General features: G+C 72.1%; 55 protein-coding genes (1 of these 55 cut by a window edge). 43 read left to right on the forward strand and 12 right to left on the reverse strand.

The genetic code is table 11. The features are described 5' to 3' along the window. Positions 1-10 precede the first annotated feature (10 nt). Positions 11-1570, reverse strand: a complete 1560-nt coding sequence (locus Sru01_RS31335; protein ID WP_203993361.1) for an alpha/beta hydrolase — start codon at positions 1568-1570, stop codon at positions 11-13. Positions 1571-1799: 229 nt separating this feature from the next. On the opposite strand from Sru01_RS31335, the gene proC reads away from it, so the two are divergent. Then, a complete protein-coding gene (gene proC, locus Sru01_RS31340) occupies positions 1800-2594 on the forward strand; it encodes a pyrroline-5-carboxylate reductase (protein WP_203993363.1) in 795 nt (264 codons plus the stop codon). Between the two features lie 22 nt (positions 2595-2616). On the opposite strand, the gene Sru01_RS31345 is transcribed toward proC, so the two are convergent. Both Sru01_RS31345 and Sru01_RS31350 read right to left on the reverse strand, forming a co-directional pair. Next, the gene (locus tag Sru01_RS31345) at positions 2617-2838 is read right to left on the reverse strand and encodes an EF-hand domain-containing protein (protein WP_203993365.1); all 222 of its coding nucleotides are present in this window, start codon (positions 2836-2838) and stop codon (positions 2617-2619) included. Positions 2839-2952: 114 nt separating this feature from the next. Continuing rightward, positions 2953-4791 carry an asparagine synthase-related protein gene (locus Sru01_RS31350; RefSeq protein WP_203993367.1) on the reverse strand — a complete coding sequence of 613 codons (1839 nt, stop codon included), beginning with the start codon at positions 4789-4791 and terminating at the stop codon, positions 2953-2955. A 390-nt stretch (positions 4792-5181) separates the two neighbouring features. On the opposite strand from Sru01_RS31350, the gene Sru01_RS31355 reads away from it, so the two are divergent. From Sru01_RS31355 to Sru01_RS31380, 6 genes are all read left to right on the forward strand, one after another. Further along, positions 5182-6345 carry an acetoin utilization protein AcuC gene (locus Sru01_RS31355; protein ID WP_203993369.1) on the forward strand — a complete coding sequence of 388 codons (1164 nt, stop codon included), beginning with the start codon at positions 5182-5184 and terminating at the stop codon, positions 6343-6345. An 81-nt stretch (positions 6346-6426) separates the two neighbouring features. Next, on the forward strand, positions 6427-7233 hold the full coding sequence (locus Sru01_RS31360) for a phosphatase (protein WP_203993371.1): 807 nt from the start codon (positions 6427-6429) through the stop codon (positions 7231-7233). 321 nt (positions 7234-7554) lie between these two features. After that, complete coding sequence (locus Sru01_RS31365; protein WP_203993373.1) at positions 7555-7758, forward strand: helix-turn-helix domain-containing protein; 204 nt, start codon at positions 7555-7557, stop codon at positions 7756-7758. A 319-nt stretch (positions 7759-8077) separates the two neighbouring features. Further along, positions 8078-8176, forward strand: coding sequence for a 30S ribosomal protein bS22 (locus Sru01_RS31370; protein ID WP_018654693.1), 99 nt, complete (start codon positions 8078-8080; stop codon positions 8174-8176). A gap of 93 nt (positions 8177-8269) precedes the next feature. Continuing rightward, entirely contained in the window at positions 8270-9307 is a 1038-nt protein-coding gene (locus tag Sru01_RS31375; protein WP_203993375.1) for an NAD-dependent epimerase/dehydratase family protein, read from the forward strand. Next, a complete protein-coding gene (locus Sru01_RS31380; protein WP_373869560.1) occupies positions 9304-10287 on the forward strand; it encodes a lysophospholipid acyltransferase family protein in 984 nt (327 codons plus the stop codon). Before Sru01_RS31375 ends, Sru01_RS31380 begins: the two co-directional genes overlap by 4 nt. Before the next feature lie 15 nt (positions 10288-10302). Here the strand turns inward: Sru01_RS31380 and Sru01_RS31385 are convergent, their stop codons facing one another. Beyond that, positions 10303-10911, reverse strand: coding sequence for a TetR/AcrR family transcriptional regulator (locus Sru01_RS31385; RefSeq protein ID WP_203993377.1), 609 nt, complete (start codon positions 10909-10911; stop codon positions 10303-10305). 96 nt (positions 10912-11007) lie between these two features. On the opposite strand from Sru01_RS31385, the gene Sru01_RS31390 reads away from it, so the two are divergent. Continuing rightward, on the forward strand, positions 11008-11748 hold the full coding sequence (locus Sru01_RS31390; protein ID WP_203993379.1) for an SDR family NAD(P)-dependent oxidoreductase: 741 nt from the start codon (positions 11008-11010) through the stop codon (positions 11746-11748). 46 nt (positions 11749-11794) lie between these two features. Here the strand turns inward: Sru01_RS31390 and Sru01_RS31395 are convergent, their stop codons facing one another. The 3 genes from Sru01_RS31395 to Sru01_RS31405 form a co-directional block, all read right to left on the reverse strand. Next, positions 11795-12661: an HAD family hydrolase gene (locus tag Sru01_RS31395; protein ID WP_203993381.1), complete on the reverse strand. Its 867-nt coding sequence runs from the start codon at positions 12659-12661 to the stop codon at positions 11795-11797. A gap of 107 nt (positions 12662-12768) precedes the next feature. Further along, the gene (locus tag Sru01_RS31400; RefSeq protein WP_203993384.1) at positions 12769-13443 is read right to left on the reverse strand and encodes a DUF5667 domain-containing protein; all 675 of its coding nucleotides are present in this window, start codon (positions 13441-13443) and stop codon (positions 12769-12771) included. Positions 13444-13562: 119 nt separating this feature from the next. After that, complete coding sequence (locus Sru01_RS31405; protein WP_203993386.1) at positions 13563-14216, reverse strand: sigma-70 family RNA polymerase sigma factor; 654 nt, start codon at positions 14214-14216, stop codon at positions 13563-13565. 172 nt (positions 14217-14388) lie between these two features. Here Sru01_RS31405 and Sru01_RS31410 point away from each other — a divergent pair, with 172 nt between their 5' ends. Continuing rightward, complete coding sequence (locus Sru01_RS31410) at positions 14389-16050, forward strand: antibiotic biosynthesis monooxygenase (protein ID WP_203993389.1); 1662 nt, start codon at positions 14389-14391, stop codon at positions 16048-16050. 4 nt (positions 16051-16054) lie between these two features. On the opposite strand, the gene Sru01_RS31415 is transcribed toward Sru01_RS31410, so the two are convergent. Both Sru01_RS31415 and Sru01_RS31420 read right to left on the reverse strand, forming a co-directional pair. Further along, on the reverse strand, positions 16055-16705 hold the full coding sequence (locus Sru01_RS31415) for a response regulator (protein ID WP_275412230.1): 651 nt from the start codon (positions 16703-16705) through the stop codon (positions 16055-16057). Between the two features lie 98 nt (positions 16706-16803). Next, the gene (locus tag Sru01_RS31420) at positions 16804-18006 is read right to left on the reverse strand and encodes a sensor histidine kinase (protein WP_239137904.1); all 1203 of its coding nucleotides are present in this window, start codon (positions 18004-18006) and stop codon (positions 16804-16806) included. A 110-nt stretch (positions 18007-18116) separates the two neighbouring features. Between Sru01_RS31420 and Sru01_RS31425 the strand changes: the two genes are divergently transcribed. Both Sru01_RS31425 and Sru01_RS31430 read left to right on the forward strand, forming a co-directional pair. Next, positions 18117-18896 (forward strand): ABC transporter ATP-binding protein, encoded by a 780-nt coding sequence (locus Sru01_RS31425; RefSeq protein WP_203993398.1) that lies wholly within the window; start codon positions 18117-18119, stop codon positions 18894-18896. 110 nt (positions 18897-19006) lie between these two features. Next, entirely contained in the window at positions 19007-21385 is a 2379-nt protein-coding gene (locus Sru01_RS31430) for an ABC transporter permease (RefSeq protein ID WP_203993401.1), read from the forward strand. A 114-nt stretch (positions 21386-21499) separates the two neighbouring features. Here the strand turns inward: Sru01_RS31430 and Sru01_RS31435 are convergent, their stop codons facing one another. Continuing rightward, entirely contained in the window at positions 21500-21781 is a 282-nt protein-coding gene (locus Sru01_RS31435) for a glutaredoxin family protein (protein WP_203993404.1), read from the reverse strand. Positions 21782-22142: 361 nt separating this feature from the next. Between Sru01_RS31435 and Sru01_RS31440 the strand changes: the two genes are divergently transcribed. The 13 genes from Sru01_RS31440 (at position 22143) to ccsA (ending at position 35621) form a co-directional block, all read left to right on the forward strand. Continuing rightward, on the forward strand, positions 22143-22838 hold the full coding sequence (locus Sru01_RS31440) for a redox-sensing transcriptional repressor Rex (RefSeq protein WP_203993407.1): 696 nt from the start codon (positions 22143-22145) through the stop codon (positions 22836-22838). Then, complete coding sequence (locus Sru01_RS31445) at positions 22835-24172, forward strand: glutamyl-tRNA reductase (RefSeq protein ID WP_203993410.1); 1338 nt, start codon at positions 22835-22837, stop codon at positions 24170-24172. Before Sru01_RS31440 ends, Sru01_RS31445 begins: the two co-directional genes overlap by 4 nt. Then, on the forward strand, positions 24169-25104 hold the full coding sequence (gene hemC / locus Sru01_RS31450) for a hydroxymethylbilane synthase (RefSeq protein WP_203993414.1): 936 nt from the start codon (positions 24169-24171) through the stop codon (positions 25102-25104). The genes Sru01_RS31445 and hemC overlap by 4 nt, the downstream gene beginning before the upstream one ends. 179 nt (positions 25105-25283) lie before the next feature. After that, positions 25284-26816: a bifunctional uroporphyrinogen-III C-methyltransferase/uroporphyrinogen-III synthase gene (locus Sru01_RS31455; protein WP_203993492.1), complete on the forward strand. Its 1533-nt coding sequence runs from the start codon at positions 25284-25286 to the stop codon at positions 26814-26816. Positions 26817-26890: 74 nt separating this feature from the next. After that, positions 26891-27880: a porphobilinogen synthase gene (gene hemB / locus Sru01_RS31460; RefSeq protein ID WP_203993416.1), complete on the forward strand. Its 990-nt coding sequence runs from the start codon at positions 26891-26893 to the stop codon at positions 27878-27880. Between the two features lie 82 nt (positions 27881-27962). After that, the gene (locus tag Sru01_RS31465; RefSeq protein WP_203993418.1) at positions 27963-28616 is read left to right on the forward strand and encodes a bifunctional DNA primase/polymerase; all 654 of its coding nucleotides are present in this window, start codon (positions 27963-27965) and stop codon (positions 28614-28616) included. A gap of 56 nt (positions 28617-28672) precedes the next feature. Continuing rightward, complete coding sequence (gene hemL, locus Sru01_RS31470) at positions 28673-29968, forward strand: glutamate-1-semialdehyde 2,1-aminomutase (protein WP_203993420.1); 1296 nt, start codon at positions 28673-28675, stop codon at positions 29966-29968. A 61-nt stretch (positions 29969-30029) separates the two neighbouring features. After that, positions 30030-31004, forward strand: a complete 975-nt coding sequence (locus Sru01_RS31475) for a LysR family transcriptional regulator (RefSeq protein WP_203993422.1) — start codon at positions 30030-30032, stop codon at positions 31002-31004. Between the two features lie 12 nt (positions 31005-31016). Next, entirely contained in the window at positions 31017-31658 is a 642-nt protein-coding gene (locus Sru01_RS31480; protein WP_203993424.1) for a histidine phosphatase family protein, read from the forward strand. Positions 31659-31763: 105 nt separating this feature from the next. Continuing rightward, the gene (locus Sru01_RS31485; protein WP_239137905.1) at positions 31764-32342 is read left to right on the forward strand and encodes a TlpA family protein disulfide reductase; all 579 of its coding nucleotides are present in this window, start codon (positions 31764-31766) and stop codon (positions 32340-32342) included. Between the two features lie 30 nt (positions 32343-32372). Then, the gene (locus tag Sru01_RS31490) at positions 32373-33104 is read left to right on the forward strand and encodes a cytochrome c biogenesis CcdA family protein (protein WP_203993426.1); all 732 of its coding nucleotides are present in this window, start codon (positions 32373-32375) and stop codon (positions 33102-33104) included. Further along, positions 33104-34693, forward strand: coding sequence for a cytochrome c biogenesis protein ResB (resB, locus tag Sru01_RS31495; RefSeq protein WP_203993429.1), 1590 nt, complete (start codon positions 33104-33106; stop codon positions 34691-34693). Before Sru01_RS31490 ends, resB begins: the two co-directional genes overlap by 1 nt. Further along, positions 34683-35621, forward strand: a complete 939-nt coding sequence (gene ccsA / locus Sru01_RS31500) for a cytochrome c biogenesis protein CcsA (RefSeq protein WP_203993435.1) — start codon at positions 34683-34685, stop codon at positions 35619-35621. Before resB ends, ccsA begins: the two co-directional genes overlap by 11 nt. Before the next feature lie 147 nt (positions 35622-35768). On the opposite strand, the gene Sru01_RS31505 is transcribed toward ccsA, so the two are convergent. Then, a complete protein-coding gene (locus Sru01_RS31505) occupies positions 35769-36089 on the reverse strand; it encodes a PLDc N-terminal domain-containing protein (RefSeq protein ID WP_203993438.1) in 321 nt (106 codons plus the stop codon). Positions 36090-36318: 229 nt separating this feature from the next. On the opposite strand from Sru01_RS31505, the gene Sru01_RS31510 reads away from it, so the two are divergent. Both Sru01_RS31510 and Sru01_RS31515 read left to right on the forward strand, forming a co-directional pair. Continuing rightward, positions 36319-37302: a hypothetical protein gene (locus Sru01_RS31510; protein ID WP_203993441.1), complete on the forward strand. Its 984-nt coding sequence runs from the start codon at positions 36319-36321 to the stop codon at positions 37300-37302. An 11-nt stretch (positions 37303-37313) separates the two neighbouring features. Further along, positions 37314-37562, forward strand: coding sequence for a hypothetical protein (locus Sru01_RS31515; RefSeq protein WP_203993443.1), 249 nt, complete (start codon positions 37314-37316; stop codon positions 37560-37562). 213 nt (positions 37563-37775) lie between these two features. Here Sru01_RS31515 and Sru01_RS31520 read toward each other — a convergent pair whose 3' ends face one another. Then, positions 37776-37997 carry a BldC family transcriptional regulator gene (locus Sru01_RS31520; RefSeq protein WP_203993445.1) on the reverse strand — a complete coding sequence of 74 codons (222 nt, stop codon included), beginning with the start codon at positions 37995-37997 and terminating at the stop codon, positions 37776-37778. A gap of 313 nt (positions 37998-38310) precedes the next feature. Here Sru01_RS31520 and Sru01_RS31525 point away from each other — a divergent pair, with 313 nt between their 5' ends. From Sru01_RS31525 to nuoN, 17 genes are all read left to right on the forward strand, one after another. Next, positions 38311-38511, forward strand: coding sequence for a DUF4229 domain-containing protein (locus Sru01_RS31525; RefSeq protein WP_203993447.1), 201 nt, complete (start codon positions 38311-38313; stop codon positions 38509-38511). Between the two features lie 142 nt (positions 38512-38653). After that, a complete protein-coding gene (locus Sru01_RS31530) occupies positions 38654-39403 on the forward strand; it encodes a demethylmenaquinone methyltransferase (RefSeq protein ID WP_203993449.1) in 750 nt (249 codons plus the stop codon). Positions 39404-39511: 108 nt separating this feature from the next. Continuing rightward, the gene (locus Sru01_RS31535) at positions 39512-40786 is read left to right on the forward strand and encodes a geranylgeranyl reductase family protein (RefSeq protein WP_203993451.1); all 1275 of its coding nucleotides are present in this window, start codon (positions 39512-39514) and stop codon (positions 40784-40786) included. Positions 40787-40877: 91 nt separating this feature from the next. After that, positions 40878-41237: an NADH-quinone oxidoreductase subunit A gene (locus tag Sru01_RS31540; protein WP_203993453.1), complete on the forward strand. Its 360-nt coding sequence runs from the start codon at positions 40878-40880 to the stop codon at positions 41235-41237. Between the two features lie 39 nt (positions 41238-41276). Continuing rightward, on the forward strand, positions 41277-41828 hold the full coding sequence (locus Sru01_RS31545; protein ID WP_203993456.1) for a NuoB/complex I 20 kDa subunit family protein: 552 nt from the start codon (positions 41277-41279) through the stop codon (positions 41826-41828). After that, positions 41825-42502 carry an NADH-quinone oxidoreductase subunit C gene (locus Sru01_RS31550; protein ID WP_203993458.1) on the forward strand — a complete coding sequence of 226 codons (678 nt, stop codon included), beginning with the start codon at positions 41825-41827 and terminating at the stop codon, positions 42500-42502. The genes Sru01_RS31545 and Sru01_RS31550 overlap by 4 nt, the downstream gene beginning before the upstream one ends. Then, positions 42499-43869 carry an NADH-quinone oxidoreductase subunit D gene (locus tag Sru01_RS31555; RefSeq protein ID WP_203993460.1) on the forward strand — a complete coding sequence of 457 codons (1371 nt, stop codon included), beginning with the start codon at positions 42499-42501 and terminating at the stop codon, positions 43867-43869. The genes Sru01_RS31550 and Sru01_RS31555 overlap by 4 nt, the downstream gene beginning before the upstream one ends. After that, positions 43866-44534 carry an NADH-quinone oxidoreductase subunit NuoE gene (gene nuoE / locus Sru01_RS31560; protein WP_203993462.1) on the forward strand — a complete coding sequence of 223 codons (669 nt, stop codon included), beginning with the start codon at positions 43866-43868 and terminating at the stop codon, positions 44532-44534. Before Sru01_RS31555 ends, nuoE begins: the two co-directional genes overlap by 4 nt. Beyond that, entirely contained in the window at positions 44531-45820 is a 1290-nt protein-coding gene (nuoF, locus tag Sru01_RS31565) for an NADH-quinone oxidoreductase subunit NuoF (RefSeq protein ID WP_203993464.1), read from the forward strand. Before nuoE ends, nuoF begins: the two co-directional genes overlap by 4 nt. Then, complete coding sequence (locus tag Sru01_RS31570; protein ID WP_203993465.1) at positions 45817-48288, forward strand: NADH-quinone oxidoreductase subunit G; 2472 nt, start codon at positions 45817-45819, stop codon at positions 48286-48288. Before nuoF ends, Sru01_RS31570 begins: the two co-directional genes overlap by 4 nt. Before the next feature lie 8 nt (positions 48289-48296). Continuing rightward, a complete protein-coding gene (gene nuoH / locus Sru01_RS31575) occupies positions 48297-49664 on the forward strand; it encodes an NADH-quinone oxidoreductase subunit NuoH (protein WP_203993496.1) in 1368 nt (455 codons plus the stop codon). Next, positions 49651-50166, forward strand: a complete 516-nt coding sequence (gene nuoI, locus Sru01_RS31580; RefSeq protein WP_203993467.1) for an NADH-quinone oxidoreductase subunit NuoI — start codon at positions 49651-49653, stop codon at positions 50164-50166. Before nuoH ends, nuoI begins: the two co-directional genes overlap by 14 nt. Then, positions 50159-51037 carry an NADH-quinone oxidoreductase subunit J gene (locus Sru01_RS31585; RefSeq protein WP_203993469.1) on the forward strand — a complete coding sequence of 293 codons (879 nt, stop codon included), beginning with the start codon at positions 50159-50161 and terminating at the stop codon, positions 51035-51037. Before nuoI ends, Sru01_RS31585 begins: the two co-directional genes overlap by 8 nt. Then, entirely contained in the window at positions 51034-51330 is a 297-nt protein-coding gene (nuoK, locus tag Sru01_RS31590) for an NADH-quinone oxidoreductase subunit NuoK (protein WP_203993471.1), read from the forward strand. The genes Sru01_RS31585 and nuoK overlap by 4 nt, the downstream gene beginning before the upstream one ends. Positions 51331-51396: 66 nt before the next feature. After that, entirely contained in the window at positions 51397-53247 is a 1851-nt protein-coding gene (gene nuoL, locus Sru01_RS31595) for an NADH-quinone oxidoreductase subunit L (RefSeq protein WP_203993497.1), read from the forward strand. Further along, positions 53247-54776 (forward strand): NADH-quinone oxidoreductase subunit M, encoded by a 1530-nt coding sequence (locus tag Sru01_RS31600; protein WP_203993474.1) that lies wholly within the window; start codon positions 53247-53249, stop codon positions 54774-54776. The genes nuoL and Sru01_RS31600 overlap by 1 nt, the downstream gene beginning before the upstream one ends. Continuing rightward, positions 54773-56233, forward strand: the 5' portion of a protein-coding gene (gene nuoN / locus Sru01_RS31605; RefSeq protein WP_203993476.1) for an NADH-quinone oxidoreductase subunit NuoN. It continues 99 nt past the right edge of the window; the window shows 1461 of its 1560 coding nt (coding positions 1-1461); it begins with the start codon at positions 54773-54775; its stop codon lies beyond the right edge, outside the window. Before Sru01_RS31600 ends, nuoN begins: the two co-directional genes overlap by 4 nt.

The raw sequence follows: 56233 nt of genomic DNA on the forward strand, positions 1-56233 counted from the left end.
GAAAGCACGGCTAGCGTTCGCCGGGGACCCAGTCGTCGTCGGTGGGCGCCGAGCGGAGCGTGGCCGCGGCGGGCGGCACCGGGTCGGGGAAGGGCTCGCAGTGGACATCCGGTCCCGGCAGGTTCGCCGGAAGCGTGCCGTCGGTGAGGTAGGCCTTCCAGATGTCGTCGATGCACGCGTTGCCGCGACCGGTCAGGCCGTGGTTGCCGCCGCCGTCCATCACCACCAGGCGGGAGGTCGGGAAGCGCCGGTGCATTTCGACACCGCCCTGGTACGGCGTGGCCGCGTCCTTGGTGTCCTGGAAGAGCAGGGCGTTCTTCACGCCCCACCCGTTGATCCGCACCTCGGTGCGGCCGGGCACCGGCCAGGATTCGCATTGCGCGTTGTACCAGGCGTTACCCCAGGTCAGGAAGGGTGCCGTGCGGTAGGAGCGCCACCAGTCGCGGTGCCAGGTGAGCCAGTTACGCGGCCAGCGGGCATCGGAGCACTCGACCGCGGAGTACACCGCGAAGCCGTTGTCGTCGCCGCTGCTGTCGCCGTACAGGCCGTAGGCGTCGACCAGCGGCGCGCTGTCGCCCGCGGTGTACTTCGCCAGGGCGTCCGCCAGCCGTGGCCAGCGGCTCTTCAGGTAACCGCCGGACAGGAAGGTGTCGTCCAGCTCGTCCGGGCCCACCCGGCCGGCGGCGGGTTCGGCCTTCAGCCGGGCGCGGGCCGCGTAGTACGCCTTCTCGGTCGCGGCGCCGTCGGTGCCTAGATGGTAGGTCGAGTCGTATTTGGCGATCCAGGCGAAGAAGTCCTTGGCGCGGGACTCGAACGCGTGGTTCTGGTCGATGTTGGCGTCGTACCACACCCGCTCGGGGTTGACGATGCTGTCCAGCACCAGCCGGCGTACGTTGCCCGGGAACATCGTGGCGTAGGTGGCGCCGAGGTAGGTGCCGTAGGAGTAGCCCACGTAGCTGATCTGACGCTGGCCGAGGGCCTTGCGGATCTGGTCCATGTCCTTGGCCGCGTCGACGGTGGTCATGTTCGGCAGCATGTCGCCGTGTGCCTGGCCGCAGGCCTTGGCGTAGCCGCGCATCTTCTTCACCCAGGCGGCCTCCTCCGCCGGGCCGGAGGGTACGTAGTCCGGGCGCACCGGATCGAAGAAGTGCGGGTCGCAGCTCAGCGCGGGTTCGCTGGCGCCGACGCCGCGCGGGTCGAACCCGATCAGGTCGTACTGCGCGGCCAGCTGGGCGCCGAGCCGGCCCTGCATCACGGCCGGATAGGCGAGGCCGCTGCCTCCCGGTCCGCCGGGGTTGAACAGGATCGCACCCTGATAGTGGGCGGTGTCGGTCGCCTTGAGCCGGGAGACGGCGATTTTGATCGTTTTGCCCCGCGGGCGGTCGTAGTCCAGCGGGACCGTGACCGACGCGCACTCGATCCCGGCCGGCAGGCCGGCGCACTGCGCCCACTCGGGGGCCGGAGGCGTGTACTCGGGTGCCTGCCGGACGCCGGCGGTCGCGGGGGTGGCGACCAGCGTTCCGCCCAGACCCAGGCCGGCGGTGGCCAGCGCTATGAGGATCTTTTTCACGTGTACCCCTTCGGCGCCGGCGACTCCACCGATGGAAGCGACTTACGGCACCATCGGCGATCATGCGGATAAAGCACTCATAAATCGACGCCCGTCGCCGCTTGGTTGCCAAACCGTAACTTAGAGTCCACTTCCGACCGCACCCCGTGCCGACCTTCGCGGGCCGTACTGGTTCCGCGGGACCCCACTACACTTCGGATGTCGTCGAGTCCCCGTGCGAGGTTTGCTGATGATCGCCATTCTCGGAACCGGCAAGATGGGCGAGGCCCTGCTGTCGGGGTTGCTGCGTGCGGGTGTGCGGCCGGGCGAGGTCATGGCGACCGCGCGGCGCGAGGATCGGGCGGCCGCGCTACGCGAGCGGTACGGCGTGCAGGTCGTGTCGAACAGCGAAGCGGCGAAGATCGCCGACACGCTGATCCTGGCGGTCAAGCCGCAGGACATGGCGGCGCTGCTCGCGGAGATCGGGCCGCACGTCCCGGCGGGCCGGTTGGTGATCTCGGCCGCGGCGGGCATCACGACGTCGTTCGTCGAGGCCCGGCTGGGGCACGAGGTCCCGGTGGTGCGGGTCATGTCCAACACGCCGGTGGTGGTCGACGAGGCGATGAGCGTGATCTCGGCGGGTGCGCACGCCGCGGAGAAGCACCTCAGGCTGGCCGAGGACCTGCTGAAGCCGGTCGGCAAGGTGCTGCGCATTCCCGAGTCGCAGCAGGACGCGGCGACGGCGCTGTCCGGCAGCGGCCCGGCGTACTTCTTCTACCTGGTCGAGGCGATGGTCGACGCGGGCATCCTGCTCGGGATGCCGCGTGCCGCCGCGCTCGACATGGTGACCCAGTCCATCGTCGGCGCGGCGATCATGCTGCGCGACTCCGGGGAGCATCCGGTGATCCTGCGCGAGGCCGTCACCTCGCCCGGTGGCACCACCATCGCGGCCATCGCCGAGCTGGAGCGGCACCGGGTGCGGGCGGCGTTCCTGGACGCCATCGAGGCGGCACGGGACCGCAGCCGCGAGCTGGCCGGCGGCTGATCGCCGCCGGCGCGCGGCGCGGTCAGCCGTCCGGCTGGGCGATCCGGGCGAACTCGTCGAAGGAGATCCGGCCGTCTCCGTCGGTGTCGGCGTGCCGGTCCAGCGCGCCGAGGGCCTCGGCGGGCAGGTGCGGGAAGTGTTCGGTGATCTCCGCGCGGGTGATGTAGCCGTCACCGTCGCCGTCGATCGCCGCGAACCGCTGCTTGAGTTCGACCCAACGCGGGTCCGCCGGTCCAGCCGACAAGGAGATCCGCCCCCTAACCGTGTTCCGATGGTGCTCGCCAGTGCTACCCCAATATGCCGTGAAATAGCATGACTTGTGGTGGTGACGGAGGTGGCGCTTCGGCACCGATGACGATCATTGCCGGTCGGCAGTCGGCCAGGGAACGCGTACCGGCGGGAGCTTGGGAGGGGCCGGGTCCGCGAAGGCCTCCGTCAGCATTCTCGAAACGGTGTAGATGTGCCACAGGGTGTCCATCCGAGACGCCGGCCGCCATGTCATTCCGGTCTCGTTGACGATCCGCGAGAGCCCGCCCGCGCCCGCGGCGGCGATGTCCGCGTACATGGGGTCGGTCACTTCCTGGGTGAGGTTCATCCGCCAGTTCCACGGCTTGCGGGCCGGATCGAAGGCGGCATTCGAGACACCCGGGTCGACGGCGCTTCCGGGATGCGGTGACCGGACCCGGAACCGGTCCATCAGCCTGCGGACCGGGGCCTCCGTGGTGAACCGCCATGGCCTGCCCTCGATCGGGATATCACCCAGCTGGGGGGCGAAAGCGCTGATCACCCCGTGGATCGGTGTCTCGGATCGCCGCCACACCGGATCCATGCTCAAGGCGGTCCGGACGACCGAATTGTCGAGGAAGGGGGGCAACGGGTGCTGACCGCGCAGCAGCGACGCGCGGGATGCGGCGTGCCAGCGGCCCACCCGGTACGCCAGGTACAGGTGATCGAGGACTTTCGGGCCGTCCTCTCGGCAGCGCTCCTGCCATGGAGAGGCCAGGACCAGAGCGTGCTCCTTGCCTTCCTCGGTCAGCAGATCGGTGTTCTTGCCGAAAAGGCCGTCCACTCTGCGTCGCACGGCCGTGTCGTCCAGCTGAGCCTGGTTCTGCAGGAAGCCGCCCCGCAGAATCTCGCCACCGTGCCCGGACATCCGAGGCGTCGGGTCGTAGCATCCACCGGCGGGGAGGTTCTCATAGGCGGAGATCATTCCCTCGCCGGCGAACAGTGCGTTGTGGGTGCGGACGCGAGGGTGCGGAATGATCAGCTCCGCGCCGCCCTCGGACCGTGTCGGCCTGCTCACGCTGTGCCGGACGCCGAGTGCCTCGGCGACGCGCCCGGCCAGCACCACGTCGGGGCTGCCGTCATGTCCCGAGGTCGCCGTCACGAAGGGGATGTCCGCCCTGTAGAGCAGCGCGGCGAGGAGGCGGCTGTCCCGGCCTCCGGTGAGCGACAGCCGCACCGGTTCATAGGTGTTCCGCAGCGGTCGTACCGCGGCGAGCAGCGCGTCGGCGAGTTCGTCGATCTGGGCGCTCGCCCTGCGCCTGGAAGTCGGTGTCGCCCGCGCCTCGGGCGGCGAAGTCACGGTGATGGTCCGGCGCCCGGCGGTGATCACGATTCCGGTGGCGGGCGGGAGTGCGCTGACCGCGTCGAACGGTGTCTCGTCGGACAGGAAATACCCGGTTCGTACCATCGACTCCATCGCGGGCAGATTCCAGACGATGTCTGGTCGACTCGATCCCGTCGTGGCCGCTCTGGCGGCGAGATGGACGAGCAGCGCACGGCTGCCGATCACATGAAGGCCGGAGGTCTCGGTGTAGAAGACCGGACATGCCCGGGTCATTCCGGTGGCGGCGCTCACCCCGTGCTCATCGGCGCGGAAGATGGAGAACACGCCGCCGGTACGGGCTGCCGTCTCGCCGAGCCGGGGTGCGGCCAGCAACTCGTCAGCCTCGGCCGGTTCGGCCAGATGTCCGGTCAGACCGGCCACCCGGCCGCCGCCCGAGCAGATGATCGGCAGACCGTGGCCCGCCGGCTCGTTGGACCAGGACAGCAGTGCCGTGTCACCGGCGGCCGACCGCCACTCGCCGGCGGTGATGGTCGCGGCAGGTACGGGAAAGGCGCGCCCGATCGCCTCGCGCGCCACTTCGAGCACCACGGGCGGCAGCGCGACACCCGACCGCTTGGCGGTGATCACTAGATGGACGCGCAACCGGACCCCCCGATTCCGCCGGTCCGCCCGGTGACCTTGGGCACGCCTTCGCGGCCCGTCGCTCCGGCGGGAGCGGCCCGCCGATCGGCGCGAAGCCGTGCGGCGAACGGGGTGCTGATCCCGGGTGGAGCGGCCATGAGGATGATCTCTCTTCGACGGTTCACCTCCCTGTTTCGCCGAAGGCGAGGTTCCCTTTCGCGAGCATGAGCCGGACGGAGTGCGGTGATCCCCACCGGCGCCGTGCGCCGTCCACGGCCGGTGACCGGCTCAGGGGAGGGGCGGCCGGGTGCGGTACGGTCGGAGGATGAGCGAGCGCGGCGAGCCGGTCATCCCGCGTCCCTTGCCCGGCCGGGCCACGACAGGCGGGGCGGGCGGGTGAGCCGGTCGGTGCGGGTGGTGTGGGACGACCGGCTGCTCTCCTACGACTTCGGGCCCGGCCATCCGCTGGCGCCGGTCCGGGTCGAGCTGACCATGGCGCTGGCCCGCGAGCTCGGGGTGCTGGACAAGGTGGAGCTGACCGGCTGCGGTCCGGCCACCGACGACGAGCTCGCCCTGGCGCACCGGCGTGATTACGTGGCGGCGGTCCGGCGGGTCTCGGCGACCGGCGCCCCGGACCTGGCCTGCGGTCTCGGCACGGCCGACAACCCCTCCTTCGCGGGAGTGCACGATGCGTCCGCGCTGGTCGCCGGGGCGACGCTGGCCGCCGCCCGCGCGGTGTGGACCGGCGAGGCCGAGCACGCGCTCAACATCGCCGGCGGGCTGCACCACGCGATGCCCGCGGCCGCCAGCGGCTTCTGCGTCTACAACGACCCGGCGGTGGCGATCGCGTGGATGCTTTCGCAGGGCGCCGAGCGCATCGCCTACGTGGACGTGGACGCCCACCACGGTGACGGGGTTCAGGCGATCTTCTACGACGATCCCCGGGTGCTGACGATCAGCCTGCACGAGAGCCCTCGCACGCTGTTCCCCGGCACCGGGCTGCCGTCGGAGACCGGGGCCGAGGTCAGCGCGGTGAACGTGGCGCTGCCGGCCGGCTGCTCGGACGCCGGGTGGCTGCGCGCCTTCCACGCGGTGGTGCCGCCGCTGCTGCGCGAGTTCCGCCCCGAGGTGCTCGTCACCCAGCACGGCTGTGACGGCCACGCCCTGGACCCGCTGACGCATCTCATGCTCAGCCTGGACGGCCAGCGGCGGTCGTACGCCGCCCTGCACGCCCTGGCCCACGAGACCGCGGGCGGGCGGTGGCTGGCCACCGGTGGCGGAGGGTACGAGCTGGTGCGGGTGGTCCCGCGGGCGTGGTCCCATCTGATCGCCGAGGCGGCGGGGCATCCGGTGGAGCCCGGCACGCCGACCCCGCCCGGCTGGCGGGAACTCGTCACCGAGCGCACCGGTGAGGTACCGCCGCTGAACATGACCGATGGCCGAGATCCGGAATTTCCGGATTTCGCGGGTGGTTACGACCCTGGCGACCCCATCGACCGAGCGATCATGGCGACCCGGAAGGCGATCTTTCCCGGCCATGGGCTGGACCCGCAGCCCTGACCCGCCGGCCGCGGCCCCCGCCGCCCGCTCACGCCAGGGATCGCCAGGTCCGGACGAGTCGCCGAGTGGACGGAGTGAACGATGGAGACCGCGGTCGTGCCCACGCGGGAGGAACTGAGGGACCACCTCGTCCGGACGAGGATCGCCGGTGACGTGGCGACCAGCCGGGAGAACAACCTCGACCACTACCGGTCGCTGGCGGTGCGCGACCCCCACTACATGTTCGGCCTCACGCTGGCCGGTGACTGGACCTTTCGCGACGTGCTGGCGCTGATGGCGAAGGCGGCGGGCGTGGTGGCCGACCCCGGACACCGCGCCGGGCAGGACACCATCGACCCCGAACGCACCATCGACGCGCTGGAGATGATGGGCGACCGGATCGCCGCGGCGCTCCGGCGGGCCGGCGCGCGCGTCCTGATCGCCACCGGACACCCCACCGGGCTGCTCACCACCCACCTGGCGCTCGCCCGGCTGGTCCGGCGGACCGGCGCCACGCTGGTGACCCCGGCCGAGGAGCGTTCCTTCACCAGTGGCGGGCTGGGCCGCCGCCGGCGGATCCGGTACCTGGACGACGTCGCCATGCTGGACGACGGGGGAGCGCTGGTGCACACGCACGACCCGGCGCCGATGCAGGCGATGCTCGGCGAGCTGGCCGCACAGGGGGCGGCGCCGCCGGATCTGGTGATCGCCGATCACGGCTGGGCCGGGGCGGCCGGCGAGGCGGGCATCGAGACGGTCGGCTTCGCCGACAGCAACGACCCGGGGTTGTTCGTGGGCGAGGCGGAAGGCAAGATCGCGGTGACCGTTCCGCTCGATGACAATGTGCTGCCGAGACACTACGCTCCGATGACGGCCTATCTGATCTCCCGGGTCGAGAGTGGCCTGTGAGACAGGCTGGACGAGTTACGGGCGCGCCGTAAATCGCGTTGGGTACGTGCAGACAGCCGCGCGCGTCGACCGTTTGCCAACTTTTTTATGATCCGGATCGGCTCTACTGGGACGTGTTCCAGCGATCTACAAGATCGGAAAACCGGCTCGTCATGGCCGTTGGCCAGCGACTTTTCCCGTTCTGGTGGCAGGAGTCTCCGGAGGCTGATGCAATAGGGGGTTTGCTCCATCGGAGACGCGTTCTACGCTGACAGCAGTACACGTGCGTGAGCAATGGCACCAGTGGGGATAACCCGGAAACACGTGCGGAAGAGGCGTCCGATGGGTGCAGCTGAAAGACCTCTCAGCGAGGTGAAGTTCCTGACGGTGGCCGAGGTGGCCACCGTCATGCGGGTGTCCAAGATGACGGTGTACCGGCTCGTCCACTCCGGTGAATTACCGGCCATCCGGGTCGGGCGATCCTTCCGGGTGCCGGAACAGGCGGTACACGACTACCTGAGGGATGCGTTCATCGAGGCGGGTTGACTGGACGACTGAGTCACGTGGCCGGCCGCCCGCCCGGGCGACGGCGCACGTCCCGCGGGGGTGTGCTCCCCGGCCGGACGGCATCCGGATGGCGCGCCATCCGGGCGGGGCCGGCGGTGGGGCCCGCCCCGCGGCGGGTGTTCGGCCCTCCCCGGGAGCGATCGACCGGGAATCGCCGGTAGGCTGTTCAATCGGCGTGCCTCATGGCGAGGCGCCGATCGGGGTCCTGCGTGCCGCTCGCGGCATGCTCACGGACCCGATGGCGCCCGCCGGCGGGCGCGCGCCGTTTTGACAACACCTACCTTCACCTGGGGGTCCCGTGGGCTCTGTGATCAAAAAGCGTCGTAAGCGCATGGCCAAGAAGAAGCACCGCAAGCTTCTCAAGAAGACCCGCATCCAGCGGCGCAACAAGAAGTAGCAGCGCGGACCGACGACGCAGAGCGGCGGGAGCCCGGTGCGTCAGCTAGCCGGGCGAGCGCGAACCACGAAGACGTGATCCTGCGAGGCGCCGATGACCCACACCGTGCTCGTGACCGGGGTCTCCCGGCACATCGGTGCCCGGGTGGCGGGCGTCCTCGCGGCCGACCCGGCGATCGACCGGGTCGTCGGCGTGGACACCATGCCGCCGCCCGCCTCCGCGCGGGACGGCGGCGCCGCGCTCGGCCGTACCGAGTTCGTCCGGGTTGATCTGCGCAGCCCGGACATCGCGCAGGTCATCGCCGCGGCCGACGTCGACACCGTCGTGCACCTGAGCCTGGTCAGCGCTCCCTCGAAGGGCGCGGGCCGGCCGGTCATGAAAGAGCACAACGTCATCGGCACGATGCAGTTGCTGGCCGCGTGCCAGCGCTCGGCCACGGTGTCCCGGGTCGTGGTCCGCTCCACGACCGCCGTCTACGGTTCGTCCTCGCACGATCCCGCGATGTTCACCGAGGACGCCGAGCCGGCCGAGGCGGCGACCTCCGGGTACGCCAAGGACGCCACCGAGGTCGAGGCCTACGTCCGCGGCTTCGCGCGGCGCCGGCCGGATGTGACCGTCTCGACGCTGCGCTTCGCCAACTTCATGGGTCCGGGCATCGACTCGCCGCTGACCCGCTACTTCTCCCAGCCGGTGCTGCCGACCGTGCTGGGCTTCGACCCCCGCCTCCAGTTCGTGCACGAGGACGACGCGGTGGAGGTGCTGCGGCGCATGGCCGTCGAGCACCACCCCGGCACGTTCAACGTGGCCGGGGACGGTGTCATGCTGCTGTCGCAGTGCGTGCGCCGCGGCGGCCGCCCGGTCGTGCCGGTGCCGTCCACCGCCTTTCGCGTGCTCGGCGACCTCGCCCGCGGCGTGGGCCGGGTCGATTTCTCCCCTGAGCAGATCGCCCTGATGAGCTACGGCCGGGCGGTGGACACCCGAAGGCTCGCCGCCGAGCTCGGCTGGCGGCCCAAGTTCGGCACGGTCGCCGCCTTCGAGGACTTCCTCAACTCGCGTGGCCTGTTTGGCGAGACGTCACTCCCTGTGATCGACTGGCTGTCCACAGTGTTGGGCAGAGGTGGGGAACGGTGAAGCGAACGGACTTCTCGCCGGACGGCGACGGTGGCCGGAGCGGCTCAGGCGGCGGCGAGGACGAGCCGGCGGACGCCCGGGTCATCCCGATCACCGCGGCCCGGCGGTACGGCGGCGGCGGACGCCCGGGCGACGACATCGAGGACCGTCTCGCCGAGCTGCTCGCGTTCCTGCGCCGCCGCCTCAACGGCGAGTACGAGGTCGACGAGTTCGGGTTCGACCCCGAGCTCAACGACAAGGTGCTGCTGGAGCTGATCCGGCCGCTGTACCGCCACTGGTTCCGGGTGGAGACGCTCGGCCTGGCCAACGTTCCCGACGAGTCGGGGGCGCTGGTCGTGGCCAACCACTCCGGTACGGTGCCGGTCGACGCCCTGATGCTGCAGGTGGCCCTGCACGACGACCACCCCGCGCACCGCGCGCTGCGGCTGCTCGGCGCCGACCTGGTCTACCGGCTGCCGGTCCTCGGCCACCTGTCCCGCAAGTCGGGGCACACGCTGGCCTGCCCGGAGGACGCCGACCGGCTGATGCGCAAGGGCGAGCTCGTCGGGGTGTTCCCCGAGGGGTTCAAGGGCGTGGGCAAGCCCTTCTCCGAGCGGTACCGGCTGCAGCGGTTCGGCCGCGGCGGATTCGTGGCGTCGGCGATCCGCGCCCAGGTGCCCATCATCCCGTGCGCCATCGTCGGCGCGGAGGAGATCTATCCCAAGATCGGCGACCTGCCGTCGCTGGCCCGGCTGTTCGGCCTGCCGTACATCCCGATCACTCCGCTGTTCCCCTGGCTCGGGCCGCTCGGCCTGATCCCGCTGCCGTCCAAGTGGATGATCGAGTTCGGCGAGCCGGTGCGCACCGACCAGTACGATCCGGAGGAGGCCGACGACCCCATGCTGGTCTACAACCTCACCGACCAGGTGCGCGAGCTGATCCAGCAGCAGCTCACCCGGCTGCGCCTGCACCGCGGGCCGGCGTTCTCCCCGCTGTTCTGACCTGGTCCGGCGGTCTCATGGCCGGGGGGCGAGGGTGTCCCAGGCGGCCATCGCCGCGTCGACCACCTGGCCGAGCTCGCCGGCCGAGGCGCCGTCCCGGGCGTAGATCGACAACCCGTGCAGCACGGTGGTGTAGAAGGCGGCCACCGCGTCCAGATCGGTGCCGGCGGGCACGTCTCCGTCGGTGACGCCCTGGGCGAGCCGCCGCCGGACGGCCTGCTGGCCGGCCCGCCGCTGCGCCACCAGGTGGTCGCTGACCGGGGCGCTCTCCGGCCGGCCGAGCAGGGCGGTGTTGACGATCATGCAGCCGGGCGGGCTGCCGGGGTCGCCGAACATCCGGACGTTGGCCCGCAGCAGGCCCTCCACCCCCGCCCGCGCGGTGGCCGCCGTCTCGAGCTCGCCCATCGTGGCCGCCCCCTGGACGGCGGTGTACAGCGCGACGGCCTCGCGGAACAGCTCCTCCTTGCAGCGGAAGGCCAGGTAGAGGCTGCGCTTGCCGATGCCCATGGCGGCGGTCAGGTCGTCGACGGACGTGCCCTCGTAGCCGCGCCGCCAGAAGATGTCCATCGCGCGCCGCAGCGCCTCGTCCCGGTCGAAGGCGCGCGGCCGGCCACGTGTCGCCATCACCGCTCCTTTCGGTACCGATCAGATCCTAAGTCCTTGACGAGTGATCAACGTGGTGGCTAATTTGGAACCGATCGGTACTCAATTGGAGGCGACATGAGTGATCTGACGGGGAAAGTGGCGTTCGTCACCGGAGGTGCCCGGGGGATCGGTGCGGCGATAGTCCGGCGGCTGGTCCAGGGTGGGGCGGATGTCGCCTTCACCTACCTCTCCTCCGGCGACCAGGCCCGCGCGCTGGCCGACGACCTCGGCGCCACCGGCCGCCGGGTGATCGCGCTCCGCGCCGACGGCAACCGTGGGGAGGAGATGCGTGCCGCGCTCGACGAGACGGTGGCCCGGCTCGGCCGGCTGGACGTCCTGGTGAACAACGCCGGCGTCTGGACGTCGAGCCCGGTGGAGAAGGTGAACGCGGCGGAGTTCGACGCCGTCATGGGACTGCACGTGCGCACGGCGTTCCTGCTCGCGCAGGCCGCGGCCGAGCGGATGGACGAAGGCGGGCGGATCATCTCGATCGGCTCCAACCTCGCCGTGCGCGTCGGCCGGCCGGGCATCACGCTCTACGCGATGAGCAAGTCGGCGCTCGCCGGGATGACGCAGGGCCTCGCCCACGACCTGGCGCCCCGCGGTATCACCGTCAACCTGGTGCACCCCGGGTCGACGGACACCGACATGAACCCGGCCGATGGGCCGTTCGCCGCCGAGCAGCGGGCCGGCATCCCGCTGGGCCGCTTCGCCGACCCCGACGACGTGGCCGCCACCGTGGCGCACCTGGCGGGCGAGGGCGGGCGCGCCATCACCGGCACCGCGATCAGCGTCGACGGCGGCGTCAACGCGTGACCGGCCCGCCGCCGCCGGCGCGGCCGGTCAGGACGAGCGGTACCGGTCAGGACGAGCGGTAGTGGCGGCGCAGCGCGATGGCCGCGGCCACCCCGCCGGCCAGCGCGCCCGCGCCGGCGGCGATCGGCAGCCCGATCATCGTGGCCTTGCGGCCGGTGCGGAAGTCACGGATCGCCCAGTCGTGCCGGCGGGCGTGCTCCATCAGCTCGCTGTCCGGATTGATGGCGCAGGGGTGGCCGACCAGGTGCAGCAGCGGCAGGTCGTTGGCCGAGTCGCTGTAGGCGGTGCACCGGGCCAGGTCGAGGCCTTCCCGGCGGGCCAGCGCGCGCACCGCCTCGGCCTTGGCCGGGCCGTGCAGCAGGTCGCCCACCAGCCGGCCGGTGTAGACGCCGTCCACGGTCTCGGCGACGGTGCCGAGCGCCCCGGTCAGCCCCAGCCGCTGCGCGATCACCCGGGAGAGCTCGACCGGGGTGGCGGTGACCAGCCAGACGCGCTGCCCGGCGTCCAGGTGGCTCTGCGCGAGCGCGCGGGTGCCGGCCCAGATGCGGTCGGCCATCACCTCGTCGTAGATCTCCTCGCCGAGCCGCACGACGTCGTTGACCTTCAGCCCGACCACGAACGCCAGCGCGGTCTCCTTGGCCCGGGCGATGTGCTCGGCGTTCTCATTGCCGCGCACCCGGAACAGCGCCTGGCCGAGGGCGAACCGCACCAGGTCCTTGGTGGTGAACAGGCCGCGGGAGGCGAGGCCGCGGGCGAAGTGGTAGATCGAGGCGCCGCGCATCATCGTGTTGTCGACGTCGAAGAACGCGGCCGCGGTGGGGTCGGGAGGGGCGACCGGAGCGGCCACCGCGGCCGCGGCCGCGACCTCCCCGGCCATCCGCGCGCCGGCCTGCCGTCGTAGTAACCGCCTCATAGCAACTCAGCTTAACGGGGCATAGGGGGACGTGCGGGTGTACGCATCGTGAGCGTGTCGTGACGTTTCCGGCTACGTCCGCGCGAGTACCGCGGGTCGCATGACGATCAGGGCGCCATCCGGTCGATCATGTCCAGGTAGGCGCTCGCCTTCATCGCGTCGTCGTCGGTCAGCAGCGGGATCATGGGGCCCACCACGTCGCGCTGTTCCTCCGAGAAGCGCCGCAGCGTGGGGGAGTGCTCCTTCTCCCGCTTGACGTGGCTGAGGGCGGTCAGGGCCGACCGGGTCGTCACCGCCATCTCGTCCAGCGTCGGCCCGATCAGCCGGGCCCGCGTGGAGTCGGGATACCCGAGCAGCGCCGCGGCCTCGGTGGCACGCGAGTGTGCGACGGTCAACTCCCGATGGGCCCGCTCCACGTCGTTGGTGGTGAGGCTGAGCAGGGTGGCCTCCGTGGCGCGCTTGATCGGGTAGAGCCGGTCGCCCGGCACCGCCGTGTAGGTCTGCAGACCGGTGACGGCCGTCAGGGCGGCCGCCGTGACCAGCAGCGCGGCGGGCCGCGGGCGCAACCGCCGCGCGCCGCGCCGCCGATGCCGGGCGGTCTCGGCGCCCGCGGTGCCGGCCGGGTGCCCGGCCAGTTCCTCGCGGAGCCGGGCGCGGAACTCCGGACGCGGCCCGTGACCGGGTTCGGCGCCGATCTCCTCCAGCCGTGCGCGCAGGGCGGCCCGCCGGTTCGCGGCCGCCCAGCCCATGAGCAGCCACCGCGAAGGTTTCCGCCCGCCCATCAATGCTCCCTGCCGCGCGCACTACGATGATCCATAGGTGCCACTTGCCCAACGATCGCGGGAGGCCTCAGGTTACGGTCCCCGCACGTGCACCGGTCCGCCCGCCGGTGCCGGCGGGTTCAGCCGAAGTCGTCGGGCAGTGCCCGGGCCAGTGCGCGGATCGCGCGGAACTGCAGCGCCTTGATCGCCCCGCTTTTCTTGCCCATGATCAATGCGGTCTCGGCGAGCGACATTCCCTGCAGGAAACGCAGCACCACACACTCCTGCTGCTCGGGGCCGAGGTCGCGGACCGCGCGCAGTACGCGCTCGTTCATCATGGTGGCGACCACCGCGTTCTCCGGGATGTGCGTGCCGTCCAGCGCGGTGTCCAGCACCTCCGCGGTGGACACCTCCATGCGGTGGCGCCCGGACTTGAAATGATCGGTCACCAGGTTTCGGGCGATCGTCACCAGCCAGGCTCCGATGTCCCGGCCCTGCCAGGTGAAGTCGGCGATGCGCCGCAGCGCGCGCAGGAACGTCTCGCTGGTCAGGTCCTCCGCCAGGGCGTGACAGCCGACCCGGAAGTAGACGTAGCGGTAGACGAGGTCGACATAGCGGTCATAGAGCGCCGCGAACGCGTCCGCGTCACCGGTCTTCGCCCGGAGCACCATCCGCCGCAGCTCGTCGGCGTCGGGCTCGGAACGTTCCCGTCGTTGGGTCGCGGCGCGCGTGAAGTACGCCGCGTCGGCCGATCCTGCGGGGGAAAGCCCGGCGACCGACCATGAATTCGACATCCGGTATCCCTGGGGGGCAAGGGAGGGGCGCGTGCCTCGAACACTCTAGAAATCATCCCTAAGGTACACAATCCACTCTGGCTCCGGTGCTAACCCGCGTAACAGGAGTGCAGCAGCACTTCGCGCATCGGCTACCGGTTTGGAGCTAATGTCCGGCAGAGTTGGGAGCACCATGGGAGCTCTCGTCGCCGTCACCGCCTTCGCCGGTGCGTTGTTCGCCGCCATCACCACCGGCATCCTCGCCGGACGACTCCGCGACCAACGGACCGGTTGGCTGATCTCCTGGACCGTCACGACGACGGCCCTGTGCCTCGCGCTCGGCGCGGTCGCGATCGGCCACCTCGTCGGATTCGGTCCGGCGACCTTCCGCGTCTACCAGATAGCCGGCGCTTTCCTGGCGCCGTTCTGGCTGGCCATCGGCATGATCTTCCTGCTGGCGCGCCGGACCGGGGCCAAGCTGGCCACCTGGCTCTTCGGCGGCGCGCTGACCGTGATCACCGTTGTGATCATGGTGCTGGACCCGGTGAGCCGGCCGGAGAAGTTCGGCAAGGAGATGCCGCTCGGCGACGTCCACTGGACGATCATCCCGTCCTCGCTGCTGAACGCCGCACACGCGCTGACCTATCTGATCGTGATCGGCTGCCTCATCGTCGCGGTGCTGCGCTGGCGTTCCGGCGACGACTCCGACGCCGACAACATGCACGCCGGAGTGGTGCTGGCACCGACCGGCCTCGCCCTGGTCGGCACGGTCCGGTTCGCCATCCCCGGCGTGTTCGCCGCGCTGGTGCTCATCTTCATGATCGGTGCGGTCTGGTACGCGGTGGCCCGCCCGCTCGCGCCGTACGACGAGGAACGGGACGGCGGGGAGGACGACTGGGAAGAGGAACCACCGCCCCGGCGGCCCGCGCCCGAGCCCCGGACCGCCGTCCATACCGGCCCTTATCCGGCGGCGACCACGGCGGCGGCCTCGCCGCTGCCGCCGCCGCCGCGCCGGTCCGGGCTCGGTGACCTGGTGGCGGAGTACCGGGCGGGTGACCGCTCCGAGCCCGACCTCGCGGCGCGCGCGGGGACGCCCGGCGGGTACGGCGACCCGCGGGGAATGGATCCCCGGACGGGCGCGGTCCTCGGCGATCCGGGTGATTTCGGTGGTCCGCACACCGGTGAGGGGTTCGGCGGGCCGGGTGATCTCGGTGGCCCGCGTACCGGCGAGGGCTTCGGTGGCCGGGGTGATCTCGGCGGCCCGCACACCGGTGAGGGGTTCGGTGGCCCGCGCACCGGACAGTTCATGGGTCCGGACGCCGCGGCCGGTCACTCCGGGGTCCGCGGTCCGTTCGACCCGGTCGGCCGGCCCTACCAGAACGGCGCCCCCGCCGCCGACGACCCGTCGATGCCCGCGACCGGCGTCCTGTTCTCCGGTGCCGAGGCGATGCGCCACTTCGGCCCCGGCGCCGACCTGCCGGTGGCCGGCCGCCGCCGCGCCGACGCGGGCGGCTCGGTACGGCCGTCCCCGGCCATCTACGGGCTGCTCACCGTGTTCACCCTGATCGACGGGTCAGGCGAGGCGTTCGACCGGCTGGCCGAGGAGACCGTGGAGGCGGTGCGCGGCAGTGAGCCGGACACGCTGCTGTTCATCTGCCACTCGGTGAAGTCGGCGCCGCTGCAGCGCATCGTGTACGAGATCTACCGCGACGAGGTCGCCTACACCGAGCACCAGCGGCAGGCCCATATGGAGCGCTTCGCCCGTGAACGGGTGGCCCATGTGCTGGCCGCCAACGTCATCGAGTTGGACGTCAACGCCGCCAAGGTGGTCCCGCTGCCCACCCGCATGATCTGACGCGTCAGCCGCGCAGGTAGGCGAGCACCGCCCGGACGCGGCGGTGGTCGTCCTCGGCGGGGGGCAGGTCCAGCTTCAAGAAGATGCCGGCGATGTGCTTGGACACCGCGGCCTCGGTGACGACGAGCTCGCGGGCGATGGCCGCGTTGGACCGGCCCTCGGCCATCAGGCCGAGCACCTCGCGTTCCCGGGGCGTCAGCCGGGCGAGCGGATCGCGGCGGCGGCGGATCAGTTGGCGGACCACCTCCGGATCGACCACCGTGCCACCGGCCGCCACCCGGGCCACGGCCGAGGCGAAGTCGCGCACGTCGCCGATGCGGTCCTTGAGGAGGTATCCCACCTTCGCCCCGGAACCGTGGTCGAGCAACTCGGCCGCGTAGGTCTGCTCGACGTACTGGCTCACCACCAGCACCGCCAGACCCGGCCGGGCCCGGCGCAACGCGATCGCGGCGCGCAGTCCCTCGTCGGCGTACCCCGGCGGCATCCGGACATCGGTGATCACGATGTCCGCGCCGTGGTGGTCCACCGCGGCCAGCAGCCCCGGCGCGTCCCCCACCATGGCCACCACCTGGTGACCGAAGCGTTCCAGCAACCCCGCCATGCCTTCGCGCAGCAGCACGGCGTCCTCGGCGATGATCACTCGGAGCGGCGGCACGGGATCTCCCCCAGGCCCGCCCCGGACGGCCGGCCCCGCCGGGGGCGGCGCCGCAGGCGGCGTGGAGGGTGCCGGCCGTACCGGGCGGGAATCGCCGGTCATGCCCGAACATCGCACGGGATCTCCACCCGCACGGATGTCGGACCGCCCGGCGGGCTGGACAGGGTCATGACCCCTTCCACCACGGCGACGCGATCGGCGAGCCCGGCCAGCCCGGAGCCGGACGCCGGATCGGCTCCGCCCCGCCCGTCGTCCCGAACCTCCAGCACCAGCGTCTCCGCCCGGTGATGACCGAGCACCGAGCACCGGGCCGCACCGCTGTGCTTGGCGACGTTGGCCAGGGACTCGCAGACGACGTAGTAGGCGGCGATCTCCACCGCCTCCGGCAGCCGCCCGGGCAGCGCGACGTCCACCGTGACCGGGACCGGAGACCGGTCGGCCGCCTCGGCCACCGCGGCGGGCAGCCCTCGGTCGGTGAGCACTTGCGGGTGCACCCCCCGGATGAGCTCGCGCAACTCGGCCAGCGCCATCTTCGCCTCCTCGTGCGCGGCGCGCACCTGCCCGGCGGCCGCCGACCGCGGCGGCAGGTCGAGCAGGGCCAGACCGAGATTCATCGTCAGCGAGACCAGCCGCTGCTGGGCGCCGTCGTGCAGGTCGCGCTCGATGCGACGCCGCTCCACCTCGAACGCGTCCACCAGCCGGGCCCGGGACCTGATGATCTCGGCTTCCCGCGGGGCCAGGATGGCGCGCACGATCGTGGCCCGCGCGCCGGCCCACGCCGTCACCGGATAGGCGGCCAGCGGCAGCAGGACCAGCCCGGCGAACGCCAGGGGCAGGCCGGTGAGCGCGTCGGTGCCCGGCTGGAACGGGGCGGACATCAGCAGCAACGGCGTCCACACCGCCGCGGACAGCACGCCGATGTCCATCCACCAGGTCGCGAAGAGCAGCCCGGCCAGGGCGGCCGTCCGCCAGGTCGCCGGCTCGCGCAGCCGGGGCGGCCACCCGGCGTGCGGCTGCCGGGCGCGCACCACCGCGGGACGGCGGGCCAGGTCGCGGTCGATCAGGCGAAGCCGCGCGTGCTCGAACATGCCCAGCGGCAGGGCGAGTACCGCCGCGCCGGCCAGCAGCGCCAGGTACGCCGCGGCGCCACCGACCTGGTGGGCCAGCAGGTACAACCCCAGAGCGGGCACGGCCAGCACGCCGCTGCCCAGCAGGTAGGCGAACGAGCGCCACGGCCACGACGAGCGCAGGAAGCGCCGCGGGCTCTGGGTGACGGCTTCCAGCGCGCTTCTGGCGGGCACGCACCCGACGTTAACCGGGCCGGGGTCGGCGGGCACTAGTGCCAGGTCTACCTTCGGTTCTCGCCCTGGCACCAATGTGGCGACGGACCGGCTCCGGTTGGCTCGGCACCATGGAAACCGAACCGAAAGCGCCCAGGGTGCCCGGCGAGCCCGGGGAGACCGTCCGGCTGACCTCGTTGCGCCGCACCTACGGCGACGGACCGCACGCGGTGGCGGCGCTCGCCGGGGTGACGGCCGGCTTCGCCGCCGGCACCTTCACCGCCGTCATGGGCCCGTCCGGCTCCGGCAAATCGACCCTGCTGCACTGCGCGGCGGGGCTCGACCGCCCCACGGGGGGCACCGTCGCCATCGAGGGCACCGACCTCGGCGCTCTGGACGAGACCGCGCTGACGGTGTTCCGGCGCGAGCGGGTGGGGTTCGTCTTCCAGGAGTACAACCTGGTCTCCGCGCTGACCGCCGAGCAGAACGTCTCGCTGCCGCTGCGCCTGTCCGGCCGCGCCGCGGACCCGGACCGGGTGCGTTCGGCGCTCGCCGATGTCGGTCTGGCCGGTCGTGAGGGGCACCGGCCGGGCGGGCTCTCCGGCGGTGAGCGGCAACGGGTGGCCATCGCCCGCGCCCTGGTGACCGGGCCCGCGGTGGTCTTCGCCGACGAGCCGACCGGCGCGCTGGACACCAGGGCGTCCCATGGCGTGCTGCGGCTGCTGCGTGGTCTGGTCGACTCCGGTCAGACAGTGATCATGGTCACCCATGACCCGGTCGCCGCCGCCCACGCCGACCGGGTGCTGTTCCTCGCCGACGGGGCGGTGGCCGGCGACCTGGCCGGCCCGGTGGGCGCCGAGACCGTCGCCTGCCGACTCGCCGGGATGGCCGGGATGGAGGTGCCGGCATGAGCGGCGCGAGATCCGCCCCAGCGGGCGCCCAGTCGGGCGATACACGGCGCACCGCACCCGGGCGGCCCGGAGCGGCCCGGCGTCGGGTGGCGCCGTTGAGCCTCGCCTCGGTGCGCGACCATCGGAGCGCCTTCGCCGCCACGTTCGTCACGGTGGTGCTCGGGGTGGCCATCATGGCGATGACCTCCCTGACGTTCGCCTCGGCCGGCCCCAGGCTGCCCGACCGGCTCGCCGCGGTCACGGTCGCGGTCCAGGCGCCGGTGATCGAGAAGGTGGACGGTGACTTCTCACCCGCCCGGCCGTGGCCGCCCGGGACGGTCGCGGACCTCACGGCCCGCCTGGCCGCGATCCCCGGCGTCGCGCGGGCCGTCCCGGACCGGTCCTTCTACGCGCAACCGGTGATCAAAGGCCGGCCGGTTCCCGAGCAGCGGGGATATCCATGGCAGGTGGTCGGCCTGGCTCCGTACCGCCTGGTCGAGGGGGTTCCGCCGCGCGGCGACGGTCAGGTGGCGCTGGACCGCTCGCTGGGCGTGCCGCCGGGTGTCCGGCTGACCGTGCTGACCGCGCGCGGCCCGGCCGCCTACCTGGTCACCGGCACCGTCGACGGGCCCGGCGTCTACCTGAGCGACGCGACGGCCGGGCGGCTGGCCGGTGGCGTCCGGTTCATCGGGCTGGTCACCGAGCCGGGCGCCGATGTCCGCTCGGTGGAGGCCGCCGCCCGGCGGACCACCGCCAGGGCGGGGCGGGTCCTCGCCGGTGACTCCCTCACCGCGCTGGAGGCCCTCGCCGACGCGCGCACGCGCTGGATCGGCACGCAGGTGCTGAGCGCCATGACCGCGCTCGCGGTCTTCGTCACCGGTTTCGTGGTCGCGACCACGTCGGCGTTCGGCGTGTCCCGGCGGCGGCGCGAATTCGCACTGCTGCGCACCATCGGGGCGACTCCGCGACAGGTACGGCGCCTGGTCTATGGCGAGGCGCTGGTGGTCGGCGGGGCGGCCGCGGCACTGGGCGCGCTGCTCGGTGCGGTGGCGGCCCCCCTGCTCGGCGCCGCGCTGGTCGGCGCGGGGTTCGAGCCGCCGGGCCTTAGGGTGGCGGTCGGCCCGGCCCCGCTCGCCGCGACGTTCGGCGGGGGAGTGCTGGTCACGCTGGCCGGTGCCTGGTCGGCCGCCCGGCGGGCCGCCCGGGTGAGCCCGCTCGCGGCGCTGCGCGAGGCCGACGTCGACGACCGGCCGATACCGCGCATCCGCTGGATCACCGGCGTCCTGCTCTGCGCGGGTGGGCTCGCCGCCGCGGTCACCTCGGTGGCGGCGGCCGCGGACGGGCTGATCACCAACGTGCTGGTGAGCGCGATGGCCATGATCCTCGGTATCGCGGCGCTCGCGCCCGCGGTCGTGCCGGCCACGGTGCGCCTGGTCACCCGGCCGTTGCACCGGTCGCGTGGGGCCACCGGGGTCCTGGTCCGCGAGAGCGCGCTGGCCGCGGTCCGGCGCACCGCCTCGACTGCCGCTCCGGTCCTGGTGATGGTGGGCTGCGCCGTACTGATCACCGGAATGGTGCGGACCACCGCGGCCGCCTTCGCGGCGGTCCGGGCGACCGAGGCGGTGACCGGGCCGGTCGTGGTCCCGGCCGGCGGCCCGGGCCTGACCGACGCGGCGGTCACCGCCGCCGGCGGGGCGGCGTTCCTGCCCACCGCCGTCTACCGGCCGGACGGGCGCGCCGTGATGGCGGCCGGGGTCACGCCGCGGATGCTGGAGTCGGCGCGGTCGAAACTGATCCCGCTCGCCGGCTCGCCGGATTCGCTCGGCGAGCGAGAGGCGATCGTCGCTCGCAAGATGGGGGCGGACCCGGAGTGGCGTCCGGGCACCATGCTGTCCTTCGCCTTCGAGGACGGCGTCACGGTGCGGGTGAAGGTGGTGGCCGTGGTCGACGACGCGCCGGTCGAGGTGATACTCCCCTACGACCTGGTGCGCGCACATGATCCGCCGGCCCTGGCCGAGGAGGCGCACCTGCGTGGCGCTCCCGCGGCGGGCACGCTCGCCGCGCTGGGCGCCCGGGTGGTCGACGCGGGCACGCACGCGGCGGAGGCCGACGCCGAGGAGGACCGCCTGGTCTGGACGTTCACGGTGCTGCTGGTGATCGTCTCGGCGGGGTACGCGGCCATCGCCGTCGCCGGCACGCTGGGGATGGCGGCGGCCGGCCGGGTCCGGGACATCACCGTGCTGCGCCTGGCCGGAGCCACCACCGGGCAGGCCGTCCGCGCGCTGGCCGTGGAGACCGCGCTGGTGGTGGCCGTCGGGGCCGCGCTCGGCGTCATGGTCGCGGTTCCGGCGCTGGCCGGCATGCGGGCCGGGCTGGCCGGCGCCTTCGGGGTGCCGGTGCCGCTGGTGGTGCCGTGGCCGTTGATCCTCGGCATCGTCGGCGGTTGCCTGCTGCTGGCGGTGGCCGCCGCGGTCACCGTCCCGCACCGCGCCCTGCGAAGACCGGCCTAACCGGCCCGCCGCGCCGGCCCGCGGACCCGGCTGCTCGGCCGGACCGGCTGCGCGGTGTCGATCGCGTGGTGCCGGGCCGTCCGGCGGGCGCCTGCCCGCCCTGATGGATACCGTCTACGCCTGGTCCGGGCGGCCGGTTCCGGTGCCCGCGGCGCTGAGGGCGGCGCGCAGCCGGGCCTCGTCGACGCGCCAGTAGTCGTGCTGGACACCGTCGATCAGTGTGACGGGGATCATGTCCCAGTAGGCGCGCTGGTCCTCCGCGGAGGAGGTGATGTCCCGCTCTTCGAAGGTCACGCCGAGGTCGGCGGCCACCCGCCGGATGACCGCGCGGGCCTCGTCGCACAGGTGGCACCCGGGCTTGCCGAGCAGCGTGATCACATGTTCTGAGCCGGGCATGCGCCAACCATATCGGGGGCCCGCGGGCCGGATGGGCGGGCGGCGGGCTGGGGGACCGCTGGAGGTCCGGTGGCGATCGGCTGGTGGTGCGGGGCCAGGGGGGCGGGCGGACGTGACGTCGCCAAAGAGCGTGATCGGCGTGGGAATCACCCCGACGACCAGGGGTGGCGAGGATCACAGGGGCGGGGGCGGATCCGGGACCGGCACCCCTACCTGGGAAGGTTGGGACCCGAGAGAAGGCGCTCGCACTTTGTGCATGGCTTCACAAAGGTACTAACCTGGATGCCTGCGCCCTTCCCGACATCCGTCGCAACCGCGGCCGAGGCGCACCGGCCGCCCATCCCCTGGAGTTACGGCCAAAGTGACCCGCCGTCCGTCCCAAGCGCGTGAACGTGGCATACCCGACGCGACCGTCGCGCGGTTGCCGCTCTACCTTCGCGCCCTCAACGGACTGGCCGAGCGGGGGATCGCCACCGTGAGCTCGGAGGACCTGGCGGTGGCCGCCGGGGTGAACTCCGCCAAGCTCCGCAAGGACCTGTCGCACCTGGGTTCCTACGGCACCCGCGGGGTCGGCTACGACGTGCAGTACCTGATCTACCAGATCTCCCGGGAACTGGGGCTGACCCAGGACTGGGCGGTCGCGATCGTCGGCCTGGGCAACCTCGGGCGGGCGCTCGCCAACTACGGCGGGTTCGTCTCGCGGGGGTTCCGGGTGGCGGCGCTGTTCGACGCCGACGCCTCCGTGGTCGGCGAGCACCTGGTCGGGATGGCGGTGGACCACATCGACGATCTTGAGGCCGTGATCGGCGGTCGCGGGGTCTCCATCGTGGTGATCGCCACCCCCGCCTCGGCCGCCCAGCAGGTGGCCGATCGGGTCATCGCCGCCGGGATCACGAGTATCTTGAACTTCGCCCCCGTCGTGCTGACCGTGCCTGACGGAGTCGATGTTCGCAAGGTCGATCTGTCGACCGAACTCCAGATCCTGGCGTTCCATGAGCAACGCAAAGCGGATCGTGAGACAGGGAGCCCGATGATGGCCGAGGCGATGGACGCATGAGTCTTCTCGCGATTGGACTCAGCCACCGGACGGCCCCGGTGGCACTGCTGGAGCGCGTCGCGGTGTCCGGGGACGCCCTGGTCAAGCTGCTGCACGACGTGAACGCCGACACGCACGTCGCGGAGACCATGATCGTCTCCACCTGTAACCGCGTGGAGATCTACACCGAGGTCGACCGCTTCCACGGCGGCGTGACCGCGGTGACCGCCATGCTCGCCGCGCACTCCGGGGTCCCGCAGGATCAGCTCACCCCCCACCTGTACGTGCACTACGAGGACCAGGTGGTCGAGCACCTGTTCACCGTGGCCTGCGGTCTGGACGCGATGGTGGTCGGCGAGGGGCAGATCCTCGGCCAGGTGCGCCAGTCGCTGCGTCTGGCCCAGGAGCAGGGCACGGCCGGCACGATCCTCAACGAGCTCGCCCAGCAGGCGCTGCGCGTCGGCAAGCGCGCCCACTCCGAGACCGACATCGACCGGGCGGGCGCCTCGCTGGTCGGCGTGGGCCTGTCCCTGGCCGAGGGCGTTCTCGGCCCGCTGGCCGGCCGCCGCGCGCTCGTGGTGGGCGCGGGTTCGATGAGCGCCCTGTCCGCGGCCACCCTGGTCCGGGCCGGCGTCACCGACATCGTGGTGGCCAACCGCACATTCGAACGCGCCGCCCGGCTGGCCCGCGGCATCGGCGGCCGGGCCGTCGAGCTGGCGGACGTCGAGGCCGAGCTGTCCGGTGCGGACATCGTCATCTCCTGCATCGGAGCCGGCGGCGTGGTCATCGGCGCCGACATGGTGGCGAGGGCGGAGCGCCGCGGGCCGTTGTTCCTGCTCGACCTGGCGCTCCCGCACGACGTGGACCCGGGTGTTCGGGCGCTGCCCGGCGTCACGCTGGTCGACCTCGAGTCCATGCAGGAGGCCGGGCTCGGCCGGACGGGCGCCGAGGGGGACGCGGCCCGCGCGGCGGACGCGGCCCGGGCGATCGTCGCCGAGGAGGTCGGGGACTTCCTGCGGGCGGAGCGGGCGGCCCGGGTGACGCCGACGGTGGTGGCGCTGCGCGCCATGGCGGCCGACGTCGTCGAGGCCGAGCTCGGCCGGCTGGTGACCCGGCTGCCGGAGATCGACCCGCGGATGCGGGGTGAGATCACCCAGACCGTACAGCGGGTGGTGGACAAGTTGCTCCACGAGCCGACCGTGCGTGTCAAGCGGTTGGCGGCATCCCCGGCGGGCGATCATTATGCTGAGGCGCTGCGCGAGCTGTTCGCTCTTGATCCCAAGGTGCCCGAGGCGGTGACCAGAGCCGGCGCGGCCGAGGTCGAGACCGGCCCGGCCGGCGAGGAGGAGGCATGACCGAGGGCCCTGCGCCCGGCGTGGGCGGCGCCCTGCGGCTCGGCACCCGCCGCAGCCTGATGGCGACCACCCAGTCCGGCCTGGTGGCCGACCGGCTGACCGCCCGCACCGGGCGGGAGGTGGAACTGGTCGGCGTCACGACCTTCGGCGACGTCACCAAGGCGCACCTCGCCCAGCTCGGCGGTACCGGGGTGTTCGTCAGCGCCCTGCGCGACCGGCTGATCGACGGCGACATCGACTTCGCGGTGCACTCGCTCAAGGACCTGCCCACCCAGCCGGACCCCCGGGTGGTGATCGCGGCGATCCCGCCGCGCGACGACCCGCGGGACGCGCTGGTCGGCCGGGCGAAGCTCGCCGACCTGCCGCCGGGCGCCAGGGTCGGCACCGGCTCCCCGCGCCGGGTGGCCCAGCTGCGCGCGCTGCGTCCCGACCTCGACTACGTTCCGATCCGCGGCAACGCCGACACGCGGATCGGCAAGATCGCCGCAGGCGAGCTGCACGCGGTCGTGCTGGCCGCGGCGGGCCTGGGGCGGATCGGCCGAACGGCCGAGGTCGCCCAGCTCTTCGAGATCGAGGAGATGCTGCCGGCCCCCGGCCAGGGCGCCCTCGCCGTGGAGTGCCGGGCCGGCGACGCCCGGATGATCGAACTGCTGGCCGTGCTCGACGACCGGCGCACCCGGTCGGCGGTGACCGCCGAACGCGTGGTGCTCGCCGCCCTGGAGGCGGGCTGCAGCGCGCCGGTAGGTGCGTACGCCGTCGATGACGGGCACATTCTCAACCTGACCGCCACCGTGGTCGCCCTCGACGGCACGCGGTCGGTGCGCACGTCCACCGCCGGTGACCCATCGGCCGCCATGGAGCTGGGTCGCGACCTCGCGGCCACCATGATCGCCGAGGGTGCCGGCACGTTGATGGGGGAGCGGACCCATTGAGCTCCGGTAGCAAGACCAGCAAGATCGCCGGCGCCGGCACGGCCCCGGTGGAACAACCGCGCCCGGCGGCGGCCCCGGCCGAACAGGAACGCCCGGCGGCCGCCCGGGTTGAGCAGGCGCAACCGGCGCCCCCCGGTCCGGACGAGGGCCGCCGGGCCCGCGCCGGGTTCGTCGCGTTCGTGGGTGCCGGCCCCGGCGACGAGAACCTCCTCACGCTGCGCGGTGCCGACCTGCTCGCCCGGGCCGATGTCGTGCTGCTGGACCGGGAGGCGCACGGCACCATGCTGCGCCACTGCTCCGACCGGGTGAAGGTGGTCGACATCTCCGGCGATCCGGGCGTGACACCGCTCTCGGCGGTCCAGGAGGCCCGGAACGGCTCGACGGTCGTGCGCCTGTGCGCGGGCGACCCCGGGTTCTTCTCCTCGGTGACCGATGAGGTCGCCGCCTGCGCCAAGGCGGGCGTGGAGTTCGAGATCGTGCCGGGCGTGCCGCCCGCGACGGCGGTGCTCACCTACGCGGGCATCGCCCCGGCCGCCGCGGTCCCGGAGTTCCGCGTGGTGGACGCCGCCCAGGTGACCGACTGGTCCGAGCAGGCCGGCCGCCCCGGCACCATGGTCATATACAACGGCGTCGCCGACGCGGTGCCGATCGCCAAGGCCCTCATCGCGGCCGGCTGCCCGGACTCGACCCCGGTGGCGGTGACCCAGAGCGGCACCACCACCGAGCAGTACACCGTGGTTTCGTCGCTCGGCCGGCTGGCCCCCGACCTCAAGCACGCGGGCATCGCCGAGCCGGCTCTGATCATCGTCGGGGACGCGGTGGGCACCCGGGACCGCCTGTCGTGGTTCGAGAGCAAGCCGCTGTTCGGCTGGCGGGTGCTGGTCCCGCGGACCAAGGAGCAGTCGGCCGGCCTGTCCGACCAGCTCCGCTCGTACGGCGCGGTGCCGGAGGAGGTGCCGACGATCTCCGTGGAGCCGCCGCGCACCCCCCAGCAGATGGACCGCGCGATCAAGGGTTTGGTGACCGGCCGGTACGAGTGGGTCGCGTTCACCTCGTCCAACGCGGTCAAGGCGATCCGCGAGAAGTTCGAGGAGTACGGCCTGGACGCCCGGGCGTTCGCCGGGCTGAAGGTGGCGGCGGTCGGCGAGGCGACGGCCCGCGCGCTGGTGGAGTTCGGCGTCAAGCCCGACCTGGTGCCGGTGGGCGAGCATTCCTCGGAGGGCCTGCTGGCCGAGTGGCCGCCGTACGACTCGATGCTGGACCCGATCAACCGGGTGCTGCTGCCGCGTGCCGACATCGCGACCGAGACGCTCATCGCCGGGCTGACCGAGCTCGGCTGGGAGTGCGACGACGTGACCGCCTACCGCACGGTACGCGCCGCGCCGCCCCCGGCCCCGATCCGCGAGGCGATCAAGGGCGGCGGTTTCGACGCGGTGCTGTTCACCTCCTCCAGCACGGTGCGCAACCTGGTCGGCATCGCCGGCAAACCGCACAACGTCACGGTGATCGCGGCCATCGGGCCACAGACCGCCAGGACCGCGCAGGAGTTCGGGCTGCGGGTCGACATCATGGCCGAGCAGCCGTCGGCTTCGGCGCTGGCCGCGGCGCTGGCCGAGTACGGCGCCGGGCAACGCCAGGCGGCGCTGGCCGCCGGCGATGTCCCCCGGCGGCCGTCGCAGACGCGCAGGGGGGCCCGCCGCCGGGCCAGATGACCCACCGCCCACCAGAGCCCCGCCGCCGCGGCCGGCCACTCGCGCGGTCCCGGCGCCGGGAAGAGGGAGTGATGATGAGCAACGCGGAGTTCCCGGTCGCGCGGCCCCGCCGGCTGCGCCGGACCGCGCCGATCCGCCGCATGGTGGCCGGCACCCGGCTGCACCCGGCCGAGCTGGTGCTGCCGGTGTTCGTGAAGGAAGGGCTGACCGACCCGCGGCCGGTCGCCTCGATGCCCGGGGTGGTGCAGCACACCCGCGACTCGCTGCGCAAGGCCGCGCACGAGGCGGTCGAGGCGGGCGTGGGAGCCCTCATCGTGTTCGGCGTCCCGGCCGTCAAGGACGCCCGGGGCTCGGCGGGTGACGACCCCGACGGCATCACCCAGCTGGCGCTCGGCGACCTGCGCGCCGACCTCGGCGACGCCATCGTGATCATGAGTGACACCTGCCTGGACGAGTACACCGACCACGGCCACTGCGGCGTGCTGACCGAGGACGGCGAGGTGGACAACGACGCCACGCTGGAGCGCTACGCGGCGGTGGCGGTGGCGCAGGCGGCGGCCGGCGCCCAGGTGGTCGCGCCGAGCGGCATGATGGACGGCCAGGTCGCCGCGATCCGCGCCGCGCTGGACGGCAACGGGTTCCCGCACATCCCGATCCTGGCCTACTCCGCCAAGTACGCCTCCGGCTTCTTCGGCCCGTTCCGGGAGGCAGCCGAGTGCGCCCCGCGCTTCGGCGACCGCAACGCCTACCAGCAGGATCCGGCGGGCCCGGTGGGCGAGGCGCTGCGCGAGGTGCGGCTGGACCTGGCCGAGGGCGCGGACGCGGTGATGGTCAAGCCCGCGCTGCCCTACCTGGACATCGTGCGGCAGGTGCGCGACACCGTGGACGTGCCGGTGGCGGCCTACCAGGTGAGCGGCGAGTACGCCATGGTCGAGGCGGCGGCGGCGAACGGCTGGCTGGACCGCGACCGGGTGATCATGGAGAGCCTGCTGGCGATCCGCCGGGCCGGCGCGGACATGATCCTCACCTACTGGGCTACGGAGGTGGCCAGAAAACTATCCTGACGGGTCATTTCCGGGGGTGTCGTCACCTCTCTCCCCGGCCGTCAGGCATCATCGGGGAAAGGCAGGGTGGGGGAGGAACACGATGGTGGGGGTATCACTTTCGGCTCGCCGGGCGAGGCGGCGCGGCCGATCCCATGAAGAAAGCCAGACGATCACGTCGGTGCTGGAGTACGCCGCGCTGGGCTGGGCCGGCTGCCCGGGCGCCCATCCGCTGCGGGAGGGCCGGCGTGCCTGCTCGTGCGACCGGGTCGGCTGTCCCGAGCCGGGCGCCCATCCGGTGTCGCCGGCCTGGCAGATGATGGCGACGACCGATCCGGCGCTGCTGACCCGCTGGTGGGAGCAGGCTCCCGAGGCCAACGTCGTGCTGCCCACCGGGCGGGTGTTCGACGTCTTCGACGTGCCGGCCGAGGCCGGCCACGCCGCGCTGGCCATGATGGACAGGTCCGGCTTCGCGTCCGGTCCGGTGGCCGAGGGCGGCGGCCGGGTGCTGTTCCACGTGGCCACCCGCGGGGCGCCCGAGGACGAGGACGAGTGGTGGAGCTGCCACCTGGACTGCGGGCCGGAGACCATCGACGAGACGCCGGGGCTGCGCTGGCACTGCCGGGACAGCTACGTGCTGGCCCCGCCGTCGGCGCTGCCGGACGGCACCCGGATGCGCTGGCTGCGGCCGCCGGACGGGCGGCCGCTGCCCGACCCGCTGCACGTGCTGGACCGGCTCGCCGACACCTGCGAGTGATCGCCGGCCGCCCAGGTCCCGGCGGGCCCGCGCCCGGCCCGGACTAACCTGGACGGGTGAGCCGAACCAAGATCTCTCAGGACCTGTTCGAGCGTGCCCGCGCCGTGGTGCCGGGCGGGGTCAACTCCCCGGTGCGCGCCTTCGGCGCCGTCGGCGGCACCCCGAGGTTCATGGTGTCGGGCGAAGGGCCGTACATCACCGACGCCGACGGCAACCGCTACGTCGACCTGGTCTGCTCCTGGGGGCCGATGATCCTCGGCCACCGGCATCCGGCGGTGGTGGCGGCGGTGGCCGAGGCGCTGTCCCACGGCATGTCGTTCGGCACCGCCACGCCCGGCGAGGTCGAGCTGGCCGAGGAGATCATCTCGCGGGTGGCCCCGGTGGAGCGGGTCCGCCTGGTGAGTTCCGGCACCGAGGCCACCATGTCGGCGGTACGGCTCGCGCGCGGGTTCACCGGCCGTTCGCGGATCGTCAAGTTCGCCGGCTGCTATCACGGTCACGTGGACGCCCTGCTCGCCTCGGCCGGTTCCGGCGTGGTCACCTTCGGGCTGCCGGACACTCCCGGCGTGACCGGCGCGTCGGCCGCCGACACGATCGTCCTGCCCTACAACTCGCCGGACGCGGTGACCGAGGCGTTCGCCGCGTACGGCGGCGAGATCGCCGCCGTGATCACCGAGGCGTGCCCGGCGAACATGGGCGTGGTGCCGCCGGTCCCCGGCTTCAACGCCCTGCTGCGGGAGCTGTGCACGGCGCACGGCGCCCTGCTGATCGTGGACGAGGTGCTCACCGGCTTCCGGGTGTCGCCGGCCGGCTGGTACGGCCTGGACCCGGTGGCGGCCGACCTGATGACCTTCGGCAAGGTGATGGGCGGCGGCCTGCCCGCGGCGGCGTTCGGCGGGCGCGCCGAGATCATGGCCCGGCTGGCGCCGGAGGGTCCGGTCTACCAGGCGGGCACCCTGTCGGGAAATCCGCTGGCGTGCGCGGCGGGCCTGGCCACGCTGCGCGCCTGCGACGCGGAGGTGTACGACCGGGTGGACGCGGCGGCGCTGATCGTCGGCCGGGCCGCCTCCGACGCGCTGGCGGCGGCCGGGGTGCCGCACCGGCTGCAGCGGGCGGGCAATTTGTTCTCCGTCTTCTTCACCGCCGAGCCGGTCACCGACTTCGACGGCGCGCGCGGCCAGCACACCGAGGCCTACCGCGCCTTCTTCCACGCCATGCTCGATCAGGGCGTCTACCTGCCGCCTTCGGCGTACGAGGCGTGGTTCCTGTCCGCGGCGCACGACGAGGAGGCGCTGACCCGGATCGCCGACGCGCTGCCGGCGGCGGCCAAGGCGGCCGCGGCGGCGTCCTAGCGGCCTGGCGGAGATTCAGCGGGGCTGGGCGAGGGCGGCCGGCATCGTTTAGCATCGCTGTATGCTCGACCTTCATCGCCTGCGGGCGCTGCACGCGGTGGCCGTGCACGGTTCGGTGGGTGCCGCCGCCGAGGCGCTGCTGGTCACCCCGTCGGCGATCTCCCAGCAGATCTCCAAGCTGGAGCGGGAGACCGGTGCCCGGCTGATCGAGCGCAGCGGGCGCGGCGTACGGCTCACCGACGCGGCCGGGCTGCTCGCCGAGCACGCCGGGCGCATCCTGGCCCTGGTCGAGACCGCCGAGGCCGACTTCGAGGCGCTGCGCGGCGCGGTGGTCGGCCGGCTGTCCATGGCCGCCTTCCCCACCGCGGCCCGGGGGCTGCTGCCCGCCGCGCTCGTCGACCTGACCGCCCGCCATCCCGAGCTGGCGGTCACGCTGTCGGAGCGCGAGCCGGACCGGCTGGTCCGGGAGGTCGCCCGCGGCGAGAGCGACCTCGGCGTGGTGCAGGAGTGGATGAACCGGCCGATCGCCGTCCCGGATGGGCTGTCGCGGGCGGTGCTGCTGGACGACGTGGCCGACGCGCTGCTGCCCGCCGGTCACCCGCTGGCCGGCCGCCGGGAGCTGGACCTGGCCGAGCTGGCCGGCCAGCCGTGGATCAGCTCGGCGCCGGGCACGGTGTGCCACGACTGGCTGGTGTTCACGCTGCGCACCGCCGGTCTGGAGCCGGAGTTCTCCTGCCAGGCCGACGAGTACCAGACCCAGGTCGCCCTGGTGGCCGCCGGTCTCGGCGCGGCCATCGTGCCGCGGCTGGGCCGTGGCGTGCTGCCGCCGGAGGTGCGCGCCGTTCCGGTGCTGCCGCGGCCGACTCGGCGGATCTTCGCCATCTGGCGCACCGACGCGGCCCGGCGCCCGGCGATCCGCGCCGCGCTGGAGGCGCTGCGCCGGCTGAACCCGCCGGGCCTGCTCCGGGTCTCCCCGCAGGATGATCCGCCGCCGGTCGGGCCGCCGCGCCGCGTCCCGGCCGATCGGCACCAGTAGGCTGGTTCTGTCATGACTGATACCACCGTTGTCCATCTGCTGCGGCATGGCGAGGTCCACAACCCCCAGGGGGTGTTGTACGGCCGGCTGCCCGGCTACCACCTGTCGGAGAACGGCCGGGCGATGGCCGAGGTGGTGGCCAAGGCGCTCGCCGGCCGGGATGTCGTCGCGCTCTTCAGCTCGCCGCTGGAGCGCGCCCAGGAGACCGCGGCCCCGGTCGCCCAGGCGTTCGACCTGGAGATCCGCACCGACGAGCGGCTGACCGAGGCGGCCAACGTCTTCCAGGGCGTGGTGCTCGGCGGCATGTTCCGGGTGCCGGCCAGCTACCGCCACCTGTGGAACCCGGCGCGCCCGTCGTGGGGCGAGCCGTACATCGATGTGGTGCAGCGGATGCGGTCGGCCGTCGTCACCGCCCGCGCCGCGGCGCGTGGCCACGAGGTCGTGCTGGTGAGCCACCAGCTGCCGATCTGGATCCTCCGGCTGGCCGCCGAGCGGCGCCGGCTGTGGCATGATCCGCGGCGGCGGCAGTGCGGGCTGGCCAGCCTGACCACGCTGACCTTCGAGGACGACCGGCTGGCGAGCGTGGGCTACAGCGAGCCGGCGGGCGCGCTCATCAAACCCCCTAAACTGCACAAAACGACCAGACGACGCTGACCGGCGGATCGCCGCGCCCGGCGGGCGCCCCGGATTCGGTGGCGCGCCATCGGCTGGGTAGGGTTTGAAGCTCTACCGCCTGTAGTGCAAGGAGACCCAAGCTCCGTGTCCGCGAAGTCACGCGCCCTGGCCGCCCTGGTGCTCGCCATGACGGCCGTCGCGGGCTGCGCCGGGGATCCGGCCACCCAGCCGCGCTCCGGCGACACGCGCTATGTCGCCGGTGACGGCTCCATGCGCCTGTTCCCGGCGGCCGAACGCCGGCCGGCGCCCGAGGTGCGCGGGGAGACCCTGGAGGGCGCCGCCACCGACCTGGCCCGGCATCGGGGCGAGGTCGTGGTGCTCAACTTCTGGGCCTCCTGGTGCGCCCCCTGCCGCAGCGAGGCGCCGGTGCTCAAGGACGTCGCGGCCAGGACCGCGAACCGGGGGGTGCGGTTCATCGGCGTCGATTTCAAGGACGACCGCGCCCAGGCGCTGGCGTTCCAGCGCACCCAGCAACCCGGTTATCCGAGCATCTACGACCAGCCCGGGAAGGTCGCCCTGGCGTTCCGCGGCCTGGTGAACCCCGCGGCGATCCCCTCCACCCTGGTCATCGACCGGCAGGGCCGCGTCGCCGCCCGCGCCCTCGGCGAGGTGCGCTTCCAGCAACTGATGGACACCGTCACCAAGGTCGGCGATGAGAAGTGACCTCCCGCGCCGCCCGGCGGGCGGCGGCACGTGAGCGACCTCGCCGGCACCGTCGCGGCCGGCTCGCTCATCGTGGCGCTGCCGGTCGCGGTGGCGGCCGGGCTGGTCTCCTTCCTGTCGCCGTGCGTGCTGCCGCTGGTGCCCGGCTACCTGTCCTACGTCACCGGGATGAGCGCCGACCCGCGCCGCGGCCGGATGGTCGCCGGCGCCACGCTGTTCGTCCTCGGCTTCGCGATGGTCTTCGTGCTCGGCGGCGCGCTGTTCGGCGGGCTCGGCTCGCTGCTGCTCGGCAACGCCGAGGTGATCACCCGGGTGCTCGGCGCCCTTACGATCGTGCTCGGCCTGGCCTTCCTGGGCCTGCTGCCCGGGCTGCAGCGTGACGTGCGCGTCCACCGGCTGCCGGCCGCCGGCGTGGCCACCGCGCCGCTGCTCGGCGTGGTGTTCGGTCTCGGCTGGACGCCGTGCATCGGCCCGACGCTGTCGGCGGTGCTGTCGCTGTCGCTCGACCAGGCCAGCGCGGTGCGGGGCGCGGTGCTGGCGTTCGCCTACGCGCTCGGTCTGGGCCTGCCGTTCGTGCTGGCCGCGCTCGCCTACCGCCGGGCGCTGCGCGCCTTCGCGGTGGTCCGCCGCCATTCCCGGCTGGTCACCCGGATCGGCGGAGCGATGCTGGTCGCGGTCGGCCTGTTGCTGGTGACCGGCCTGTGGGGGCAGCTGATCGCCACCGTGCAGGGCTGGGCCGGCGGATTCGAGACGGTGATCTGATGACCTCCACCGAGGAAGTGCGGCCCGACCCGGTGCGCCCGGCCGGTCTGGGCCCGGCCGGCTGGCTGCGCTGGGCGTGGCGGCTGCTCACCTCTATGCGCACCGCGCTGATCCTGCTGTTCCTGTTCGCGATCGCCGCGGTGCCCGGCTCGCTGTTCCCCCAGCGGTCGATCAGCCCGGACCGGGTGGCCCAGTACTTCACCGACGATCCGGGCACCGCCCGCTGGCTGGACCGGCTCTGGCTGTTCGACGTCTACGCCTCGCCCTGGTTCGCCGCCACCTACCTGCTGCTGTTCCTGTCGCTCGCGGGCTGCGTGGTCCCCCGGGCGGCGGCCCACGCGCGCGAGCTGCGCCGCCCGCCGCCCGCCGCGCCGCGCAACCTGTCCCGGCTGCCCCGGCACGCCGAGTTCACCGCGCCCGGCGTCACCGCCGAGTCGGCCGCCACGCGGCTGCGCGCGATGCGGTTCCGCACGGTCACCGGCCCGGACTGGGTCGCCGGCGAGAAGGGCTACCTGCGCGAGTCGGGCAACCTGCTGTTCCACCTCGCCCTGCTGGCCCTGCTGGTCGCGGTCGGCGCGGGCGCGCTGTACGGCTACCGCGGCAACGTGCTCCTGGTGGAGGGCAACGGCTTCGCCAACACCGTCGCCGCCTACGACCGCTACATCCCCGGCCAGCGGGTGTCGGCCGACTCGCTGCAGCCGTTCTCCTTCACCCTGGACGACTTCCAGGCCACCTACGTGGCCGCCGGACAGCGGCGCGGCCAGCCGCTCGACTACTCGGCCCGGATCACCGTGGCCGACCGGCCCGGCGCGGCGGAGCGGCCCTACACGCTGCGGGTCAACGAGCCGCTGGACGTCGGTGGCACCCAGGCCTACCTGCTCGGTCACGGGTACGCCCCGACGTTCAAGGTGCTGGACGGCAAGGGCGAGGTCGCCTTCGACGGCCCGGTGCCGTGCCTGACCGCCGACCAGGCCACCTACACGTCCGAATGCGTGATCAAGGTGCCGGACGCCCGGCCGGAACAGCTCGGCTTCCTGGTGCGCTTCCTGCCCACCACGGTGCCCGCGCAGGACGGTACCTACGTTTCGGTGTTCCCCGGCGCGGCCAACCCGACCGCCCAGGTGTTCGCCTTCTCCGGTGATCTCGGCCTGGGATCCGGCCGGCCGCAGTCGGTGTACCGGCTGGAGACCGACCGGCTCAAGCCGCTGGTCATGGGAAACAAGACCAAGCCGCTGGCGGTGGGCGAGACGCTGGCGCTGCCGTCCGGCGCCGGATCCGTCCAGCTCACCGGGGTCCGCGAGTGGATCACCCTGCAGGTGGCCCACGACCCCGGCCGGGTTCCCGCGCTGGTGGCCGCCGGGCTGGCCGTGCTCGGGCTGGTCCTGTCGCTGACCGTCCGCCGCCGCCGCGTGTGGGTGCGGCTCGGCGCGCCGGGCGAGGGCGGGCCGCGGGCGGTCGAGGTCGGCGGGCTGACCCGCGACGAGGGCGGCGACGGGTTCGCCGAAGAGTTCTCCAGGGTCGTCACGGCCCTTCGAGGTCCGCGGGACGGCGCCGCCGCCGCGCGGGAAGGAGTGAAGGATGCCCACTGACCCGGGGCTCGCCACCACCAGCGACCAGCTGGTGCTGGCGGCCATCCTGCTGTACGTGGTCGCCATGATCGGCTACGCGCTCGACCTCGGCTTCGGCCGGGTGCGTTCCGCCGCCGTCCCGGCGCGCGAGCCGGTCCTGGCCGGCGGCCCCGGCGCGCCGGCCGAGCCCGCCGAGCCGCCCGCGCGGCCCGATCCGCCGCCGGCCTGGGCCGCCCGGGCGGGTACCGCCGCGGTGGTGCTGAGCTGGCTCGGCTGGGCCGCCAACCTCGGCGCGCTGGTCGCCCGCGGCGTCGCGGTCGGCCGCTGGCCGTGGGGCAACATGTACGAGTTCGTGGTCGCGATCAGCCTGGCCGCGATGACCGCCTTCCTGCTGATGCAGCCGCGCCGGCCGGTGCGGTTCATCGGCGCCTTCGTGTCGGTGGCGGCCGCCCTCTGTCTCGGCTTCGCGGTCCGCTACCTGCACGTCGACGCCGGGCCGGTGATCCCGGCGCTGAACTCCTACTGGATCGCCATCCACGTCAGCGCCGCGATCCTGGCCAGCGGCCTGTTCATCGTCGCCGGGGTGGCCGGACTGGTCTTCCTGGTCCGCGGGGACGGGCCGTCGCGGCTGCCGGGCCGGGTGGAGCTGGAGGCGATCGCGCACCGGGCCATCGTGGTGGCCTTCCCCATCTGGACGTTCGCCGTGATCGCCGGCGCGATGTGGGCGGACAAGGCGTGGGGCCGCTACTGGGGCTGGGACCCCAAGGAGGTGTGGGCGTTCATCACCTGGATCGCCTACGCCGCCTACCTGCACGCCAAGGCGACCGCCGGCTGGCGCGGCCGGGCGGCGACGATCGTGCAGCTGATCGCGTTCGCCTGCCTGATCTTCAACCTGGTGGGCGTGAACATCTTCATCCCCGGCCTGCACTCCTACGCCGAGGTGCCCTGACCGTCCCTGGTGCGCGAGGAGGCCCGGCCGCGCGGCGGCCGGCCGGGCGGCGGGGCGCGACGGCCCGGTCGTGCGGCTCCGGACGGCCGGTCGGGCCGGGGAGCCGGTCGGGCCGGGGAACCGGTAGGGCGGCCGGGACCAGGTCGGTCAGTCGTCCGGCCGGCGGATCCGCCGGTCGAGGTCGCGCAGGAAGTCGGGGTCGTCGTCCGGGCCGCGCGGGACGACGTGGCGGTTACGGTCGGGGCGGCCCGGGCGCCGGCCGCGCACGGCCTGGTCGCCGAGCGGACCGCCGAGCGGGCGGCCGAGCAGCAGCCACAGCATGCCGCCGAGGCCGGGCAGGAGCACGACGACGAGAACCCACAGGAGCTTGGGCAGGTTCCGCACGTCCTGCTCGGGCGAGGAGACGATGTCGAACAGGCAGTACAGCCAGAAGGCCAGCAGCGCCAGGCCGAGAAGCACGCTAGGCATGTCAGCAGCGTAAGCCATTCCGGGCCGGATCGTGTTTTGATCGTGTTTTGATCGCCTCACTGAGGGGACACCCCTAGGTCACCTTCCGCCCGGCGCGGCGTGACGGATGACGCCGCGGCCGCCGCCGTCGTACCTTTGACCGTGACCACCCTTGGACCGTGACCGCGGTTCGCCGACGGGAGAGGTGCGTGCCGATGTCCCCGCTCGCTCGGGCCCCGCGGCCGTCCAGTTGACGGCCCATTCCGGCGACAAGGGTCGCCACCGCAGAGGCCCGCGCTGGCGGCAGCGCGGGCGTTACGCGTTCCCCTACCGCGGCGACGGCCCGCGCGAGGGCGGGGCCGAGGGCGCGCCGGACGGCCGGCACCCGGAGAGCGCGCCGGAGCGGCGCGCCGAGCCGGGCCGGGATCCGTCCGCCGAAACCCGCCGCCGGCGGCTCCGCGACGGTTTCCGGGACGGCAGGGCCGAATCCTTCTGGGACGGTGAGTCGCGCGCCGACGCCCGCCGGGCGGTCACCGCTCCGGTGGTCGACCGGCCGCAGTACATCTGGCGCGACTTCGAGCTGGCGGACGAGGCGCCGCTGGCGCAGCCGAACTCGCCCGACACCCCCGATCTCGGTGACGGGCTGCGGCACTGCGGCCCGCTGGAGCAGATCCTGCACCGCCAGTGGGACGCCGCCGAGGGCCCGCCGTCGGCGGACGTGGTGCGCGCCGTGGACAGCCTGGCGCGGCTGCCGGACCGGCTGAAGTCGCTGCTGGCGGTCGGGCTGGACGGTATCTACGTAGGCGCCGGGGGCGTGCCCGACCTGGACGACATGGGGTACCTGCGCGGCGCGCCGCTGCCGTCCGGCCGGGCGACCTGGGACGTGTGCGCCGGCGCGTACGGCGACCGCAAGATCGTGGTGGGCGACCGGCCGTCGCCGACTCCGGACGTGATGATGCACGAGACCGGGCACGCGCTGGACGACATCGACGCGGCCGCGGGCGAATGGGTCTCCGACTCCGCGGAGTTCGTCGCGCTGTACGAGGAGTGCCGGCCGCTGTTCGCCTCGGCGTTCCACGAGCAGCCGGGCGGGCTGGGCCGCAAGGAGTTCTTCGCCGACGCGTTCGCCGCCATCGCCTCGCGGCAGCGTCCGGCTCTGGTCGACATGCTGAACGGGGACACCCGCGCCGCGCTCAATGTCATGCTGTTCTTCAACCGGCGCTACGGAATCTAGGTGATCGGGCCATGTACGCCATCCGGCTCCCGGACGGGAGGCTGCGGATACCGCAGACGCTCACCAGCGAAGACGGCCGGCTGCTCGGCAACGCTTATGTGGAGATCGCGCCGACCGACCCCGACTATGAACGGTGGCTGCCCGGGGCGATCACCGAGGAGCAGGCGGCCGAGCGGCGCCGGCGCTGGCGGGACGAGAACGACGAACTGGAGCGGGAGTTCCTGGCCTTCAAGGAGTCCCAGGCCGGTTCGGACCGCTGAGCGCGCTCCCGGCAGCCGGACGGGCCCGGCCGGCAAGCCCCGCAGAACGGGACCGAAAAAGTCTTTAAGGACGCCCGGAAAAAGAACAGTGACCCTGCGGCTTCCGGGAGGCACGCAGGATCACCGGATGGAACGCGTCCGCGCCGGGCTCACCTGGCCCCGCGCCGGGCGCGGGGGGCGGTGCTCACGGCGGTGTGTCACACGCGGGGTGTGTCACACGCGCGGGGAGTCGCCACTCGACCGGTCGGCCGTGAGGACCTCCTCGCCGCGCAGGAGGGCGTGCACTTCCGACTCGCGGAAACGCCGGTGCCCTCCGGGGGTGCGGATGCTGCTGATGCGCCCTGCCGCCGCCCAGCGTGTCACCGTTTTCGGATCGACCCGGAAGAGGGCGGCAACCTCTCCGGGAGTCAGCAGACGTTCGCTGCTACTCTCCACAATCTCTCCCCCTCGCGTCCCGCATCCCTGAAGGCGGGCGGACAGGTATCCAGTTTGCCGAGCAAAAACTGATATATCCCCGCATTACATCGGAAGATCACGGGGCGTTATCAGCTGACTGCCCGTTTGTTATATGATAGAGCCTCTTTGGGGCGCTCGTGGGTGTTTCTTTACAAAAGCGCCGTGTTGGGAACACTAGCAGTGCTCGCTCCCGATGCGAAGTGAGCGCAGTAAAGCTCCCGACCGAAATCGGCCTCCTGGCCTTGGGCGGGCGGTAGACCGCTCCACGGGCAGGTGACGTAACCTCGACGTTGTGCGACCGTTTCTCGTTTACACCGCGTCACGGCTCGGTCTGTTCGCCGTCACCTTCGGCGTGCTCTATCTGATCGGCCTTCACGACGTCTTCTGGTTGCTGGTGGTCAGCCTCGTGGTGAGCGGCGTGGCCAGCTACGTGCTTCTGTCGAAGCAGCGGGACGCGGTGAGTGAGCGGATCAGCAAGGGCCGCGAGCGTTAGGAACCGGAACATGCCGACCCGGGCATGGTACTCGGGTCGGACGTGCCAGGTGTCGCTTCCGCCGAGAAGACCGGGGTTACCGACCGAAACCCCAGGGGGCGCGACCACGGTGGTCACGGCGGGCCGCACTAAGCTGGGCGCCATGACGCGTGCAACCCTGGACAAACAGCCGCACGAGGTCGCGGCGATGTTCGACCGCACGGCCCGGCGCTACGACCTCGTCAACGATGTCATCTCGCTCGGGCAGCACCGGCTGTGGCGCCGCGCCACCGCCGCCGCGGTCGACGCCGGTCCGGGCGAGCTCGTCCTCGACCTCGCGGCCGGCACCGGCACCTCCACCGACGCCTTCACCGGCCTCGGCGCCCGGGCGATCGCCTGTGACTTCTCGCTCGGCATGTTGCGCACCGGCGTGCGCAAGCGGGGCGGTTCGGGCCTTTCCGGGGGAGGCGTGCGCGGCGTCACCTTCGTGGCGGGTGACGCGCTGAAACTTCCATTCCCCGACGACACCTTCGACGCGGTGACGATCTCGTTCGGGCTGCGCAACGTCAACGACACCGCCGGCGCGCTCGGCGAGATGCTCCGGGTGACCCGGCCCGGCGGGCGGCTGGTGGTGTGCGAGTTCTCCCGGCCGGTGTTCGGCCCGTTCGACCTCGTCTACACCGAGTACCTGATGAGGCTGCTGCCGGTGGTCACCCGGGTGGTGAGCTCCAACCCCGACTCCTACGAGTACCTCGCCGAGTCGATCCGGGCCTGGCCCGGTCAGGCGGAGCTGGCGCGGCTGGTGGCCGCCGCCGGCTGGGGGCGGGTGGCGTGGCGCAATCTGTCCATGGGCATCGTCGCACTCCACCGCGCGGTGAAGCCGGGTGACGTCCGCCAGGCGGGCTCCATCTGACACCGGGCCGGAGAAAGGGCTAGACTTCCGCCGACAGTTTGTGAAGTTGTTCACAAAGGCACGAAGGCCCCACGACCCGAGGCCGACACCCAGGACAGGACAGGTCCCGTGAGCGAGTCAGCCGCCGCGGCGGACGCCGACGTCATCGTCGTCGGCGCCGGACCCGCGGGTTCGACCGCGGCCTTCTACCTCGCGCAGTCCGGATTCGACGTGCTGCTGCTGGAGAAGACCCGCTTCCCGCGCGAGAAGGTGTGCGGGGACGGGCTGACCCCGCGCGCCGTCAAGGAACTGATCGCCATGGGCGTCGACATCGACGCCCCCGGCTGGATCAGGAACAAGGGGCTGCGCGTGGTCGCGGCCGGCCGCCGGCTGGAGCTGGCCTGGCCGGAGCTGTCCAGCTACCCCGACTTCGGGCTGGTGCGCACCCGGCTCGACTTCGACCAGATCGTGGCCGGCACCGCCGAGCGGGCCGGCGTCACCCTGCTGCAGGGGGTCAACGTCACCGCCCCGGTGCTCGACCCGCGCAGCGGCCACGTGGTCGGTGTCACCGCCAAGAAGGACGGCGAGCCGGTCACCTACCGCTCGCGTCTGGTGGTCGCGGCGGACGGCAACTCCTCCCGGCTGTCGCTGGCCATGGGCCTGCACAAGCGCGACGACCGGCCGATGGGCGTGGCGGTGCGCACCTACTTCACCAGCCCCCGGCACGACGACGACTGGCTGGAGACCTGGCTGGAGCTGTGGGACACCGACGCCGACGGCGCCTCCCGGCTGCTGCCCGGCTACGGCTGGGTGTTCGGCGTGGGCGACGGCACCAGCAACGTCGGCCTCGGCCTGCTGAACACCAGCGCCGCCTTCCAGAACATCGACTACCGCGATCTGCTGCGCCGCTGGGTGAAGAACATGCCCTCGGAGTGGGGCTTCTCCGAGGCGAGCATGACCGGGCCGATCCGCGGCGCGGCGCTGCCCATGGCGTTCAACCGGCAGCCGCACTACGACCGGGGAATGCTGCTGGCCGGCGACTCCGGCGGCATGATCAACCCCTTCAACGGCGAGGGCATCGCCTACGCCATGGAGACCGGGCGGATCGCCGCCGACACCATCGCCTCGGCGCTGTCGGGGACCACGGCCGCGCACCGCGAGCGCGTGCTGCGCGGTTACCCCCGCACGCTCAAGGACGCCTACGGTGGTTACTACACTCTCGGGCGGCTGTTCGTCGAGGCGATCGGGAGACCGGGCGTCATGGGGTTCCTCACCAGGCACGGGCTGCCGCACCCGACGCTGATGCGGTTCGCGCTGAAGCTCCTTGGTAACCTCACCGACCGGCGGGGCGACGCGTCGGACCGGATCATCAACGCCCTGTCCAAGATCGCGCCACCGGCATGACACCGCACCCGGAACGAAGATCGATGATCGCCCTTCCTAGACTCAGCAACCGATCGACCGACGCTTCAGCGCCAAGAGGGGACGCATAGCGATGGAACTGTACGTACCTATCCTGGTGCTCGCGGTCCTCGCGGCGGGCTTCGCCGTCTTCTCCGTGGGGATCGCGCCGTTCACCGGGCCCAAACGCTGGAACCGCGCCAAGCTCGACGCCTACGAGTGCGGCATCGAGCCCACCCCGCAGCCTGTCGGCGGCGGCCGGTTCCCGTTGAAGTACATGATCACGGCGATGCTCTTCATCGTGTTCGACATCGAGATCATCTTCCTTTATCCGTGGGCGGTCGCCTTCGACCAGCTCGGGGTCTTCGGACTGGTCGAGATGGTGCTGTTCATCGTCACCGTCCTGGTCGCGTACGCCTACGTGTGGCGCCGGCGCGGCCTGGACTGGGACTGAGAGGCGGCGTGCCGGAGGCGCGCGAGAGGAAGCACTGAGATGGGTCTCGAAGAAAAACTGCCCAGCGGTTTCGTCCTGTCGACGGTCGAGCAGGCGGCCGGCTGGGCCCGCAAGAACTCCGTCTGGCCGGCGACGTTCGGCCTGGCCTGCTGCGCCATCGAGCTGATGGCGACCGGCGGTCCCAACCACGACCTGGCCCGGTTCGGCATGGAGCGGGCCTCGGCGTCGCCCCGCCAGGCCGACCTGATGATCGTGGCCGGCCGGCTCTCGCAGAAGATGGCACCGGTGCTGCGGCAGATCTACGACCAGATGGCCGAGCCCAAGTGGGTCATCGCCATGGGCGTGTGCGCCTCCAGCGGCGGCATGTTCAACAACTACGCCATCGTGCAGGGCGTCGACCACGTGGTGCCGGTGGACATCTACCTGCCCGGCTGCCCGCCGCGTCCCGAGATGCTCATCGACTCCATCGTCAAGCTGCACGACAAGATCCAGAACATGAAGTTCGGCGCCCACCGCGCCAAGCAGATCGACGAGCTGGAGCGCCAGGCTCTGCGGTCGCTTCCGCTCATCGATCAGGGGAGCGCGAAATGAGCAGCGACAACCTTCCCGGCGTGCCGGAGGAGCCGGTCGCCCGGCACGGCATGTTCGGCGTCACCGACTCCGGTGACACCTCCGGCTACGGCCGGCTGGTGGTGCGCCGCCCGCCGAAGGCGTCCAGCGCCCGGCCGTACGGCGAAGGGTTCGACGAGATCGCCGACGCCCTGGAGGCGGCCGCCGGGGACGCCTTCGGCGCCATGGTGGAACGCGTCGTGGTCGACCGCGGCGAGCTGACGCTGCACGTCGCCCGCGAGCACCTGGTCGAGCTGATGGCCCACCTGCGCGACGACCCGGCGCTGCGCTTCGAGCTGTCGCTCGGCGTCTCGGGCGTGCACTACCCGGCGGAGACCGGCGAGGAGCTGCGCGCGGTCTACCACCTGTGCTCGATCACGCACAACCGCCGGATGCGGGTGGAGGTGTCCTGCCCGGACGCCGACCCGCACATCCCCTCCACGGTCTCGGTGTATCCCACCCACGACTGGCACGAGCGCGAGACCTACGACTTCTTCGGCATCGTCTTCGACGGCCACCCCGCGCTCACCCGGATCGAGATGCCCGACGACTGGGAGGGCCACCCCCAGCGCAAGGACTACCCGCTGGGCGGCATCCCGGTGGAGTACCGCGGCGCCACCATCCCCGCGCCGGACAACAGGAGGTCGTACGCATGACCACCATCCGTGACGGCCAGACCGCGCAGGACACCCAGGCCGGGCCCGCCGAGCCGCCGCCCGCCGAGGGCCGCGTCTACAGCGTCAACGGCCAGGACTGGGACCAGGTCGTCGAGGCGATCGCCGACGCGCCCGAGGAGCGCCTGGTCGTCAACATGGGCCCGCAGCACCCGTCCACCCACGGGGTGCTGCGGCTGGTGCTCACCCTGGACGGCGAGACGGTCACCGAGGCCCGGGTCGGCATCGGCTACCTGCACACGGGCATCGAGAAGAACATGGAGTTCCGGACGTGGACCCAGGGGGTCACGTTCGTCACCCGGATGGACTACCTGTCGCCGATCTTCAACGAGACGGCGTACTGCATGGCGGTGGAGAAGCTCCTCGGCATCGAGGACCGGGTGCCGGCCCGCGCGCAGGCCATCCGGGTCATGATGATGGAGCTGAACCGCATCTCCTCCCACCTGGTGGCCATCGCCACCTTCGGCATGGAGCTCGGCGCCACCACGCCGATGATCTACGGCTTCCGCGAGCGCGAGATGGTGCTCGACCTGTTCGAGTACATCACCGGTCTGCGGATGAACATGGCCTACGTAAGGCCGGGCGGCGTGTCGGTGGACCTGCCCGCCGGCGCGGTCGACAAGATCGGCGAGTTCCTCAAGATCATGCCGGGCCGCATCAAGGAGATGCGCAAGCTCCTGGACGCCAACCCGGTCTACGTCCGGCGCACCCGGGACGTCGCCTACCTCGACCTCACCGGCTGCATGGCCCTCGGCATCACCGGGCCGATGCTCCGCGCGGCCGGCCTGCCGTGGGACCTGCGCAAGTCGCAGCCCTACTGCGGCTACGAGACCTACGACTTCGAGGTGCCCACCGAGACCTCCTGTGACGTCTACGGCCGCTACCTGGTCCGGGTGGCCGAGATGGAGGAGTCCCTCAAGATCATCGGTCAGTGCCTGGACCGGCTGTCCGGCGCGGAGCTCAAGGGCCGGCCGGTGATGATCGAGGACAGGAAGATCGGCTGGCCGGCGCAGCTCGCGCTCGGCCCGGACGGCCTCGGCAACTCGCCCGACCACATCGCCCACATCATGAGCACCTCGATGGAGGCGCTCATCCACCACTTCAAGCTGGTGACCGAGGGCTTCCGGGTGCCGGCGGGCCAGGTGTACGTGCCGGTCGAGTCGCCGCGCGGCGAGATCGGCGCGCACGTGGTGAGCGACGGCGGCACCCGCCCGTACCGCGTGCACTTCCGCGACCCGTCGTTCACGAACCTGCAGGCGGTGCCCGCGACCTGCGAAGGCGGCATGATCGCCGACGTGATCTCCGCGGTCGCATCGATCGATCCGGTCATGGGAGGTGTGGACCGGTGACGAGCTACTCGCCGGAAGTCCGCGAGCGTCTGGAACGGGACGCCAAAGAGATCATCGGCCGCTATCCGCGCAGCCGCTCGGCGCTGCTGCCGCTGCTGCACCTGGTGCAGTCGGAGGAGGGCTACGTCTCCGACGCCGGGCAGGAGTTCTGCGCCGAGATGCTCGGCCTGAGCAAGGCCGAGGTCGTCGGGGTCTCCACCTTCTACACCATGTACAAGCGGCGTCCCGCCGGCGAGTACCACGTGGGCGTCTGCATCAACGCGCTGTGCGCGATCATGGGCGGCGACCAGATCTGGGACGAGCTCACCGAACACACCGGCATCGGCAACGGCGAGACCACCGCCGACGGCAAGGTCTCGCTGGAGCGGCTGGAGTGCAACGCCGCCTGCGACTTCGCCCCGGTGATGATGGTCAACTGGGAGTTCTTCGACAACCAGGACCCCGAGTCGGCCAAGCGCCTGGTCGACGACCTGCGCGCCGGCAAGGAGGTCACGCCCACCCGTGGCCCGGGCCGGTTGTGCTCGTTCAAGGAGGCCTCGCGCGTGCTCGCCGGCCTGCCCGACGGCCTGGCGGGCGAGGGCCCGGCCGCGGCCGGCCCCTCCCTGGAGGGCCTGAAGATCGCCAAGGCGAACGGCTGGACCGCACCGAAGGGGGCCTCGGAATGACCACGCTGACCCCGGTCCTCACCGCCAACTGGGACCGGGCCGACTCCTTCTCTCTGGCGGGTTACGGCGAGTACGCCGCCGCCAAGAAGGCGCTCGGCATGGAGCCGGACGCCATCATCAAGGCGGTCAAAGACTCCGGCCTGCGCGGCCGCGGCGGCGCCGGCTTCCCGACCGGCATGAAGTGGGGCTTCATCCCGCAGGGCGACGGCAAGCCGCACTACCTGGTGGTCAACGCCGACGAGTCCGAGCCGGGGACCTGCAAGGACATCCCGCTGATGATGGCCAACCCGCACTCGCTGGTCGAGGGCGTCATCATCACCTCCTACGCCATCCGGGCGAGCCAGGCCTTCATCTACATCCGCGGCGAGGTGCTGCACGTCGTCCGCCGGGTGCAGGCCGCGGTCCGCGAGGCCTACGAGAAGGGCTACCTGGGCCGCGACATCTTCGGCTCGGGCTACGACCTGGAGTTGGTCGTGCACAGCGGCGCCGGCGCCTACATCTGCGGCGAGGAGACGGCGCTGCTGGACTCCCTGGAGGGCTACCGGGGCCAGCCCCGGCTCAAGCCGCCCTTCCCCGCGGTGGCGGGCCTGTACGCCTGCCCGACCGTCATCAACAACGTCGAGTCGGTCGCCAGCGTGCCGAGCATCGTCGCCAACGGCGCCGACTGGTTCGCCGGGATGGGCACCGAGAAGTCCAAGGGCTTCGGCATCTTCTCGCTGAGCGGCCACGTCACCCGGCCCGGGCAGTACGAGGCGCCGCTCGGCATCACCCTGCGCGAGCTGCTCGACATGGCCGGCGGCGTCCGCGCCGGGCACCGGCTGAAGTTCTGGACGCCGGGGGGCTCGTCCACCCCGATCTTCACCGACGAGCACCTGGACGTCCCGCTGGACTTCGAGTCGGTGGGCGCCAAGGGCTCGATGCTCGGCACCCGGGCCCTGCAGATCTTCGACGAGACCACCTGCGTGGTGCGGGCGGTCCTGCGGTGGACCGAGTTCTACGCCCACGAGTCCTGCGGCAAGTGCACCCCCTGCCGGGAGGGCACCTACTGGCTCAAGCAGGTGCTCCGGCGGCTGGAGAAGGGCCAGGGCACCGAGGACGACCTGACCACGATCACCGACATCGCGGACAACATCCTGGGCCGGTCGTTCTGCGCGCTCGGCGACGGCGCCACCAGCCCGATCCACTCGTCGGTGAAGTACTTCCGCGACGAATACCTCAAGCACTTCGAGATCGGCGGGTGTCCGTTCGACCGGGCGGCGTCCACCGTGTGGGGGGCCGGCGAATGACCGTTCAGACCTCGCCTGAGGGACAGGTCGAGCAGCCCGTCGAGATGGTGAACCTCACCATCGACGGGTTCCGGATCGCGGTGCCGAAGGGCACCCTGCTGATCCGGGCCGCCGAGCTGCTCGGCATCCAGATCCCCCGGTTCTGCGACCACCCGCTGCTCGACCCGGTCGGCGCCTGCCGGCAGTGCCTGGTCAGCATCGAGGGCATGCCCAAGCCGGCCGCCTCCTGCACCATCGTGTGCACCGAGGGCATGGTCGTGCAGACCCAGCTCACCTCGCCGGTCGCCGAGAAGGCCCAGCGCGGCGTCATGGAGATGCTGCTGGTCAACCATCCCCTGGACTGCCCGGTCTGCGACAAGGGCGGCGAGTGCCCCCTGCAGAACCAGGCGATGTCCAACGGGCAGGGCGAGACCCGGTTCGAAGAGACCAAGCGCACCTTCGAAAAGCCCATCCCGCTGTCCACCGAGGTGCTGCTGGACCGGGAGCGCTGCGTGCAGTGCGCCCGCTGCATTCGGTTCTCCGATGAGATCGCCGGCGACCCGTTCATCGACTTCTTCGAGCGCGGCGCCGCCGAGCAGGTCGGCGTGGCGGACGGCGAGCCCTTCCAGTCCTACTTCTCCGGCAACACCGTGCAGATCTGCCCGGTGGGCGCGCTCACCGGCGCCGCGTACCGCTTCCGTGCCCGGCCGTTCGACCTGGTGTCGACGCCGAGCGCCTGCGAGCACTGCGCGAGCGGCTGCGAGCTGCGCACCGACCACCGGCGCGGCCGGGTCACCCGCCGGCTGGCCGGCGACGACCCGCAGGTCAACGAGGAGTGGAACTGCGACAAGGGCCGCTGGGCCTTCGCCTACGCCACCCAGCCCGACCGGCTGCGCAACCCGCTGGTGCGCGACGAGGAGGGCCTGCTGCGGCCCGCCTCCTGGCCCGAGGCGCTCACCGCGGCGGCCGAGGGGCTGGCCCGGGCACGCGGCCGGGCCGGCGTGCTGGTCGGGGGCCGGGTGACCGTGGAGGACGCCTACGCCTACGCCAAGTTCGCCCGGATCGCGCTCGGCACCAACGACATCGACTTCCGGGCCCGCCCGCTGTCGGCGGAGGAGACCGGTTTCCTGGCGCACGCGGTGGCCGGCAAGGGCATCGAGGTCTCCTACGCCGACCTGGAGCAGGCCCCGGCCGTGCTGCTGGCCGGGTTCGAGCCCGAGGACGAGTCGCCCATCGTCTTCCTGCGCCTGCGCAAGGCGTGGCGCAAGAAGGGGCTGCGCGTCTTCTCGGTCGCGCCGTTCGCCTCCACCGGCCTGGCCAAGATGGGCGGCACGCTGATCCGCGCGCTGCCCGGCGCCGAGGCCGAGGCGCTCGGCGACCTGGTGTCCGGCGACAGGCCCGCCGCCGAGGCGCTCAAGCTGCCCGGCGCGGTCATCATGGTCGGCGAGCGGCTGGCCACCTCGCCCGGCGCGCTGTCGGCGGTGCTCCGGCTGGCCGCCGCCACCGGCGCCCGGACGGCCTGGGTGCCCCGCCGGGCCGGCGAGCGCGGTGCCATCGAGGCCGGCGCGCTGCCCGGCACCCTGCCCATCGGCCGCCCGGCCGGCGACGAGTCGGCCCGGGCCGAGGTGGCCCGCGCCTGGAACGTCGCCGAGCTGCCGGCCGCGCCCGGCCGGGACACCGACGGCATCCTCGCCGCCGCGCTGGCCGGCGAGCTGGACGCGCTGGTGGTCGGCGGCGTCGACCCCTACGACCTGGCCGATCCGCAGGCCGCGCTGGCCGCGCTGGAGAACACCCCGTTCATCGTCTCGCTGGAGATGCGCGCCAGCGCGGTCACCGACCGCGCCGACGTGGTCCTGCCGGTCGCGGCGGTGCAGGAGAAGAGCGGCACGTTCGTCGACTGGGAGGGCCGCGGCCGCTCCTTCGAGCGCGCCATCGAGGTGCCCGGCGTGCTCAGCGACCTGCGGGCGCTGGCCGCGCTCGGCGACCACCTGGACGTGCACCTCGGCCTGCCGGACCCGGCCGCGGCCCGCCGCGAGCTGGCGGCGCTCGGCGCCTGGCGCGGCGTCCGCCCGCCCGTCCCGTCGGCCGGCGGCGGCACCACCGCGGTTCCCGGTCCCGGGGAGGCGGTGCTGGCGAGCTGGCACCTGCTGCTGGACGCCGGCCGGCTGCAGGACGGCGAGCCGTATCTGGCGGGCACCGCCCGCGTGGTGGAGGCGCTGGTGTCGGAGGCCACCGCCGCCGAGATCGGCGCCGTCGACGGCGGTAAGGTCGACCTGGCCACCGAGGCCGGTACGATCACGCTGCCGGTGCGGCTGGCCGACCTGCCCGACCGCGTGGTGTGGGTGCCGTGGAACTCTCCCGGCTGCTCGGTCACCCGCGACCTGCACGCCGTGCCGGGTGACGTGGTGAGGCTGCGGGCCGGCGGCCAGGTCGTGCGCGAGACGGCCGGCGTCGTGCCGCCCGCCCGCGAAGCGGATGAGGAGCGGTGAACGACCAGATGAACACGACCGCGCTGGCACTTCTGGCGGCCGATCCCGACCAGCCCACCCTTGCCGACTTCGGCAAGGATCCCCTGTGGATCTCCATCATCAAGGCGTTGTTCATCTTCGTCTTCCTGATGCTCGGCGTGCTGTTCGGGGTGTGGACCGAGCGCAAGCTCATCTCCCGGATGCAGCACCGCTACGGCCCCAACCGGGCCGGCAAGTTCGGCCTGCTGCAGTCGGTGGCCGACGGGATCAAGATGGGCCTGAAGGAGGACATCCTGCCGCGGACGGTGGACAAGGTCGTCTACGTCCTGGCCCCGATCCTCATCGCGGTGCCCGCCTTCCTGTCCTTCTCGATCATCCCGTTCGGCCCGATCGTCTCGATGTTCGGGGTGCGTACGCCGCTGCAGCTCACCGACCTGCCGGTCGCGGTGCTGGTGGTGCTGGCGATGGCCTCGATCGGGGTGTACGGCGTCGTGCTGGCCGGCTGGGGCTCGCGGTCTCCGTACGCCGTCCTCGGCGGGCTGCGCTCGACCGCCCAGGTGATCTCCTACGAGATCGCGATGGGCCTGTCGTTCGTCGCGGTGTTCCTGTTCGCCGGCACCCTGTCCACCTCCGAGATCGTCGCCAAGCAGGCGTCCGGCGGCACCTGGCAGGTGGGCGGGCTGGACGTCCCGCTGCCGTCCTGGTACGCGATCCTGCTGATCCCGTCCTTCCTGATCTACGTGATCACCATGCTGGGCGAGACCAACCGGGTGCCGTTCGACCTGCCGGAGGGCGAGGGCGAGCTGGTCGGCGGGTTCCACACCGAGTACTCCTCCTCGCTGAAGTTCGCGATGTTCATGCTGGCGGAGTACGTCAACATCTTCACCGTCTCCGGGCTGTGCATCACGCTGTTCCTCGGCGGCTGGCGGGCCCCGTGGCCCATCTCGCTGTGGGACGGGGCCAACAGCGGCTGGTGGCCGATGCTGTGGTTCTTCGCCAAGCTGGTCCTGCTGTTCGCCTTCTTCGTCTGGGTGCGCGCCTCGCTGCCGCGCATCCGCTACGACCAGCTGATGGCGTTCGGCTGGAAGATCCTCATTCCGCTCAACCTGGCGTGGATCCTGCTGGTGGCCACCGTCCGGGCCACCCGGATCCAGGGCGCCGACCGCACTCTGGTGCTGGTCATCGCGGCCGTCGTCGTGGTGGGGTGTCTGGCGATCTACTTCCGCTTCGACACGGTCAACCAGCGCCGGCGGGAGGCCAGGGCCGCCGAGGCCCAGGCCGAGTTCGAGCAACTGCGTGCGGAGCCGACCGCCGGCGGGTTCCCGGTTCCGGCGCTGGACCTGCCGCACTACCACGGCGTCAACGGACGCAAGGAGGTCCCCAGTGGGACTAACTGATTTCCTGAACCCGGTCAAGGGGTTCGGCGTCACCTTCCACCACATGTTCAAGAAGCCGGTGACGACCAACTACCCGGAGGAGAAGCGGCCCACCGCGCCCCGGTTCCACGGTCGCCACCAGCTGAACCGGTGGCCGGACGGGCTGGAGAAGTGCGTCGGCTGCGAGCTGTGCGCCTGGGCCTGCCCGGCGGACGCGATCTTCGTGGAGGGTGCCGACAACACCGACGAGGAGCGTTACTCGCCGGGCGAGCGGTACGGCCGGACGTACCAGATCAACTATCTGCGGTGCATCCTGTGCGGCCTGTGCATCGAGGCGTGCCCGACGCGCGCGCTGACGATGACCAACGAGTACGAGCTGGCGAACACCAGCCGGGAGAATCTCATCTACACCAAGGAGATGCTCCTCGCGCCGCTGGCTCCCGGCATGGAGGCGCCGCCGCACCCCATGCGCCTCGGCGAGACCGAAGAGGACTACTACCGGTTGGGCCGTAGCAATGGGTGAAACGATCACGTTCTGGGTGCTGGCGGTCGTCTCGGTGGCCGCCGCGTTCGGGCTCGTCTTCAGCCGCAAGGCGGTGTACTCCGCGCTCATGCTGGGCGTGGTGATGCTCTCGCTGGCGGTGCTCTACGCCGTGCAGGACGCCCCGTTCCTCGCCGTGGTGCAGATCATCGTCTACACCGGCGCCGTCATGATGCTCTTCCTGTTCGTACTGATGCTGGTCGGGGTGGACTCCTCCGACTCGCTGGTGGAGACGATCAAGGGGCAGCGATTCTGGGCGTTCGTCGCGGGCCTCGGGTTCGCCGTCCTGCTGGCGGTGGGCATCGGCAACGCGGTGGTGGGCGACGCCACCGGCCTGGCGGCGGCCAACGCCGAAGGCGGCAACGTCCAGGGGCTGGCCAAGCTGATCTTCACCCGGTACGTGTTCGCGTTCGAGGTCACCTCGGCGCTGCTCATCACCGCCGCGCTCGGCGCGATGGTGCTGGCGCACCGCGAGCGCTCCGAGCCCAAGGCCACCCAGAAGGACCTGGCCCGGGCGCGGTTCCTGGGCGACCACCCGACCCCGCTGCCCGGCCCCGGCACCTACGCCCGGCACAACGCCATCGACATGCCGGCCCTGCTGCCGGACGGCTCGGTGTCGGAGCTGTCGGTCAACCGGGTCATCGCCCGGCACGACGTGGAGACCGGCCGGCTGCCGGAGAACGCGCGGCTGGCCGCGGCGATCCGGCAGGTCGCCGCGCACGGCCCGCGCACCGAGCAGCCCAAGGTGGTGCAGGCCGTCGCCGAGCCCGCCGAGGTGCCGGTGGCGGCCGAGGACGACCCCCCCACGGCCGCGCGGCCCGCGGGCACCCCCGTCGAGGAGGAAGGCAAGTGACCACCCACTACCTGGTGCTCTCCGCGCTGCTGTTCGCCATCGGCGGCATCGGGGTGCTCGTCCGGCGCAACGCCATCGTGGTGTTCATGTGCGTCGAGCTGATGCTCAACGCCTGCAACCTGGCCTTCGTCGCCTTCGCCCGGCAGCACGGCAACCTCCAGGGCCAGATCATCGCGTTCTTCGTCATGGTCGTCGCAGCCGCCGAGGTCGTCGTCGGCCTGGCGATCATCGTGACGATCTTCCGAACCCGCAGGTCCGCGTCGGTGGACGACGCCAACCTGCTGAAGTACTAAGAGGTGGCCGTGGAACCCGCTGAGATCGTCCAGCACTCCGGAGGAGTGATCGGCGCCTCCTGGCTGATGATCGCCCTGCCGCTGCTCGGCGCGGCGATCCTGCTGCTGACCGGGCGCCGCTCCGACCGCGCCGGCCATCTGCTCGGCGTCGCGATGTCGCTGGCGTCGTTCGTGGTCGCCGTGCTGGTCTTCTTCGAGCTCATCGGCCTCGGCGCGGACAGCCGCCGCCGGGTGGTGGAGCTGTACGACTTCCTGCCGTCCGGCTCGCTCGACGTGAAGATGGGCCTGCTGCTGGACCCGTTGTCGATCTCGTTCGCCCTGCTGATCACCGGTGTCGGATCCCTGATCCACATCTACTCGATCGGCTACATGGCGCACGACCCGAACCGGCGGCGGTTCTTCGCCTACCTGAACCTGTTCGTCGCGGCGATGCTGCTGCTGGTGCTGGCCGACAACTACCTCGGCCTGTACATCGGCTGGGAGGGCGTGGGTCTCGCGTCCTACCTGCTGATCGGCTTCTGGCAGCACAAGCCGTCCGCCGCCGTCGCGGCCAAGAAGGCGTTCATCGTCAACCGCGTCGGCGACATGGGCCTCGCGCTCGGCATCTTCGTGATCTTCACCACCTTCGGCACGATCTCCTACGCGGGCACGCTGCCGCTCGCCGGCAACGCCTCCACCGGCACGCTGACGCTGATCAGCCTGGCGCTGCTGCTCGGCGCGTGCGGCAAGTCCGCGCAGGTCCCGTTGCAGTCGTGGTTGCTGGACGCGATGGAGGGTCCGACCCCGGTGTCGGCGCTCATCCACGCGGCCACCATGGTCACCGCCGGCGTCTACCTGGTGGTGCGTTCCGGGGCGTTCTTCGAGGGGGCGCCGACCGCCCAGCTGGTCGTCACCATCGTCGGTGTGGTCACGCTGCTCGCCGGTGCGATCATCGGTACCGCCAAGGACGACATCAAGAAGGCCCTGGCGGGGTCCACGATGTCGCAGATCGGGTACATGATGCTCGCGGCCGGACTCGGCCCGGCGGGCTACGCGGTCGCCATCGCGCACCTGATCGCGCACGGCTTCTTCAAGGCCTCCATGTTCCTCGGCGCCGGCTCGGTCATGCACGCCATGAACGACGAGGTGAACATGCGCCGGTACGGCGGCCTCGCCTCGGTCATGAAGATCACCTGGATCACCTTCGGTCTCGGCTACCTGGCGATCATCGGCTTCCCGCTGCTGTCCGGATACTGGACCAAGGACGGCATCATCGAGGCCGCCATGGAGCACAACCAGATCCTCGGCTGGCTCGCGGTGCTGGGCGCCGGCATCACCGGTTTCTACATGTCCCGGCTGTTCTTCATGACCTTCCACGGCCGGCGCCGCTGGGAGGAGGGCGTCCACCCGCACGAGTCGCCCGCGGTGATGACCTGGCCGCTGATCATCCTGTCGATCGGCTCGGTCTTCGGCGGCGCGTTCCTCATCCTGGGCAACCGGATGTTCGAGTTCCTCGCCCCGGCGGTCGGCCGCCCCGAGGAGGCGCCCACCGTGCACGCCATCAGCACCATCGGCCTGGTCACCCTGGCGGTGGTCGCGGTCGGCGCGGTGTACGCCTGGCTGCGGTACGGCCGGGCCGCGGTGCCGGAGGTCGCCCCGCGCGGTTCCTTCCTCACCACCTTCGCCCGGCGCGACCTGTACGGTGACGCGCTGAACGAGGCCCTGTTCATGCGCCCCGGCCAGTGGCTGACCCGCATCGCGGTGTTCTTCGACAACCGCGGCATCGACGGGCTGGTCAACGGGCTGGCGGCCGCCATCGGCGGCACGTCCGGCCGGTTGCGCCGCGTGCAGACCGGCTTCGTCCGGTCGTACGCCTTGTCGATATTCTTCGGTGCCGCCCTCCTGGTCGGCGCATGGTTCGTCGTAGGGAACCTGTGATGCCCTGGCTCTCAATCCTGATGGGCGTGCCCGTGCTGGGCGCGCTGGCGGTGGCGGCGGTGCCCAAGGGCAACGACCGGCTCGCCAAGCAGCTCACGCTCGCCGTGTCGCTCGTCGTGCTGGCGCTCACGCTGGCCATGGCGTTCCAGTTCGACCCTGCCGGGCCCCGCGACCAGTTCGCCGAGGTGTACCGCTGGATCCCGGCGTTCGGCGTGCATTACGCGGTCGGGGTGGACGGCATCGCGCTGGTGCTCATCGCGCTGGCGGTGGTGCTGGTGCCGATCGTGGTGCTGGCCTCCTGGCACGACGCGGACCGGCCGGACGCCAGGCGCTCGGTGAAGACGTACTTCTCCCTCATCCTGGTGCTCGAGGCGATGATGATCGGCGTCTTCGCGGCGACCGACGTCTTCCTGTTCTACGTCTTCTTCGAGGCGATGCTCATCCCGATGTACTTCATGATCGGGTCCTACGGCGGTGCGCAGCGCTCCTACGCGGCGGTCAAGTTCCTGCTGTACTCGCTGTTCGGCGGCCTGCTCATGCTGGTCGCGGTGATCGCGCTCTACTCGATGGCCGGCAAGAACACCTTCCTGTTCCCCGAGCTGATCGGCGTGATCAAGGACCCGACGGCGCAGAAGTGGCTGTTCCTCGGCTTCTTCATCGCCTTCGCGGTCAAGGCGCCGCTGTGGCCGTTCCACACCTGGCTGCCCGACGCCGCCGCACAGGCCCCGGCCGGCGCGGCGGTGCTGCTGGTCGGCGTGCTGGACAAGGTCGGCACGTACGGCATGCTGCGCTTCTGCCTGGAGCTGTTCCCGGACGCCGCCAAGTTCTTCACCCCGCTGGTGATCACGCTCAGCGTGATCGGCATCGTGTACGGCGCGATCGTGGCCATCGGGCAGACCGACATGAAGCGGCTCATCGCCTACACGTCGATCTCCCACTTCGGCTTCATCACGATGGGCGTGTTCGCGATGACCGCCGACGCCGGCGCCGGCGCCACCCTGTACATGGTGAACCACGGCTTCTCCACCGGGGCGCTGTTCCTGCTGGCGGGCTTCCTGATCCACCGGCGCGGCTCGCACCACATCTCCGACTACGGCGGCGTGCAGAAGGTCGCCCCGGTGCTCGCCGGCACCTTCCTGGTCGCCGGCCTGTCGTCGCTGTCGCTGCCCGGCCTGTCGACCTTCGTCAGCGAGTTCCTGGTGCTGATCGGCACCTTCGAGCGGTACGCCGTTCCCAGCATCATCGCGCTGTCCGGCATGGTGCTGGCCGCCGTCTACATCCTGTGGATGTACCAGCGCATGATGACCGGCCCGACCGCCGAATCGGTCAAGGCGCTGCCCGATCTGAACGTCCGCGAGAAGATCGTCATCGCGCCGCTGGTCGCGCTGCTCATCGGCTTCGGATTCTTCCCCAAGCCGCTGCTCGACGTGATCAACCCGGCGGTGAAGCAGACCCTCACGAGCGTCAACGTCACACCGTTCGCGCCCGCCGTACCGGCGACCGCTGAGAAGAAGGGGGCCGGCCAGTGAGCACCCTCGCCGCCGTAGCCGTCGACCCGCCGAAGATCGAGTACGCGGAGCTCTCCCCGATGCTCCTGGTCTTCGGCGCGGCGATCGCCGGCGTGCTCGTCGAAGCGTTCACGCCGCGCTACCTGCGCAAGTCCATCCAGGTGCCGATCACCATCGTGTCGCTCATCGGCGCCTTCGTGCTCACCGTCTGGCTGGGTCTGCGGGGGACGCGGGACGCGGCGGCCATGGGCTCGGTCGCGGTGGACGGGCCGGCGCTGTTCATCTGGGGTGCCATCCTGCTGCTCGCGGTGGTCAGCGTGCTGCTGATCAACGACGACGACCAGTTCGTCGCCCAGGCGGCCGCGGTCCCGGGCAGCGCCGACGAGGACCGCGCGATCTCCGAGGGCGGCGCGCACACCGAGATCTACCCGCTGGTGTTGTTCGCCGTCGGCGGCATGCTGCTCTTCCCGGCGGCCAACGACCTGCTCATCATGTTCGTGGCCCTGGAGGTCATGTCCCTGCCGCTCTACCTGCTGTGCGGCCTGGCCCGGCGCCGCCGCCTGCTCTCGCAGGAAGCGGCGATGAAGTACTTCCTGCTCGGCGCCTTCTCCTCGGCGTTCTTCCTGTACGGCACCGCCCTGCTCTACGGCTTCGCCGGCTCGGTCGACCTGGCCGCGATCGCCAAGTCGCTCGGCAGCGTCGCCGGCCAGGACAGTCTGCTGTTCATGGGGGCCGCCACGCTCGCCGTCGGCGTGCTGTTCAAGATCGGCGCCGCGCCCTTCCAGGCCTGGAAGCCGGACGTGTACCAGGGCGCCCCCACCCCGATCACCGCGCTGATGGCGTCCGGCACGCTCATCGCCGCGTTCGGCGCGCTGCTGCGGGTCTTCTGGGTCGCGCTCGGCAACCTCGACACCGAGTGGATCCCGGTGCTGTGGGCCGTCGCCATCCTCACCATGGTCGTCGGCGCGGTCCTCGCCATCACCCAGACCGACATCAAGCGCATGCTGGCCTACTCGTCCATCGCGCACACCGGCTTCCTGCTCACCGCGGTGGTCGCCACCGGCAACGCCGGGCAGAACGCCGGCGCGCTGTCCGGCATCCTGTTCTACCTGCTGGCTTACGGCTTCGCCACGGTGGGGGCCTTCGCGGTCGTCACCATGGTGCGCGACGCGGGCGGCGAGGCCGGGCACCTGTCCCGGTGGGCCGGGCTCGGCAAGCGCTCCCCGGTGCTGGCCGGCATCTTCACCCTCTTCCTCCTCGCCTTCGCCGGCATCCCGCTGACCTCCGGCTTCTTCGGGAAGTACGCGGTGTTCTCCGCGGCCGTCGCCGGCGGCGCCACCGCGCTGGTGATCGTCGGTGTGGTGACCTCGGCGATGGCGGCGTTCTTTTACGTCCGGGTCATCGTGCTGATGTTCTTCAGCGACCCGGCGCCGGAGGGCCCCACCATCGCGATGCCGAGCATGGGCACCGCGGCGGTG

It is taken from the genome of Sphaerisporangium rufum, assembly GCF_016863395.1.
GTDB lineage: Bacteria > Actinomycetota > Actinomycetes > Streptosporangiales > Streptosporangiaceae > Sphaerisporangium > Sphaerisporangium rufum.

What these genes read in the sequence shown, in the direction of transcription:
- proC (WP_203993363.1), top strand. Translation starts at nt 1,800, where the DNA reads ATGATCGCCATTCTCGGAACCGGCAAGATGGGCGAGGCCCTGCTGTCG.
- Sru01_RS31360 (WP_203993371.1), top strand. Translation starts at nt 6,427, where the DNA reads ATGGAGACCGCGGTCGTGCCCACGCGGGAGGAACTGAGGGACCACCTC.
- Sru01_RS31365 (WP_203993373.1), top strand. Translation starts at nt 7,555, where the DNA reads ATGGGTGCAGCTGAAAGACCTCTCAGCGAGGTGAAGTTCCTGACGGTG.
- Sru01_RS31375 (WP_203993375.1), top strand. Translation starts at nt 8,270, where the DNA reads ATGACCCACACCGTGCTCGTGACCGGGGTCTCCCGGCACATCGGTGCC.
- Sru01_RS31385 (WP_203993377.1), bottom strand. Translation starts at nt 10,911, where the DNA reads ATGGCGACACGTGGCCGGCCGCGCGCCTTCGACCGGGACGAGGCGCTG.
- Sru01_RS31390 (WP_203993379.1), top strand. Translation starts at nt 11,008, where the DNA reads ATGAGTGATCTGACGGGGAAAGTGGCGTTCGTCACCGGAGGTGCCCGG.
- Sru01_RS31395 (WP_203993381.1), bottom strand. Translation starts at nt 12,661, where the DNA reads ATGAGGCGGTTACTACGACGGCAGGCCGGCGCGCGGATGGCCGGGGAG.
- Sru01_RS31400 (WP_203993384.1), bottom strand. Translation starts at nt 13,443, where the DNA reads ATGGGCGGGCGGAAACCTTCGCGGTGGCTGCTCATGGGCTGGGCGGCC.
- Sru01_RS31405 (WP_203993386.1), bottom strand. Translation starts at nt 14,216, where the DNA reads ATGTCGAATTCATGGTCGGTCGCCGGGCTTTCCCCCGCAGGATCGGCC.
- Sru01_RS31410 (WP_203993389.1), top strand. Translation starts at nt 14,389, where the DNA reads ATGGGAGCTCTCGTCGCCGTCACCGCCTTCGCCGGTGCGTTGTTCGCC.
- Sru01_RS31425 (WP_203993398.1), top strand. Translation starts at nt 18,117, where the DNA reads ATGGAAACCGAACCGAAAGCGCCCAGGGTGCCCGGCGAGCCCGGGGAG.
- Sru01_RS31435 (WP_203993404.1), bottom strand. Translation starts at nt 21,781, where the DNA reads ATGCCCGGCTCAGAACATGTGATCACGCTGCTCGGCAAGCCCGGGTGC.
- Sru01_RS31445 (WP_203993410.1), top strand. Translation starts at nt 22,835, where the DNA reads ATGAGTCTTCTCGCGATTGGACTCAGCCACCGGACGGCCCCGGTGGCA.
- hemC (WP_203993414.1), top strand. Translation starts at nt 24,169, where the DNA reads ATGACCGAGGGCCCTGCGCCCGGCGTGGGCGGCGCCCTGCGGCTCGGC.
- hemB (WP_203993416.1), top strand. Translation starts at nt 26,891, where the DNA reads ATGAGCAACGCGGAGTTCCCGGTCGCGCGGCCCCGCCGGCTGCGCCGG.
- Sru01_RS31465 (WP_203993418.1), top strand. Translation starts at nt 27,963, where the DNA reads ATGGTGGGGGTATCACTTTCGGCTCGCCGGGCGAGGCGGCGCGGCCGA.
- Sru01_RS31475 (WP_203993422.1), top strand. Translation starts at nt 30,030, where the DNA reads ATGCTCGACCTTCATCGCCTGCGGGCGCTGCACGCGGTGGCCGTGCAC.
- Sru01_RS31480 (WP_203993424.1), top strand. Translation starts at nt 31,017, where the DNA reads ATGACTGATACCACCGTTGTCCATCTGCTGCGGCATGGCGAGGTCCAC.
- resB (WP_203993429.1), top strand. Translation starts at nt 33,104, where the DNA reads ATGACCTCCACCGAGGAAGTGCGGCCCGACCCGGTGCGCCCGGCCGGT.
- ccsA (WP_203993435.1), top strand. Translation starts at nt 34,683, where the DNA reads ATGCCCACTGACCCGGGGCTCGCCACCACCAGCGACCAGCTGGTGCTG.
- Sru01_RS31505 (WP_203993438.1), bottom strand. Translation starts at nt 36,089, where the DNA reads ATGCCTAGCGTGCTTCTCGGCCTGGCGCTGCTGGCCTTCTGGCTGTAC.
- Sru01_RS31515 (WP_203993443.1), top strand. Translation starts at nt 37,314, where the DNA reads ATGTACGCCATCCGGCTCCCGGACGGGAGGCTGCGGATACCGCAGACG.
- Sru01_RS31530 (WP_203993449.1), top strand. Translation starts at nt 38,654, where the DNA reads ATGACGCGTGCAACCCTGGACAAACAGCCGCACGAGGTCGCGGCGATG.
- Sru01_RS31540 (WP_203993453.1), top strand. Translation starts at nt 40,878, where the DNA reads ATGGAACTGTACGTACCTATCCTGGTGCTCGCGGTCCTCGCGGCGGGC.
- Sru01_RS31545 (WP_203993456.1), top strand. Translation starts at nt 41,277, where the DNA reads ATGGGTCTCGAAGAAAAACTGCCCAGCGGTTTCGTCCTGTCGACGGTC.
- Sru01_RS31550 (WP_203993458.1), top strand. Translation starts at nt 41,825, where the DNA reads ATGAGCAGCGACAACCTTCCCGGCGTGCCGGAGGAGCCGGTCGCCCGG.
- Sru01_RS31555 (WP_203993460.1), top strand. Translation starts at nt 42,499, where the DNA reads ATGACCACCATCCGTGACGGCCAGACCGCGCAGGACACCCAGGCCGGG.
- nuoF (WP_203993464.1), top strand. Translation starts at nt 44,531, where the DNA reads ATGACCACGCTGACCCCGGTCCTCACCGCCAACTGGGACCGGGCCGAC.
- Sru01_RS31570 (WP_203993465.1), top strand. Translation starts at nt 45,817, where the DNA reads ATGACCGTTCAGACCTCGCCTGAGGGACAGGTCGAGCAGCCCGTCGAG.
- nuoH (WP_203993496.1), top strand. Translation starts at nt 48,297, where the DNA reads ATGAACACGACCGCGCTGGCACTTCTGGCGGCCGATCCCGACCAGCCC.
- Sru01_RS31585 (WP_203993469.1), top strand. Translation starts at nt 50,159, where the DNA reads ATGGGTGAAACGATCACGTTCTGGGTGCTGGCGGTCGTCTCGGTGGCC.
- nuoL (WP_203993497.1), top strand. Translation starts at nt 51,397, where the DNA reads ATGATCGCCCTGCCGCTGCTCGGCGCGGCGATCCTGCTGCTGACCGGG.
- Sru01_RS31600 (WP_203993474.1), top strand. Translation starts at nt 53,247, where the DNA reads ATGCCCTGGCTCTCAATCCTGATGGGCGTGCCCGTGCTGGGCGCGCTG.